The sequence below is a fragment of the Aeromonas allosaccharophila genome, assembly GCF_000819685.1.
Taxonomy (GTDB): domain Bacteria; phylum Pseudomonadota; class Gammaproteobacteria; order Enterobacterales; family Aeromonadaceae; genus Aeromonas; species Aeromonas allosaccharophila.
This window is the reverse complement of the sequence record NZ_CDBR01000091.1, coordinates 1-56614: the sequence shown is the minus strand read 5'-3', so window position 1 is coordinate 56614 and position 56614 is coordinate 1. Positions and strand designations below refer to the sequence as shown.

The window sequence follows — 56614 nt, the reverse complement described above, 5'->3', positions numbered from 1 at the left end:
AGCAAGACCGTGATTTCCCACGGTATGAGGCTCTCATTCCACGCCCGTTATCGCGTAAGATAGCGCCATCATATTTGCCCAAGCGGAATCCATCATGTTGAAACAACTGTTGTTACTCCCCCTCGCCCTGCTGCTGGGGGCCTGCTCCCTGACCCAGTACAACGTCAGCGAGGCCGAAATCAACCAGTACCTCAAAGATCAGGTCTATTTTGAAAAACAGCTGGGGATCCCCGGTATCATGTCGAGCAAGATCCGTCTGGATGAGATGCAGAGCCGTATCGGCCGCAAACAAGCTGATCGCATCGAGCTGGACGCCGCTGGCGACCTGCAGGTGAGCAGCCCCCTTGGCAGCCAGCAGATGAAGATCCGCTTTGCCCTGAGCGCCCGTCCGGACTATGTGGCCGATCAGGGCGCCATCTATCTGCGCGATCTTGAGCTGGTCTCGGTCAAGACCGAGCCGGCCGATATCGGGGCCGCCCTCACCCCGCTGCTGCCCACCTTCAATCAGTCACTCTCTCTGTTCCTGTCGCAGACCCCGGTCTACCGCCTCGACAGCAGCCGCAAGAACGAAGCCAGGATCAAGGACAAGGTCGAAGCCCTCAAGGTAGAGCCGGGCCGTCTGGTCATCCCGTTCAAGGTGCTCTGATCACCGCCGCACTGGCACTTTCATCGCAATAAACAGATAACCGTCCTCTTCGACAGCGCACATCCGGTTCAACGTGCAGCCGATCGGGGCGGTTTTTTACTTCTCAAGTCCCCTGCAACACAGCATAATGCAGACCATTCTCATTTAGATTCGTCATGAGAAGCGTCAATAATAAAACCAACCAATGGTGAGAAGGGACATGAGAAAAACCGTACTGGTTCAGGCAATCGCCTGCGCACTGATCAGCGGCGCCGCACACGCTGCCGTCAAGGTCGAAGACAAGACATTCAATACCGCCGCCAACATGCTGGCCTATACCGAATTCGAGCTCTCTGGCGAGCCGCTGGCCGAAGCGCTGGGGCTGGATCTGGATGTGCTGGATGCCAACCGTGCCGATGAACCAACTCCGTTCGACTTCGCTGCCGGCATCGAATCCTACGAGTACTCCGAAGAGGCGATGTACGCCCTCAACTACCAATCCGGCATGGGCCCACATCTGGTGAACGGGCCGCAAAACCTGGCCCGTGGTGGCACCATGGCCTCTCTGGGGCAACGGGTGCTGGCCATGGCCGATGCCGTTGGCTTCCCGGCCGATGAAGTGCCGCAGGGCATGTATCCCCTCTCCCTGCCCTACGCCTCCGCCAATCCGGAGTTTGCCCAGGCCGTCAACGCCACTCCGGTCAATGGCGACCAGATCACCATCAAGACCGCCAAAGGTACCGAGAAAACCGTCAAGACCCAGGTACCCGCCTACTTCCGTGACTACAGCACCCTGCGCTGGAGCGGCAGTGACAACCTGCTGGTGCCCGCAGCCGTGGGCGGCATCCTGCTCAAAGAGGTGATGTGGTCGCAAGACTTCCTCGGCGGCATGCACGTGGCCGAGAGCGACGAAGAGGTAGAAGCCGCCTCCGCCACCATGGATCAGGATGGCAAGCACAAGCTGGGCGTCTCTGCCGCTGACGGCTTCAACGGCATGATGCTGACCGAGCAATCCATCGACAAGCTGGCCATCATGCAGAACCAGCTCGGCTTCGATGGCAAGCAACTGGGCGCCAAGATCACCCCGCAGTACGATCCGGCCAAAGGCGTCATCTACTTCCCCCATCAGGTGAAAGTGACCGAAACCAGCAACAACGATGCCGGTGCCATCGGCAAGCTGGAGGTGGTGGATGGCTCCGCCCAGCTGCGCGATGCCTGGATGATGCTGTGGCCGCTCTCCGAGTTCTATGCCTTCAGCGATCAGCGCAGCGCCAACACCAACCAGAACCCGGCCTTCCACGCCGTGTTTGACGGTGCACCGTTTGCCGCCGCACCGGCTGCCAACCAGGCCAATGACCTGGGCAAAGCTGTTGCGGGCAGCGATGCCTTCTCGCTGGCGATCAATCTCTCCAACCTCACCTTCAAGAACCTGGCGGCCCTGCACTTTGATGGCAAGGCCGGCACCCTGGTCGACAGCTGGCAGGCAGGCAAACAGGGCAAGCACGTCACCACCTTTGACGCCGCTTACGCACTGGTCGCCCTGCAGATCTTCCAGCATGCTCAGGATGCGCTGCCGGTCGGTTATGCCGCCGGTGACAATGGCGAGCTGAACCTCAAGACCAAGCAGGGTCAGCAGGCGCTCGACGTGATCCGCAAACAGGCCGATTTCATCCTTGCCAACCTCAAGGGCAAGAATGGTCTGGTGCATGACGGCATCACCCTGAGTGGCAAGCTCGATGCCGGTCAGTCTGTCGATGCGCAGTTCGCCGCTATCCGTGGTCTGACTGCTGCGTTCCTCGCCACCTCCGATGCCAAGTACCGCACTGCTGCCCGCGAGCTGTTCATCGCCGCCGACAAGGCCTACTTCAATGCCAAAGCAGGCACCTGGCTGGCGGGTAAACAGGGTGAATACACCCCCTGGACCCAGGCTGCCATCTCCGGCGCCCTGCGCTCAGCCATGCTGAACCTGCGCAACGAAGGGGCCGAGAAGGCGCCCGAGCTTGAGCTGGCCAAGCTGACCGGTCAGTACGTCAGCTGGTTCCGTGGCACCGTCAACGGTGGCATGCAGATGGCCGAGTGGATCGGTGACTCCGGCGAGAACATCATCGAAGGTGCGGGCAGCGACACCGACGAAGATGGCGTACCTCAAGTGACCGCCGCCGGTGGCAAGCACGGCACCGCCATGGTGATGGCCGCCAAAGCGGTGATTAGCGAGTAATCTTCGCCATTCACCCGAATGAAAAAGGGAGCCAACTTGGCTCCCTTTGCATTACAGCGTCTGACACAGTTTCAAGGACCTTCCTCAAACCAGCTTGTCCAGCATCTCCTTGGTCACCAGCACGATCCCCTGCTCGGAGCGGTAGAAGCGGCGGCTATCCTCGTCGGCATTCTCGCCCACCACCAGCCCATCGGGCAGCACACACCCTTTATCCACCACTACCCGGCGCAGACGGCAACCGGCGCCGATCTCGACCCCTGGGAAGATGATGGCCTGATCCAGGGTGCAGAAAGAGTGCACCCGCACATTGGTAAAGAGCACCGAGTTGAGCACGAACGATCCGCTGACGATGGAGCCGCCCGAGAACATGGAGTTGATGGTCATGCCGTGCTGACCATTGCGGTCCTGCACAAACTTGGCCGGTGGCGTCAGGGTCTGGCTGGTCCAGATGGGCCAGTTCTGATCGTAGATATCGAGCTCGGGCAGCACGGAGGCGAGATCCATGTTCGCTTCCCAGAAAGAATCCAGGGTGCCCACGTCACGCCAGTAGGGTTTTTGACCTTCTCGGGCGCCGACACAGGACATGCTGAAGGGGTGCGCAAACGCCAGCCCCTCCTCCACGATGCGGGGGATCAGATCCATCCCGAAGTCGTGTTTGGAGTCCTGATTGAGAATATCCTCCTCCAGCAGTTGATAGAGGTACTCCGCCTCGAAGATGTAGATCCCCATGGAAGCCAGCGAGCGATCCTCGCAACCCGGCATGGCGGGCGGATTGGCCGGTTTCTCCACGAAGGCGCGGATCTTGCGCTGCTCGTCGATGTCCATCACCCCGAAGGCGGATGCCTCGGCTCTTGGCACCTCGATACAGGCCACTGTCACCTTGGCGCCGAGGCGCACATGGTCGAGCAGCATGGCGGCGTAGTCCATCTTGTAGATGTGATCCCCCGCCAGCACCACTATGTATTTGGGGCCGTAGTCACGGATGATATCGACGTTCTGATAGATGGCATCGGCGGTGCCACGATACCAGTGCACCTCGTCCACCCGTTGCTGGGCCGGGAGCAGATCGATGAATTCGTTCATCTGGTAACGCAGGAAGGACCAGCCCGATTGCAGGTGACGCAGCAGGCTGTGAGATTTGTATTGAGTGACTACACCAACGCGGCGGATCCCCGAGTTGATACAGTTGGAGAGCACAAAATCAATGATCCGGAATTTGCCACCGAAATGGACGGCAGGCTTGGCACGGTTGTCGGTCAACTGTTTCAGGCGACTGCCACGCCCTCCCGCCAGCACCAGTGCCATACTCTGGTTCAGTAATTGTCGTGCTTTGGCACTATTTTCGGGCTCTAACAACATGATTTACCTCTGCCTTGTTTGATCTATTTTCAACTCATCTTCGCCTGATTCGGTAGCTGTGAAAGTGGTTTCACTCACATTTAACCGATCCCAATTGACCCTTTTAACCAAGTTGCGAGGAATAGCATGCTTTGCTCCGCCAGCTTGGTTAAAATTCCCCCATAAAGCAGCCACTTCAAGGATGACAAGATGGTTCACAAGCTCGGACGTTCCCTGTTTCTCATCGCCACCATAGTGACCATACCCCTGCTGCTACTGCAAGCAGTTTGGTTGGCCCTTCAGAGCACACCGCTCACCCTGGCCATTATTGTGGCCACCACACTGCTTGGCATGATCCTGCTGCTGATGCTGGCCATTCGTACCCTGGATGGCCTGCTCCAGCATCAGGAGCTCACCTGGGTCAAGGCGCTCAGAAGCCGGGATCCCTCCCAGCTCGATGAGCCCGCCTCCCGCGAGGTGCTGCAACAGCTGCTGGAGCAGTTCGAAAGCGCCGAGCAGAGCGCCCATCGCCAGCTGACCGAGCTCAGCAATCTGGCCACCACCGACGAGCTGACTCAACTGCTCAACCGCCACGCGTTTCGCCGTGACATGACCGAGTTGCTGCAGCGGGATCAGGACACCCAGACCGCCACCCTGGTGCTGATCCGCGCCACCGAGCTTGGCAAGATCAACGCCCAGCGCGGCTTCCAGTCTGGTGATGCCTATATCAAGGACATGGGCGCACTCATCAAGCGGGTGGTGAGCCGCTTCCCGGGTAATCAGGTCTATCGCATCTCGGGTGCCGATTTCGCCGTGCTGGTGCAGCCGGTGGCCAATATCCCTCCCCATCTGCTGGGGCAGGATTTGAAAGCGGCCTTCGATCACTATCAGGATCAGCACGAGCTGGAGAGCACCGCTTACTCCGGCCTCACCAAGCTCAGCAGCGGTCAGCAAATCGAAGCGGTACTGGCCAGAGCGGATCTGGCGCTGGCCCGCGCCCAAACCGAAACCATCAACGGCTGGGCTATCCAGCAGGATGACAACGTCTCCGATCTGCAGGGGCAACACCACTGGCGCGAGGTGCTGACCGAAGTGCTGGCGCAGGAGCGGCTCAGCTTTACCTACCAGCCGATCCAGCCGCTGCACCGCAGCATGCTGGCCTACAACGAGATCTACACCCGCTTCAGCGGCAACGACGGCACCGCCCTGCCCACCGATACCCTGTTTGCCATGGCCCAGCGGCTGGATATGGTGATGCGGCTGGAGCAGCTGGTCATTACCCACATCATGCGCCAGTACCGGGCCTTTGGTGCCAACCAGAGTCGCTGGGGGATCAACCTCTCCCCCAACCTGCTGCAAAACAGCACCTTCCTGATCTGGCTTGACCGCCAGCTGCTTAAAGACCCCAATACCAGCGCCAATCTGGTGTTCGAACTGGATGAAGAGCATCTGGAGCGCAACCTGACCGGCGCCAAGCGGGTGTTTGAACTGCTGCGCCGCAACGGCAGCCGCTCGGCCATCGCCAACTTCGGCAAGGGGATCGGCTCTTTTACCCTGTTTCGCGAGCTCAAGCCCGACTACATCAAGCTGGATCCCGCCCTTATTACCGGGCTGGAGCAGGATCAGACCAACCAGCAATTCGTGCGGATGATCGTCGATGTATCACATCGGATGGGGTGTCAGGTGATTGCAGAGGGGGTGGAACAGCTTGGCCAGAAACAGCTGCTGCAGGGGATGTACGTGGATGGCTTGCAGGGCTATCTGATCGCCCGGCCGCAACCGCTGCGACCGGATATCAGCCAGCTGGGGCTCTTTACTGAGGATGCTTCAGCTTCAACAGGGTCAGAATGATGTCATTGAGCTGGCGATAGCGCTCCAGCTCTTTCTGATCGTAACGGGTCGCCAGCGTGGTGGGGTTGTGGCGATTCTTGAGGTAACGGTTGATTTGCAGGCGATTGAACCCCGCCACCTGATAGACCTGGCCAAGCAGGGTATTGAGCTCATCGTGCTCCAGACCGGCTCTGGCCAGATACTCCCCATCGGCGGGACTCTCGGTCTGATGGCTCCATTTGCCAATGCGGCCGCTCTCTTGCAGATAGCTGAGCCACTGCTCGATATAGAGCGGTTTGCAACCCGCCAGCAGATTGAAAAAGCCCACCGCATCGCAACGACAACCGCTCAGGAGCACGACCGCCAGCTGATCGTCATCGCACTGGAAGGTCACTGGCCCGGCTTGCGCCCAGTCCAGTGCCTGCACCCGAATGCTGGCCTTCTCACCCGCAGCTCCCGTTACGTCGAATACAAACATGGCGCTCCTCCCTTGGCAAAAGGTTGATGATGGACCATCCCCCTGACAGGTGCAAAGGCAAATCGGCTTTTAACTCATCAATCTGGATATTCGACCATAAAAAAGACCGGTATCCTGAACGAATACCGGTCTTTATCTTGATGGCCTGTACGCTCAGGCCATCAATGGAGGCGCTTTCAGGCGTCCAGTTCAACCAGTGCCTTGGCCAGCTCGATGGGCTCGAGCTCCTGACCTTCCAAGTCGGCGTTCCAGTTCGGGCCGACCAGCACATCATCTTCATCCAGATCGTTGATCCAGATATCGAGAAACTCTTCCAGATCGATCACTTCCGGCTCGTAATCGGCCCACTCGTCGACGCAGTGCAGACGGGCGTCTTCTTCAGCAGACCAGAGCGGCATCACGTCGGCGTCTTCAAATTCGGCGGAGCGGCAGACGACCCAGTCTTCCCCATAGCGCAGACCCCACACCTGACCCGACTCGCGGACTTGTTCGATAAACAGTTGGAAATTGGCGTCAAGGTTGTCGTTAAGCATGCTCATGGGATTCTCTCTTTCTTTCGGGTGCTGCGGCATTGTCGGGCGACAATACGATGGCCAAATGGTGTCGCAAAAGCGACATGGACTCAAGCATATTGGGGTTATTACTGGAAAAAAGCCGGGATAACCCCCATTAGCCTGCAAAAACGCCTCCCAGTGGAGGCGCCTTGCAGATTCAGGAGATCAACGCTCCCAGTAAACCTCTTCCAGGCTGTCCTCTTTCTCCGGCAAACCGCGGGAGAGACGGGGGCTGCTCTGGGCCAGCACCTCGTAGCTGACACGGTTGGCATATTTGCACACCTGGGCCAGTGAGGAGTAGGTTAGGAACTCGGAGGTGTGCTTGGCGGAGTTGGGCACATTCATCCGGTGATAGGAGTTGGCGACCATGTCGTGCAGCACGGCAGAGAGCGCGCCATCCCCTGCCCCGTTGGTGTTCTTGATCTTCTCCGGGCCACCCATGTACGGGGAGATGTGGGAGTAGATGCGGGCTGGTTTGCGGCACTTGGCGCGGGCCATCGGGCGGCTGAACTCATACATGTTGAACTCGGGGATCACGCCAGGCAGCAAGGTGTGAGTGGTTTCGCGCTTGTAATCCTCGTCGGTGTAGCTCGCCATGTAGAGACCGATGGGGCCTGCGGTACAGAGCACCATATCGGCCCAGTCGAGCGCCTTGTCGGCCGCACCGAGCGGATCAGCGATGCCGGTCAGGGCTTCACCCTCGTCTTCATTCATCGCCAGCACGGTCACGTTCTCGGCAATGAAGTCGCGCCACCACTGGGGATTTTCATCGATGACAAAACGGGTGCCCAGGGTCAGCACCACGGGAATACCGGCCTCACGGGCATAACGGACGGCGGCCATGGCAGCCTCTTTCATCGGATCACCATCGTCACCACGCACCAGATAGGCGGTGATCACCAGTGCAGAGGCCCCCTTGATCACATCCTCCGGAATGTGCTGCACATCCAGCTGGTTCATCTTGCCGGCGTTGATGCCGAAGCTGCGCTCGCCACACTCGGTGATGAAGGTGAAGCAACGACCGATGGGGCCATCCACCGGCTGCAGATAGTCCAGATTGACGCGCGAAGAGGTGTTGCACAGATAGCGGTAGGCGTAGCAGCCGATGCGAATGTCCTGGCTCATTACACCCAGCAGGATGGAGTGGGAATCGGCCAGCACCGAGTAGTTGTGTACCGTGTTGCCGATGGTGCCACCGGCAAACTCGCTCACTACCATGTTGTTGGCCTTGAGCTCGTCATAGATGCGTTCGGCCACGTCGTCGTTGATGACGACGGAGTGCCCCTTGCTCAGACCATAACGGGTCAGAAACGCTTCATCCACATGGGCTTCGATATCAACCAGGGTCTGATCAATCCCGACCACGTAGGCTTTGCCCAGCTCGGTTAACAGGGGATTTTGCGGCACCAGGGGATCGCGTCTGTCGACAGGGAAGTAGTGTTTGGACTTGCGCTGACCGGGAAATTTCATGGCAATGTTCTGTGCTCTGGGGGAAAGAGGGGCGGGATTTTAACACAATCCGCCGCCCCGAAAAGTCGCCCTGTTTAAATAATGGAGTCAGTATAGACAAGGGCCGCAAGGAAAAACGTTTGCCTTTTCACCATAAAAAAACCACCCGCCAAGGGTGGTTCTGAAATACAAAAATGCGGCCAGCTTTCAGAGTGTCGCCACGCCCTGCAACAGGGCCAGCCCCGAGAAGAGTCCGAGGGCGAGCCAGAACAGCAAGGTACCCAGAAAACGGGACACATTGGGGGCTTTGGGGATCTGGATGCCGATAGCATGAAGGATGCGACCAGCCAGCAGCATGGCGCCACCGACATGCAGCCAGAGCGCACCGGCACCGGAAAGCTCGCACAGCGCCATCAGCAGCATGGTCAGCGGCACATACTCGGCAAAATTGCCGTGAGCCCGGATCGCCGCCAGCAGCTCGGGGGCTTCCCCCTGCCCTATCATCACCCCGAACTGGGCGCGGCGTCTGACCACCCAGAAGGAGAGCCCCAGAAACAGCAGCCCCAGCAGGCCTGCGTAAATCAGTGTGATATGTACCATGACTCGACTCCTTGTTTGACTGACTGTCGATCACTCATGCCAGTTCGCGGCAGATGAGCGAGACCATCATCCGGATATGGGCCTGATCGCTGTTGAGGGCCGCAATATATTCAAACCGCTCGCCACCGGCCTCCATGAAGATCTCCCGGTTCTGTACCTGAATTTCCTCGAGGGTTTCGAGGCAATCGGCGGCAAAGGCAGGACAAATCACATCGAGCCGCTTGATGCCCACTGCCGGCATACCGGCGATGGTCACGTCGGTGTAGGGCTTGAGCCACTCCTCCTTGCCAAAGCGGGACTGGAAGCTGGCCGTCCACTGCCCGGCTGCCAGCCCGAGTGCTTCGGCCAGCAGGGTGGCAGTGTGACGACACTGGTGACCATAGGGGTCCCCTTCGTTCTCATAGCGCTCGGGAATACCGTGGAATGACATCAGCAGGTGATCACCCTGGCCGTGCTGCTCCCAGTGACGGCGCACGCTCATGGCCAGCGCCTGAATGTATTCGGGATGGGCGTGATAATCACGAATGAGCCGCACCACCGGCAGATTGCGCTCCTTCTTCATCGCCTTGCCCCAGGCATCGAAGACCGAGGCGGTGGTACTGACCGAATATTGCGGATAGAGCGGCAACAGGATCACCCGGTTGACCCCTTTGGCCTTGAGCGCCTGCCAGCCATCATTCACTGACGGAGAACCATAGGTCATCGCCAGCTCCACCGGCACCTCGACCCCCTCCCGCTTGAGCTCCTGCTCCAGCGCGGCGCGCTGCTGTTTGCTGATCACCATCAGCGGCGAGCCCTGCTCGGTCCACACCTGCTGATAGAGCTTGGCCACTTTGGGCGAGCGTGTCGGCAAGATAATGAAGTGGAGCAGCGGGCACCAGAGGTAACGGGGCAGGTCCACCACACGGGGATCGTGCAGGAACTGGCTGAGGAACGCTTTGACGGCAGCGGTGGTCGGTGCGGCTGGGGTACCCAGATTGACCAGCAATATTCCGGTTTTCGTGGTCACGTTGGCTTCCTGTCTATCTGTCATTATGCAAAAAGGGCCCCGCAGGGCCCTTCTCTTTATTTATCTGATGGCACGGGAAACTGTGCCGGCAGCAAAGATCAGCCCAGAATGGTGGCAAGCTGCTTGCTGACCTGATCAACCGGCTGGGTGCCGTCGATCTTGACGTAACGGGTGTGGCCCGCTTCCGCCTCTTTGCCGTAGAAACCGATCAGCGGCGCGGTCTGCTGATGATATACATCCAGACGCTTGCGCACTGTGGTCTCTTCGTCGTCGGCGCGGATCACCAGATCTTCACCGGTCACGTCATCCTTGCCTTCCACTTTCGGCGGGTTGAACACCACGTGGTAGGTACGGCCGGAGCCGGAGTGAACGCGACGACCGCTCATGCGCTTGACGATCTCTTCGTCCGGCACTGCAAACTCCAGCACGAAATCAACCACAACACCGGCGTCCTTCATGGCTTGCGCCTGGGGAATGGTGCGCGGGAAACCGTCCAACAGGAAGCCTTTGGCGCAATCCGGCTGAGCGATGCGCTCTTTGACCAGACCGATGATGATGTCGTCAGAGACCAGCTGACCTGCGTCCATCACAGCTTTGGCTTTCAGACCGAGCTCGGTGCCCGCTTTGATCGCTGCACGCAGCATGTCGCCGGTGGAGATCTGGGGAATACCGTGTTTTTCCATGATGAACTGAGCCTGAGTACCTTTGCCGGCGCCCGGAGCCCCCAACAGAACAATGCGCATACACGCTCCTATTGATTGGTTATTCAAATCTTGCGAAGGCAAAAAAGTACACGGTTTCGCCCGTTTCTACAAGGGTGAGCCACCTGAATGAGCACTTTATCGCCACAATAACCGGCTGATCGAACAGGATTTCATCGCAAGGGACAGACGCAAAAATAGCCAGGGATTCAGCATAGAGCGCCACATGCAGGAAGGAGGTACGGCAGAAAAAAAGATCCCGGCTCGGGGCCGGGAATTGCGCTCAAAAGTAACTACTTGTCGCTCGTAGTAGGAACAGGGCAATAGTAGTTTGCCCCCTGTGCGTCAACAACTGTCAGATGTGACAGGCAGGCCGCTATGGAACCTGAATTGCGGATCCGGCGAACAGATAAGCTCGGCTTCCAGCTTGCCAAAGAAGGCCACCCGCTCGCTGATATCCTCCCCTGCGTACTGTTCGGCCAGCGTGAGGTAATCCTGATAGTGGCGCGCTTCGGAGCGCAGTAAAGAGACGTAGAAGCGACTCAGCTCTTCATCCAGATGGGGCGCCAGCTTGGCAAATCGCTCGCAGGAGCGGGCCTCGATATAGGCACCGATGATCATCTTGTCGACGATGGTGGCCGGTTCATGGGTGCGCACATGCTGCATCAATTGGCGGGCATAGCGGGAGGCCGTCACCGGTCCGTACTCGATGCCACGGGCCTGCATGATCTCCAGCACCTGCTCGAAGTGATGCAGCTCCTCCTGAATGAGCCGCACCATGGGAAACAGCAGCGGGTTGCGTTCCAGCTCGGCAAAGACGGTGCGATCAGACTCCCCCATGCTGCGTTTGCCCAGGATCTCGGCCTTCTCCGGAATGGCATCCAGCTCGCGATAAAACTCCAGCTTGGGCAGCAGATGGCGCTTGCCCTTGGGCAGGCAGTAGCGGCGCACCAGACTGTGGGCGGTGAGTGCGGCCTTGGTCTCGCAGTTAGCGTGATCGATGAGCAGGGTCGGTAAACGGGCCGGATCCCGCGCCATCTCTACCCACTCCTCCGGGGTCTCGCACTGCAAAAACTGGCGCACTGGGGCTAGCAGATCATCCATCTGAACTCTCGTTTGTTAAACACGCCGGTTAAAAGCGTATCGGTCATATATGTTGCCGCCTATGCTAGCGGATCCCGCTGGCCATGCCCATATCCGGCAAGATAAGCGGATGTTTTTCAAACAGATATCCCCTCCCCCTTCTGCCCGTGCGCGGCAGAAACGACAATGGGGGCCACTGGCCCCCATCTCGCTATCCCATCCGGCAAAACCGCAAACGTTTAACTGCCTTCGTTAAAAATTTCCAGATTGCTGGTGCCTTCCTGCCATTCACGCACCGCTTTGGTGTCATCGTTGCGCAGGGCGTTGAGGTGATCCAGATAGGACTGGTCCACATCGGAGGTGACGTAGTGGCCATTGAACACCGAGGTCTCGAAATGACGCAGATCCGGGTTGATCTCCCGCACTGCTTCTTTCAGATCTTCCAGATCCTGGAAAATCAGGCCATCAGCACCAATCAGCTTGCACACCTCTTCCACTTCACGGCCGTGGGCAATCAGCTCGTTGGCGGTGGGCATGTCGATACCGTAGACATTGGGGAAGCGGATTTCCGGCGCTGCCGAGGCGAAGTAGACCTTGGCTGCCCCTGCTTCACGGGCCATCTGGATGATCTGCTCGGATGTGGTACCGCGCACTATGCTGTCATCCACCAGCAACACCTTCTTGCCCTTGAACTCGGAGCCGATGGCGTTGAGCTTGCGGCGCACCGACTTCTTGCGCTGGGTCTGGCCCGGCATGATGAAGGTACGACCGATGTAGCGGTTCTTCACGAAGCCCTGACGGTATGGCAGGTCGAGGGTGTGAGCGATCTCCAGCGCCACGTCACAGGAGGTCTCGGGGATGGGGATAACCACATCGACGTCGAGATCTTCCCATTCGCGGGCAATCTTCTGACCCAGCTTGCGACCCATGTTGAGGCGGGCAGCGTAGACCGAGACCTTGTCGATGCACGAATCGGGACGGGCAAAGTAGACATATTCGAAGATGCAGGAGCTCATCTGCGGGTTCTCCGCACACTGCTCGGAGAAGAGCTGGCCCTGCTCGGTGATGTAGATGGCTTCACCCGGCGCAATATCCCGCACCGTCTCGAAACCGATGGCGTCGAGCGCCACGCTCTCGGAGGCGAGCATGTACTCCACCTGACCCTGCTCGTCCTGACGACGACCGAGGATCAGCGGGCGAATGCCGTTGGGATCACGAAAGCCGATGAGGCCATGGCCAATCACCAGCGAGACCACCGCATAAGCGCCGCGGATCTGCTGATGGGTTCTGCGCACCGCCGCGAAGATATCTTCGGGGCGCAGCGCCATCTTGTCGCAGCGATCCAGCTCGTGGGCCAGCACGTTCAGCAGCACTTCCGAATCGGAGGTGGTGTTGATGTGGCGGCGGGCGACCTTGAACTGCTGCTCCTTGAGCTCCTTGGCGTTGGTGAGGTTGCCGTTATGGGCCAGCACCATGCCGTAGGGCGAGTTCACATAAAAAGGTTGGGCTTCAGCGGCACTTGAGCTGCCTGCGGTGGGATATCTGACATGACCTATGCCGATGTTCCCTTGCAGACGCTGCATGTGGCGCACTTCAAACACGTCCTTCACCAGGCCATTGGCCTTGCGTTGCCGGAAGTTTCCACTCTCAATGGTCACGATCCCGGCGGCATCCTGTCCCCTGTGCTGCAACACCGTCAAGGCGTCGTAGAGGGCCTGATTGACGGGGGTGGTGCCAACTATACCGACAATACCACACATGTCTTTGCTACCTCGAAGTCACTATACCTGTTTAAGAAAACTGGATGAGTTCAACATGAACCCGAAAAACCACTGGATCACCGGCTTGAACTCCGGCACCAGCTTGGACGCCACCCACCAGTCGCTCTGGGAGAGGCTGGTGAAGGTATCCATGAAAAAAAGCAGGGCACTGACGATCAGCACCCCGCGAATTGCGCCGAAGCAGACCCCCAGCACCCGATCGGTACCGGAGAGACCCGTCTTGTCCACCAACAGGCCCACCACATAGTTGACCACGCTGCCGAGGATCAGGGTCGCTACAAACAGCGCGGCGATGGCCAGACCGTTGCGCACCAGCGCGTCGGAGAACGAGGTGAAATAGACGGCGAGATCGGGATAGAAATGGCTGGCAATAAAGAAGGCGATAAACCAGGTGACAAGAGACATGGCCTCCTTGACGAAGCCGCGCACCAGGCTGATGAGAGCAGAAAAACCGACGATGCCGATGATGGCGTAATCAATCCAGACCATAGAAAAAGATGTCCTGCGAAATTGCGGCGCAGTCTAACAAAAACGATTGCGCATTGCTTGATAAAAATGTGTTAACTGTTCAAAGCGGCGCCGAAAAGCCGCATTTTTTCAGCACTAAAACGGTTGACCGGCGCCAGAATGCACAACGCCATGGCAATGCCATGGCGTTGTGGTCAGCGGCGTGAGCTTAGCCTATGTGGGTCAGGCCACCCATGTAGGATTGCAGCGCAGCCGGGATGGCGATACGGCCATCTTCTTGCTGGTAGTTCTCCATCACCGCGACCAGAGTACGACCCACCGCCAGACCGGAGCCGTTCAGGGTGTGCAGCAGCTGCGGCTTGCCGTCGATGCGCACACGAGCCTGCATGCGGCGCGCCTGGAAGTCGGTGCAGTTGGAGACAGAGGAGATCTCGCGGTAAGTGTTCTGGGCTGGCAGCCACACTTCCAGATCGTAGGTCTTGGCGGCGCAGAAGCCCATGTCACCAGTAGAGAGTGCCATCACGCGATACGGCAGTTCCAGCAGTTGCAGCACCTTCTCGGCGTGACCCACCATCTCTTCCAGCGCTTCCCAGGATTGCTCCGGGTGAACCAGCTGAACCATCTCGACCTTGTCGAACTGGTGCATACGGATGAGACCACGGGTATCACGACCGTAGGAGCCCGCTTCGGAGCGGAAGCAGGGGCTGTGGGCGGTCATCTTGATCGGCAGTTCCTGCTCGTCGAAGATCTCGTCGCGAGCCATGTTGGTGAGCGGCACTTCGGAGGTCGGGATCAGCGAGAACTTGCGCATCTTGCCTTCATCTTCCCCTTCGCCCTCAATCCCGGTATTGAACAGGTCCTGGGAGAACTTGGGCAACTGGCCGGTGCCATAGAGGCTATCCGGGTTAACCAGATAAGGGACGTAGCATTCGGTGTAACCGTGCTGCAGGGTGTGCAGATCCAGCATGAACTGGGCCAGCGCGCGGTGCAGACGGGCAATCTGCCCCTTCATCACCACGAAACGGGCACCGGAGAGCTTGACGCCATTCTTGAAGTCAACGCCCTTGGCCGCTTCACCGAGATCGATGTGATCACGCACCGGGAAGCTGAACTGACGCGGGGTACCCCAGCGACGCACTTCCACGTTGTCGTTCTCGTCACGCCCCACCGGAGTAGTCTCGCTCGGCAGGTTGGGGATGGCGTCGGCGATGGCTTTCAGCTGGGCCAGCAGGGCATCCAGCTCGACCTTGCTGGTTTCCAGCTCGTCGTTGATCTTGGTCACTTCGGCCTTGAGCGGGGCAACATCTTCACCACGACGGGCAGCTTCACCGATGGATTTGGAGCGGGCGTTGCGCTCGGCCTGCAGCTCCTGGGTACGGGACTGCAGATCCTTGCGTTTCTCTTCCAGAGCGTTGACAGCCGCTACGTCCAGAACGTAACCGCGTGTCGCCAGACGAGCGGCAGCCTCTTCGATATCGCTGCGCAGATATTTGGGATCCAGCATGGTTTACCTACTTTTTTAAAATGGGATCTGGGCCTGAGTCATCATGACGGGCTGGGAAACAGATCCGGAAGTTAACATCGGTTGGCGCACCCCAATCGTGTTCAGAATCGGGCCTTCGAAATCAAGAAGATGGTATCAGGCCGAAACCAACGGGGTCAGACGGGCAGTGTAGCAGACCGCCCCCCCGCCCGAACAGGGACTATTTGGGTCGTTTTTGCCGACTTGTGGGGTCAGACACCCCAATTTTCCGGTGTCTGACCACTTTTCATCCAGCAGGAGAAAACACGCGACTATCGACCCCGTTTTTGCGTGCTCTGCCGGTCCAGTTCGTGGAGATAGTCGAGCTTCTGGCCGATCTGCTTTTCCAGACCGCGATCGGTCGGCTGGTAGTACTGCTTGCCAGCCAGTTCGGGGGGGAAATACTCCTCGCCCGCGGCATAGGCGCCCGGCTCGTCATGGGCGTAACGGTACTCGGCGCCATAGCCCAGATCGCTCATCAGCTTGGTCGGGGCATTGCGCAGGTGTACCGGCACCTCGAAGTCAGGCAGGTTTTTGGCATCATGGAGCGCCGCCTTCCAGGCGGTATAGACCGCATTGCTTTTCGGGGCGCAGGCGAGATAGACGATCGCCTGGGCGATGGCCCGCTCCCCTTCCGCCGGACCGATCCGATGGAAGCAATCCCAGGCCGACAGGGCGACCTGCATGGCACGGGGATCGGCATTGCCCACATCTTCCGAGGCAATCGCCAGCAAGCGACGGGCGATATAGAGGGGATCGCAACCGGCGCTCACCATGCGGGCATACCAGTAGAGCGCCGCATCCGGCGCCGAACCGCGAATGGATTTGTGCACCGCCGAGATGAGGTCGTAGAAGTGATCCCCCCCCTTGTCGAAGCGGGCCACATGCTCCCCCACAACGGCGGCGAGCAGGGAGCTGTCGATCACCCGCGCCCCTGCGCTATCGGTTTCGGCCATGTCGGCCAACAGTTCCAGATAGTTGAGGGATTTTCGTCCGTCCCCATCCACCGCCTTGGCCAGCGCCTCTTTGACGCCGGGGGCGAAGGTGAGTGCCGGATCATTGAGACCACGAGGATCGCTCATCGCCTGATCGATCATGGCCAGGATGTCGCTCTCCTCCAGTCGTTTGAGCAGATAGACCCGAGCCCGGGAGAGCAGTGCGTTGTTGAGTTCGAACGAGGGGTTTTCAGTGGTGGCACCGATAAAGGTAATGGTGCCATCTTCGATGTGAGGCAGGAACACATCCTGCTGGCTCTTGTTGAAGCGGTGCACTTCATCCACGAACAGGATGGTACGCACCCCGCGCCAACTGTTCTCCTTCGCCTTGTCGATGGCGGCGCGGATCTCCTTGATGCCGGAAGTGACCGCAGAGAGTCGCTCCACTTCCGCCTGGCAGTAGTGAGCCATCAGCTCCGCCAGCGTGGTCTTGCCGGTACCGGGCGGTCCCCACAGGATCATCGAGTGGCAGTGCCCCGCCAGAATGGCTTTGCGCAGGGGCTTGTCAGCCCCCAGGATATGTTGCTGACCGATATACTGGTCGAGGTTTTGCGGCCGCATCCGGGCCGCCAGCGGACGAAAGTCCGATGAGAAATCCAGCGACAAGTTGCTCATCTGTATTGACCGTTCAGTATCACGGATACCGCCATGGAAAAACGGCCCGACGAGAAATCCAACAAGAGGTTGCTCATCGGTATTGACCACCCAGCGTCACGCCACCCGCCTTTGACTGGCGCAGTGACGAGCAATCCAACGACCGCGGACTCATCAGCGCTGGTCGTCCAGCTCGACCCCCTGCGGGATCTTGAAAACAAATTCGTTGCCCTTGAGCACCGGCTTGCGGTTGAAGCTGCTCAGGGTGAATTCGCTCCACTGCCCTTGCGCCTCTTTCACATCGAAACGGCTGATGTTGTTGGCCCGATCGAAGGTGACGCGGAAGGAGGCGATCAGCTCATCCTTGTTGCGGCTGGTGACGGTATAGACATCCCCCTGCTGGGTCACGTCATAGTTCTTCCAGAACTTGTCGTCATTGCCGGCGATCAGAATAAAGGGGGTGTTGAGCACCGCATCTTTCAGCTTGAGGGCGGTGACCTGCTCGACGAAGGGATCATAGACCCAGACATCCTGACCATCGGCCACGATCAGGCTCTCGTCCGGCGAGGTAGTGTGCCAGTTGAAACGGTTCGGGCGCTGCACCAGCAGATCGCCGCTGGCCTTTTGCAACTCCTTGCCCTTGCTGTCATAGACGGTCTGGGCAAACTTGGCGGAGAAGAGGCTGACACCCGCCAGCTTCTGTTTGAGATCGCTGGCCGCATCGGCCCACACCTGACTGCTGGCCATCAGCAGCACGGTACCCATCAACAGTTGTTTTTTCATCACGCTCTTCATAAAGACGCTCTCGATAAAAGGCCACGCCCGCGGAGGGCATGGCCAGGGATAGTATGAAACGGTGAGGCTTAGTCCCGCACCGGCGGCGGTGCCAGCACGTCGCGCTGACCATTGCCACCCGGTGAGCTGACGATGCCCTGATTCTCCATCTGCTCGATGAGACGGGCTGCCCGGTTGTAACCAATCTTGAACTTGCGCTGGACGCTGGAGGTAGAACCACGGCGGGATTCCACCACAAAGGCGACCGCTTCGTCGAACAGGGGGTCGAGCTCTTCATCGCCACCACCGCCATATTCGCCGCTGCCACCTTCGCCACCCGACTCACCGGAGAGGATCTCCTCGATGTAGTTCGGCTCGCCACGCAGTTTCCAGTCCGCCACCACCTTGTGCACTTCGTGGTCATCGACGAACGCACCGTGTACCCGGGTCGGGTTGGAGGTACCGGACGGCATGTAGAGCATGTCGCCCATGCCGAGCAGCGATTCGGCCCCGCCCTGATCGATGATGGTGCGCGAGTCGATCTTGCTCGACACCTGGAACGAAATACGGGTCGGGATGTTGGCCTTGATAAGGCCGGTAATCACATCCACCGACGGACGCTGGGTCGCCAGAATGAGGTGAATACCGGCCGCCCGCGCCTTCTGGGCGATACGGGCAATCAGCTCTTCCACCTTCTTGCCGACGATCATCATCATGTCGGCAAATTCGTCCACCACCACCACGATGTGGGGCAGTTTTTCCAGCTCCGGCGGCATCTGATCCATGGAGTCACCCGGACGCCACAGCGGGTCGAGCAGCGGCTCGCCCGCCTCGATAGCAGCCAGCACCTTGTCGTTGTAGCCCTTGAGGTTACGCACGCCAACTGCCGACATCAGTTTGTAACGGCGCTCCATCTCGCCCACGCACCAGCGCAGAGCGTTGGCGGCGTCCTTCATATCGGTCACCACCTCGGTCAGCAGGTGCGGGATCCCTTCGTAGACCGAGAGTTCCAGCATCTTGGGGTCGATCATGATGAAGCGCAGGTCATCGGGGGATGACTTGTAGAGCATGGAGATGATCATGGTGTTCACCCCCACCGACTTACCGGAACCGGTGGTACCGGCCACCAGCAAGTGCGGCATCTTGGCCAGGTTCACCACCACCGGCTCCCCTGCGATGTCCTGACCCAGGCCCATGGTGAGCGGGTTGCGGCTATCGCGGAAGGCATCGCAGTCGAGGGTCTCGCGCAGGTAGACGGTCTGGCGCACCCGGTTGGGCAGCTCAATCCCGACGAAGGTCTTGCCCGGGATAACCTCAACCACCCGCACGCTGCTGGCCGAGAGGGAACGGGCCAGATCGCGCGACAGGTTGGTGATCTTGCTCGCCTTCATACCCGGCGCCAGATCCAGCTCGAAACGGGTAATGACCGGGCCCGGATAGACACCGACCACCTTGGCCTGCACGTTGTAGTCGGCCAGCTTGGCTTCCACCAGACGGCCCATGCGATCCAGCTCATCCTTGCTCATCATCTGGGTCTTGGCAGGCGGTCTGTCCAGCAGCTCGATGCTTGGCAACGGGGGCATCGTTGATTGCGGACGACGCTTGGGCCTGCTCGGTGCGACGGCAACCGGCGCGGCGACCTCGTCGTCCCCTTCGGCCCACGGCAGATCCAGATCGTCTTCATCATCGTCATCGGCCACAGCCAGTACCGGCTGACGACGACCATTGGCAGCCGCCACCGCACGTTTGGGCTTGGCAGCCGGAGCCGGCTCGTCATCTTCATCATCAAACTGCGGGTCGAACTCGAAGGTATCGTCGTCGAGTTCCGGCAGCCACTCTTCGGCGGCGGCCTTCTGATCCTTGGCCTTGGGCCTGCGAGTCCAGCTGGTGTGCGGCTCATCTTCCTCGTCATCAAACGCGATGGCCCCGACCCCGCCTTCCAGCAAGGGGTCCGGCCCCTCGTTGCGGGGTTGACGCCAGCCACCGGTCAGCCAGCGGCCGAGGGTGGTCGGGAAGTGGTAAACGGCGCTGACCGAACCGGTACAGGCCGCGCCGATCTGCTCGACGATAGTGAGCCATGACCAGCCGGTAAACAGGGTGATGCCGGTTGCCACAAAGCAGAGCAGCATCAGGTTGGCCCCGACGCCACCAAACAGCGGCACCACCGCGGAGGCGATCACATCCCCCACCAGACCACCGGCGGAGAAGTTCTGCATATCGTTGAAGTTCATGCTGGCAATGGCCGACATGCCGAGCACGGTCAGGATAAAGCCGATGATCCGCACCCCCAGGGTGAGGTAATCCACATCGAGCAGTCGGCTCGGCCGCCAGAACAGACTCCAGCCCAGCAGTACCACCAGCGGCGGCACCAGATAGGAGAAGGCCCCAAAGGTAAACATGGTGATGTCGGCGAGCCAGGCACCGGCACTACCGGCGAGGTTCTTCACCTCCCCTTGCCAGGAGGTCTGGGACCAGCCGGGATCAGCGGGATGATAGGACAACAGGGCAAGCAGAAGATAAGCAGCCATCAGGGTGATGGCGATCAAGACGGCTTCGAAGATCCGTTGTGTACCTGATAAAGGAGTAAACAGCTTTTTATCGGCCAAACTCCGGCTCCTTTCTGAAAACATGTAATGCAGGAAATAAGGGGGCCTAGTATCCCCGAAAAGCCCACCGATTGTCAGCCAGAGCCTGATGGGACGGGACCATATTTGCAATTATCTTTACAAGAAGAAACGAGCGGACCGGCCGCTCGTTTCTGACTGTCATGGTGTCTCATATGGAAAAGAAACCACGGCATAACCTGCTTTATCGGGTGCTGATCACCAGACGACTGCTCTGCTTGACCTCTTCCATCACCACGTAGGTGCGGGTGTCGTTGACACCGGGCAGACGCAGCAGGGTTTCCCCCAACAGACGGCGGTAAGCCGACATGTCGCTGACTCGGGTCTTGAGCAGGTAGTCGAAGTCACCGGAAACCAGATGACACTCCTGGATCTCTTCGAGTACCTGAACAGCCTTATTGAACTGTTCAAATACATCAGGCGCCCCGCGATTGAGGGTTATCTCTACAAACACCAGCAGAGATGCGTCCAGATAATGAGGGTTCAGAATAGCGGCATATCCTTCGATATAACCTTGTCGCTCGAGGCGACGAACCCGTTCCAGACACGGTGTAGGACTCAGGCCAACTCGTTTGGACAACTCAACATTCGAAATCCTGCCATCCTTTTGCAGTTCATTGAGAATGTTGCGGTCAATCCTGTCCAAATCCTTTAGCCGACTCTTAGCTTCCATCATTTTATTCCATCCTTTGGCTATTTTTTGGTAAGAATCACCAGTCATTTTATAATTATGGTCACAAATCCTGTCAATACCTGAATATACTAGGCGCAAATGTTGGTTAACATTTTGGCAACATGAAACACCAATCTATAGACGAGGGATAGCATGATTATCGGTGTACCTAAAGAGATAAAAAACCATGAATACCGCGTAGGCATGGTTCCGGCCAGTGTACGTGAACTGACAGCACGAAACCATACTGTTTTCGTCCAAAGCGGTGCCGGAAACGGCATTGGCTTTAGCGATGCAGATTATATCGCTGTTGGCGCCGAAATTTTGGCCTCTGCAGCAGAGGTTTTCGCCAAAGCCGAGATGATCGTCAAGGTCAAGGAACCTCAGCCTGTCGAATGTGCCATGCTGCGTCCGGGTCAAACCCTGTTCACCTATCTGCATCTGGCGCCAGACTTGGCCCAGACCGAAGCCCTGCTGCAAAGCGGCGCCATCTGCATCGCCTATGAAACCGTCACCGACGGCCGTGGGGGCCTGCCCCTGCTGGCCCCCATGTCGGAAGTGGCCGGACGCATGTCTATTCAGGCGGGTGCCCAGGCGCTGGAAAAATCGCGCGGTGGTAGCGGGGTGCTGCTCGGCGGCGTACCCGGTGTCGAACCGGCCAAGGTGGTGATCATCGGCGGCGGCGTGGTCGGCTCCAATGCAGCCCGCATGGCCATTGGCCTGCGCGCGGATGTGACCATCCTCGACAACAACGTCGATACCCTGCGCCGTCTCGATAACGAGTTCCAGGGCGCCGCCAAGGTGGTCTACTCCAACAGCGAGACCCTGGAGCGCCATCTGCTGGCTGCCGATCTGGTCATCGGCGGCGTGCTGGTGCCGGGTGCCACTGCGCCAAAACTTGTCAGCCGTGACCACATTGCGCGCATGAAGCCGGGTTCTGCCATCGTCGATGTGGCGATCGATCAGGGCGGCTGTGTGGAAACCTCCCACGCCACCACCCATGAAGATCCGACGTTTATCGTCGATGAGGTGGTGCACTACTGTGTCGCCAACATGCCGGGGGCGGTAGCCCGCACCTCGACCGTGGCGCTCAACAATGCCACCCTCCCCTTTATCATCAAACTGGCACAACAAGGCTACCGTGACGCCCTGTTGTCAGACGTACACTTGCGTCATGGACTCAACGTGATGAATGGCAAGCTGACTTGCAAGGAGGTAGCCGTGGCTCATGGCCTTGCCCATACGGATGCCCTGACCCTGCTGAACTGATCTGCGCTGGCCTGCGCCAGTCAACGATGAGTGAAAATCCGCCCGCGATGGGCGGTTTTTTTATCCCTTTATTTTGCGCTGTCACCCCTTGCGCACACGATTAGTGCAATCGACTCACCAGCCTTTGACCCCGGATCACGAATTACCTACAATCGCGCAAACTCATCACATCCCGGAAATTACATCATGAGCCAAGTCACTCACAGCAAATTGCTGATCTTAGGGTCAGGCCCGGCCGGTTACACCGCGGCCGTCTACGCCGCCCGCGCCAACCTCAATCCCCTGCTCATCACCGGCATGCAACAAGGGGGTCAGCTGACCACCACCACCGAAGTGGAGAACTGGCCAGGTGATCCGGAAGGTTTGACCGGCCCGGCGCTGATGGAGCGTATGAAAGCCCATGCAGAGAAGTTCGACACCCGTATCCTGTTTGATCACATCAACAGTGTCGAACTGACCCAGCGCCCATTCCGCCTCAAAGGGGACAACGGCGAATACACCTGCGATGCCCTGATCATCGCGACCGGCGCCTCCGCCAAGTATCTGGGCCTGCCCTCCGAAGAGGCCTTCAAAGGCCGCGGTGTCTCCGCCTGTGCGACCTGTGACGGTTTCTTCTACCGCAATCAGGAAGTGGCGGTGATCGGCGGCGGCAATACCGCCGTGGAAGAAGCGCTTTATCTGGCCAACATCGCCAAGAAGGTGCACCTGATCCACCGCCGCGACGAGTTCCGGGCCGAGAAGATCCTGATCAAGCGTCTGCACGACAAGGTCGCGAGCGGCAACATCGTGTTGCACACCCACCAGACTCTGGACGAAGTGCTGGGTGATCAGATGGGCGTTACCGGTGTGTGCCTGCGCAACACTCAGGACAACAGCACCAGCGAGCTGCCGCTGATGGGCGTCTTCATCGCCATCGGCCACCAGCCCAATACCCAGATCTTCGATGGCCAGCTGGAGATGCAAAACGGCTATCTGAAAGTACGTGGCGGGCTGGACGGTTTTGCCACCCAGACCAGCATTGAAGGGGTGTTTGCCGCCGGTGACGTGGCCGACCACAACTACCGTCAGGCCATCACCTCGGCCGGTACCGGCTGCATGGCAGCCCTCGATGCCGAGCGTTATCTCGACGCACAATAAACGCGCGCAAGATGTGATATAAGGCATACCAGTCGGTATGCCTTTTTTCATTCAAGGAGTCTAATGAAACAGAAGATATTGATTGTCGAAGATAGCCTGACCATTCGCCGTATGCTGACTCAGGCCATTGCCCAGCAGACTGGCCTCGAGATTGACGCCTTCGATACCCTCGAAGGTACCCGTCACTGCCGGGGCGAGGAGTATGTGGTCGCACTGGTGGATCTGACCTTGCCGGATGCTCCCCGTGGCGAGGCGGTGAACGAGCTGCTGGAGCGGGGTTTGCCGGTGGTGATCCTCACTGCCGACATCAGCGAGGATAAACGTGCCGCCTGGCTGGAAACCGGCGTGCTGGACTATGTGATGAAGGATTCGCGCCACTCGCTGCAATACGCCGTCAGTCTGGTGCACCGCCTCTATCTCAACCAGTCCATCGAAGTGCTGGTGGTCGATGACTCACGCACCTCCCGCCACCGCACCATGGCCCAGTTGCGCAAACAGCTGTTGCAGGTGCATGAGGCGAGCCACGCCCGTGAAGCGATGGCAATGCTGGAGCAGCACCCGGCCATTCGACTGGCACTGGTCGACTACTACATGCCGGATATCGATGGTATCAGTCTGGTGAGGATGCTGAGAGAGCGTTACAGCAAGCAGCAGCTCGCGATTATCGGGATCTCGGTCTCGGACAAGCGCGGTCTCTCTGCTCGCTACCTCAAGCAGGGCGCCAACGACTTTCTCAACCAGCCGTTCGAACCGGAAGAGCTGCAGTGTCGGGTCAGCCACAATCTGGAAGCGCTCGAGCAGTTCAACAGCATTCAGGAGTCAGCCAATCGTGACTACCTGACCGGTCTCTACAACCGGCGTTACTGGTTCAACGAAGGGCAAAAGTGGTTTGAAGAGCATCAACGCCAGCAGACACAACTCGCGCTCTGTGTGCTCGATGTGGATCACTTCAAGCAGGTCAACGATCACTGGGGCCATGCCATCGGCGATCAACTGCTCTGCCACCTGACCCGGCTACTGACCCAGTTCTTCCCCGATGCCATGATCGCCCGGTTTGGCGGAGAGGAATTTGCCATGATGGTGCCTCACTGCACCGTCCCCGTGTTGATCAAGCGTCTTGAAGGGCTGCGTCAGCAGCTGCGCCAGCAACCTCTGTCACCGGAGACCCCGCTCTTTGTGCGCGCCAGTTACGGCGTGATCAGCGTCGGGCGGGTATCCATGGACGAGGCGCTGAGCGAAGCGGATCGGCTGCTTTATCAGGCAAAGAACACCGGTCGCGACAAGATAGTCTCTTAAGAGACGGCTATCTGAATCCTCAGGGCATCAGTCCCGTGTATTACCGCCCGACAGACTTTCCAGCAGGAGAGTCTGCGGGTTCCTTTCCTGCCACAGTCTCCCCATCACCATGACTATCGACAGTCAGTAAGTCTTGTCGACCCGCACCCCATCATCGAAATAGAGAATACGCACCTTGTCTCCATTGGCAAAGACCATGGCGGGATCATAATCCTGGATCACGTTGATAAGGGCATTTTGCTCGTTGCGGATCAGCAGCTCCACCAGCTTGTTTTCCACCACGGTTCCCCCGGACTGGTATTGCTGCGCAGCCGCAGCACCCACCAGCGCCCCGACGGCGGTGGCGATTTCACGGCCATGACCGCCGCCAAACTGGTTGCCAAGCAGGCCACCCAGCACGGCACCGCCCAGCGTCTTCCAGCCAGAGTGCTCGGACTCCAGGATCTGGCGCTGATTAATATTGCGCACCGTTTCGACCTGGCCAAACACCACCTGATTGACCGGCCGCGCGGTATTGCGCTGGTAGACTTCCGCCCCGGCGGGCGCCGTGACAAAGCAGAGCAAGCTGGATACTATCAGGATAATGGCCTTCATCTATGAACCTCGTTGCCTTATGTCTCGCTATCTTACCCAACTGGATGATGAGCTTTGCTGGTTTCCCGACCCCAGCCATGCGCTGGAAGAGCCCAACGGCTTGCTGGCGATCGGCGGAGATCTCTCCCCTGCCAGATTGCTGGCAGCTTACCACAAGGGGATCTTCCCGTGGAATGAACCCCACCAGCCGACCCTGTGGTGGTCACCGGATCCCCGCGGAGTGATCCGCCCCGACCAACTCCATGTGGGGCGGACACTCCAGAAGATTATCCGCCGTACCCCATTCGATATTTCCGTCAATCGCGCCTTTAATGAAGTCATCACCACCTGCGCCGCCCCTCGTCGCACCGCTGATGGCACCTGGATCAGCCAACCCATGATCGAGGCCTACCAGCAGTTGCACCGGCTGGGTCATGCTCATTCAGTCGAGATCTGGCAGGAGGGAAAGCTGCAAGCGGGACTGTATGGTCTCTCTATCGGCCGACTGTTTTGCGGTGAATCCATGTTCAGCCGCATCGATAACGGCGCCAAGCTGGCCATGGTGGCACTCTGTCGCCACTTTGCTCGCCATCGCGGCGCCCTCATCGATTGCCAGATGCAGAACCCGTTTCTGGCGACCCTGGGTATCGAGGAGTGGCCAAGGGCCCGTTTTCTGGCCGAGCTGGCGCGCCTTGGCCATCAACCACTGTTGGCTTCCTGCTGGCAAGAGGGAGAGATCTGCTTATGACTGAAGAAGTGATCCTCAAGGTTGGGCTGACCCCCAAGCATCCTTGCAGCTATCTGGCTCATGAGCAGGAACAGTTGCTGGTGCTGATGGATCACAATCTGCTCAATGCCAACGGCTACGAACGATTGTTGACTGCCGGTTTTCGCCGCAGTGGCAACGACATCTATCGTCCCCACTGCCCGGCGTGCCATGCCTGCCAGTCCCTTCGTATTCACAGCGAGCACTTTCGCCCCAGCCGTGGCCAGAAGCGGATCCGCCAGCTTAACAAAGATATCGAGATTGTCCTGAGCTACGATGACAAGCCCGAGTATTACCTGCTCTACGAACGCTATATCCGCGAACGCCATCACGATGGCAGCATGTATCCCCCCAACCGCAGCCAGTATCGCGGGTTTCTCCATTGTGACTGGATGCCACCACTCTATCTGGAGATGCGCAAGGAGGGCCATCTTATCGGCGTGGCCACCACAGACCTGCTACCCCACTCCTTGAGCGCCATGTACACCTTCTTCGATCCGGATTATGCCGATCGCTCCCTGGGCACCTTTGCGATCCTCTGCCAGCTCGATCTGGCCAGGCGAACCGGGCGAAGCTGGCTCTATCTTGGCTATCTGGTGGAGGAGTGCCGCAAGATGAATTACAAGCGCAATTACCTCCCCCATGAGCTGTTAATTCAGGGGGAATGGAAAAATATCGACACCAAGCCCGAGTAAACTTTACACATAGCCTTAAATCCGGCATGATCCAGCGGTTTTTTGTTGTGGCTTATCAAGAGGATTCAATGGCTAAAGAAGACAGTATTGAGATGCAGGGCACTATTCTCGAAACCCTGCCCAATACCATGTTCCGTGTGGAACTGGAGAATGGTCACGTGGTTATCGCTCATATTTCAGGCAAGATGCGCAAAAACTACATTCGTATCCTGACTGGAGACAAAGTAACGGTAGCACTGACTCCCTACGATCTCTCCAAGGGACGTATTGTTTTCCGCTCTCGCTAAGCCAGGAATTCAGCAAAAAACCCCAACCTGTCGGTTGGGGTTTTTTGTCGTTTTCTGATCACTGACGCTTAGTGGGAAACAGCTTCAACATTGACCTGAAAATCAAAGCTGAGGCTGTCATTTACCAACTCAACCTTCACTATCCCCCCGTCAACCAGTGAACCGAACAGGATCTCGTTGGCCAGGGGTTTCTTGAGGTGCTCCTGGATCACCCGACCCATCGGTCTGGCACCCATGGCTCTGTCATATCCCTTCTCTGCCAACCAGTGGCGGGCACGCTCGGACACCTCTAGAGAGACTCCCTTCGCATCCAGTTGAACCTGCAACTCGACAATGAACTTGTCGACCACCTGATGGATCACTGTCATATCGAGATGGTTGAACCAGATGGTGTGATCAAGCCGGTTACGAAACTCCGGACTGAAGGTCTTGTTGATCACCGCCATGGCATCGTGGCTCAAATCCTGTTGCTGGAAGCCAATCGACTTGCGCTGGGTCTCCTGCACACCGGCGTTGGTGGTCATGACCAGGATCACATTACGGAAATCCGCCTTGCGCCCGTTGTTATCGGTCAGGGTACCGTTGTCCATCACCTGCAACAGCAGGTTGAACACATCCGGGTGAGCCTTCTCAATCTCGTCGAGCAACACTACCGAGTGGGGATGCTTGATCACCGCATCGGTCAGCAAACCACCCTGTTCAAAACCGACATAGCCGGGAGGCGCACCAATCAGGCGAGATACGGTATGGCGTTCCATGTACTCGGACATATCAAAGCGCAGCATCTCGACACCCAATGCTTTACCCAACTGCTGGGTCACCTCTGTTTTACCGACACCGGTAGGACCGGCAAACAGGAAGCAACCAACCGGGCGACGCTCGTTGCCAAGTCCTGAGCGTGACAGGCGGATGGCATCAGCCAGCACCTCAATGGCCTTGTCCTGACCAAAGACCACCATCTTGAGATTGCGCTCCAGGTGCTTCAGCACCTCTTTATCAGAAGAGGAGACTGATTTCTCCGGAATGCGGGCAATCTTGGCAACGATGGACTCAATCTCCTGCACATTGATCACTTTCTTGCGCTTGCTCGCTGGCAATAACCGTTGACCGGCACCGGCCTCATCGATCACGTCGATCGCCTTGTCGGGCAAGTGACGATCATTGATGTACTTGGCAGAAAGCTCGGCAGCCGCCCGGATCGCCTTGGCGGTGTAGCGCACGCCGTGGTGAGCCTCGTAGCGGCTCTTGAGCCCCATTAGAATACGCGTGGTGTCATCGATAGTCGGCTCGACGATATCGATCTTCTGGAAGCGACGCGCCAGCGCACGGTCTTTCTCGAAGATCTGGGCGTACTCCTGATAGGTGGTGGATCCCACACAGCGGAGCAAACCATTGGAGAGCAACGGCTTGATCAGGTTGGCCGCATCCAGCTGACCACCGGATGCCGCACCGGCACCGATGATGGTATGGATCTCGTCGATAAAGAGGATGGCCCCTTCCTGACGCTCAATCTGCTTGAGCAGTACCTTGAGGCGCTTCTCGAAATCACCACGGTATTTGGTGCCCGCCAGCAGAGAACCCATATCCAGCGAATAGATGGTGCTGCCCGCAATCACCTCGGGCACATCCCCCTTGACGATGCGATAGGCCAGCCCTTCGGCAATGGCGGTTTTGCCCACGCCTGCTTCACCCACCAGCAGCGGGTTGTTCTTGCGACGGCGGCAGAGCACCTGAATGGTACGGTTGAGCTCCTGATCACGGCCAATCAGTGGATCGATGCGCCCTTCCAGCACCAGCTGGTTCAGGTTGGTGGCAAAGCTCTCGATCTGGGCGGCCGAGACATCATCATCAGACTCGGGATTGTTATTGCTGCCGAGATCCGGCTTGTTATCCTTGCGCACCCCGTGGGAGAGGAAATTGACGACATCGAGACGGCTGATCTCGGCTTTTTTCAGGAAATAGGCAGCTTGTGACTCCTGCTCACTGAAAATAGCAACCAGCACGTTGGCGCCGCTGACTTCGGTATTGCCGGAGGATTGCACATGGAAGACGGCACGCTGCAACACGCGCTGGAAGCCCAGTGTCGGCTGGGTTTCACGATCTTCATCATCGCGCGGAATGAGCGGGGTAGTTTGGGTGATAAATGCGCGGATCTCCTTGCGCATCTGTTCGACATCGGCACCACAGGAGCTCAGCGCCTCATGGGCTGAACTGTTATCCAGAAGGGCTAACAACAGGTGCTCGACAGTCATGAATTCGTGGCGCTCGTCACGGGCCAGTTTGAACGCCTCGTTCAGCGTCTTTTCTAGATCTTTATTCAACATAGGCACCTCCCCTAGTACAGCTACAATGTGGTGTCACACTCGCCATCAAGTCATCAGATTCAAGCCTTTTCCATAGTACAGAGCAGTGGATGTTCATTGTTACGTGCATAGGTGTTGACCTGGACAACCTTGGTTTCGGCGATCTCTGCAGTAAACATGCCGCAGACACCCTTACCACTATAATGCACACTCAGCATGACCTGAGTCGCCTTGTCCAAATCCATACCAAAGAACTTTTGCAGCACCTCCACCACAAACTCCATCGGCGTATAGTCATCGTTGTTCAACACAACCTTATACATGGGTGGCGGCTGCAGCTTTGTTTTCTCTGCTTCTGCAATCTCTTCATTAGCAAAGAGTTCTTTCTGCTTGCTCATAATCGCGCTTTGGTACCTCTAGATTACTACCGTCTAACACAAGGTTGTCAATAGACTTGTTAACCAGATCACATCAGCTGTTAACAACTTCTTGACTCGCTCAAAAGTTGGACTAGATTGGTTACTTGCTAATCTGTGCCCGTCTGCTACGGGCTTATGTCCCTAGTTATAAAGGGCTGGCGCAGGTTACTCAACGACTTCTGGGTAATCAATAAAAGGATGTAGAAGTATGGCAACCGGCACAGTTAAGTGGTTTAACAACGCAAAAGGATTTGGGTTTATCTGTCCGGAAGGGGGCGGTGAGGATATCTTCGCTCACTACTCCACGATTCAAATGGAGGGCTACAAGACCCTGAAAGCGGGTCAGGCCGTCAATTTTGAACTGCAACAGGGGCCGAAAGGAAATCACGCTTCTGTGATTGTGCCAAACGAAGCACAAAATATGTAAATAACACCCGTTGGATAAATAAAAAACCGGTTCCTCTTTGAGCAACCGGTTTTTTATTGTCAGATTTCTGGCGCGTCCTGCCTCCTCACGGGATCACAGGTTATCACCAGCGATGATCAGTCGTGATATTCACTGCAGGCGATCAGGGTATTTTCCATCAGGCTGGCTACCGTCATCGGGCCCACGCCACCGGGTACCGGGGTAATGAAGGAGGCATGGCTGCGCGCCGTCTCAAACTCCACATCCCCGACCAGTGAGCCATCAGCCAGGCGGTTGATACCCACATCGATCACCAGCGCGCCCGGTTTGATCCACTCGCCCGGAATGAAGTTTGGCTTGCCGACCGCAACAACCAGCAGATCGGCACGGCGTACCTGATCTTCCAGATCCCGGGTAAAACGGTGACAAGTCGTGGTCGTGCAGCCCGCCAGCAACAATTCGAGGGTCATGGGACGCCCCACTATATTGGAGGCCCCCACCACGACCGCATGCAAACCATGCGTCTTCACGCCGGTGGTCTCGATCAGCGTCATGATCCCTTTCGGGGTGCAGGGGCGCAGCGCCGGAATACGTTGGGCCAGACGGCCTACGTTATAGGGGTGGAAACCATCCACATCCTTGTCAGGCTGGATCCGCTCCAGCACCTGAGTGGTATCGAAGTGATCCGGCAACGGCAACTGAACCAGAATGCCATCTACGTGGCTATCTTGATTCAGCTGGTCGATCAGCGCCAGCAGCTCTTCCTGACTGGCGGTTGCACTCAGGTCGTAGGAGCGGGAGAGAAAACCCACCTCCTCACACGCCCGGCGTTTGCTGCCGACATAGACCTGAGAGGCGGGATCCGCCCCCACCAAAATGACTGCCAGCCCTGGAGCCCGTTTCCCTGCCGCCAACCGCTGTTGGACTTGCGCCGCGACCTGGCTGCGAATCGTTTGCGCAACCTGTTTTCCATCTATGATTTTGGCAGACATCGTTCTCCACTCACCATGTGTTCAACTGCCGCGCATTGTCGCATTTTTTTAGCCGGGGTGTTAGCGGCAGACGCACGCCAGACCTGTAGCGGGCAATAAGTAGGCACTTGAATTTACTAGGGGAAAAATACGTTGACGCTGGCCCGTTCGCTTGGCTATGATGCCCGCCCGTTGCCCAGTACGACGCTTGTCGCTATGCTGGTCAGGGATTTTCGGTGATTAGCGCAGTCCGGTAGCGCATCTGGTTTGGGACCAGAGGGTCAAAGGTTCGAATCCTTTATCACCGACCATGTTCATCGACTTGTCGTCAAGACGCGTTGATACCGAGCGCCCTTAGCTCAGTCGGATAGAGCAACGGCCTTCTAAGCCGTGGGTCGCAGGTTCGAATCCTGCAGGGCGCGCCATTGATTCTCCCCTTCCTTTTGGATTGGCGAGCGTTGATGAAGATTTCAGTGGTGGCTGTAGCTCAGTTGGTAGAGTCCCGGATTGTGATTCCGGTTGTCGTGGGTTCGAGCCCCATCAGCCACCCCATTATTCTGTCGATAATTGCCGCAAGGTGATGTCAATCGACTTGGTGCAGTGACCTTCTGGTCTGCACCACAAAAAAACCGGCCTTGGCCGGTTTTTTTGTTTTTGCGCACGTTTGCGCACAACAGCGCCTTGCCTTATCTACAAGGTCATTCTCCTGATCGATAAACGCGGCTCCGCCCATTTGTCACGATGTGCTCCTCCCCATCGATGACACAGCCACACTCCCCCGCACACCAGCCTGCCCGGTTCTTTTTCTGTATTTCCCAAGCGCCATTGATATGCTGATCGCTCTTCTTCTCTCCTGCTTCCCGTTGGAGTTTTTCTATGCAACGCATTCTTTTTGTCGAAGATGATCCCGAGATTGGCCAGCTCATCAGCAGTTGGCTCGGTCGCCACGATATGGAGGTGATCCTCGAGCCCCGAGGGGACATGGCGCTGGCCCGGGTAGAGGCCGAACAGCCCGATCTGGTGCTACTCGATATCATGTTGCCGGGGCAAGATGGCATGTCCCTCTGTCGGGATCTGCGCCCGCGCTTCGACGGCCCCATCGTGATGCTCACCTCGCTGGACAGCGACATGAACCAGATCCTGAGTCTGGAGCTGGGCGCCAACGACTACATCCTCAAAACGACGCCGCCGCCGGTGCTGCTGGCCCGGTTGCGGGTGCAGTTTCGCCAGCACCAGCAAGCATCAACCCAACCCGTCGCCACCAGCAGCGTTCTCCAACAGCTGCAATTTGGTCGGCTGCGGGTAGATGGCCCGGGACGAGATGTGCGGCTCGATGGCGAGAGCATTGCCCTCTCGATCGCCGACTTTGATCTGCTGTGGGAGCTCGCCTGCCACGCGGGCCAAATCTTAAGTCGGGAAGCCCTGTTTCGCAGCCTGCGCGGCCGGGAGTATGACGGTCAGGATCGCAGCATGGATGTGGCCATCTCCCGCCTGCGCCGAAAACTGGGTGATAACCCTGACAACCCGACCCGGATCAAGACGGTGCGCCAGAAAGGCTACCTGTTCGTCCCCCACGCCTGGGAATAACCCTCTTTCGGGAGCACCGCCATGCGCCGCCTCTTTATCCAGTTCTATCTGTTGCTGATCGGCTGCTTCACCCTCGCCATCCTGCTGGTTGGTGTGGTCTATCAGGTGACCGCCGAACGGGCGGGCGATCGCTATCTCGAACGCATGATGCAAGGCTCCCTTGGCCTGTTGACCGGCGAGCTGGCAAGAACCCCGCCCGAGCGCTGGTCCGATCGACTGGCCGAGCAGAGCAGTCAGTTTACCCTCCCCCTCAAGATCGGCGAGCTGGCGCACCAGCCCCTGGCCAGCGAGGATCAGGCCTTTCTGGCCGCCGGCAACATTGTCATCGTCGAGGAGGATGACACCTTCCTGCAGCGCATTCCCGATACCAACCGGGTACTGATTGTCGGCCCCGTCCCCTACCTCTCCTACTTGCACGAGCTGCACTGGGTCGATGTGGGACTGCTGCTGGTGATCGGCCTCTCCCTCGGCCTGCCCATCCTGCTGTGGCTACGCCCCCACTGGCGCGGCTTGCAACAGCTGGAGCAGACAGCACGTCGCGTAGGCGATGGGGAGCTCTCCTGCCGCACCAATCTGCCACCGGGCAGCAGTCTGGCCCGGGTGGGACGCACCTTCGATCAAATGGCGACCCAATTGCAGGCCATGATTGCCAGCCGCAAGCAACTGACCGATGCCATCGCACACGAGTTGCGCACCCCGCTGGTCCGGTTGCGCTATCGGCTTGCCATGCTCGATCCTGCCCCTGCCGAGCAGGAGCAGCAGGCGCTGGAGCGAGATCTGGGAGCGCTGGACGCACTGATCGAAGAGATGCTCACCTACGCCAAGCTGGATAGACCCGAACTGCCGTTGCAACAGGACGAGCTTGAGCTCAGTCACTGGGCACAAGCGCATCTTGGCGACTGGCAGGCGCTGGCACCCGAGAAGAGGCTCCCCCTCGATCTGCCGCCACACCACATGCCTTGGTGCGGCGATCAGCGTCTGCTGACGCGCGCAGTGGAGAACCTGATCGGCAATGCCCTGCGCTACGCCGAGAGCGAGGTCACCCTCTCCATCTCGCGGCTACAGGAGAACTATTTGCTGGAAGTGAGCGACGATGGGCCGGGGATCGATCCGGCGCTGGCGCCCCAGATCTTCGAGCCGTTCGTACGCCTTGATCAGAGCCGGGATCGTCGCACCGGCGGCACCGGGCTGGGACTGGCCATCGTGCGCAGCATTGCCCGTCATCACGGGGGCGATGTGGCGTTGCTGGCCAGTGACCACGGCGCCCGCTTCTGCCTCACCCTGCCTGTACATTTGGATACAAACCGTCACCAACCGCTCACTGAAGTGCCGCTGCAACCGCCATAGGATGACTGTCATGGAGAACGCTCCATAACATCAACCCGAATAAGGAAATTGAACATGAAAAAGATCATTCCCTTGACCCTGGCAGCCGTCTTCGCCCTCACCTCCGGTTTCACCATGGCGGCCACCCCGACCAAGACAGCTACACCGCAAGCGACCCAGACCAAGGTGGTGAAAAAACACCATAAAACCACCCACGCCAAGAGCCCAGCCGTCAAAGTCGCGCCGAAAACCAAGTGATCCACTCGGTCACTTGATAGCACCAAGGGAGGCTGACGCCTCCCTTTCCATATCTTCCCGAAATTTTCCTGACGGGCTCCTCACCCGTTTACACCGGATCCACGACCAGGCCCCCCTTTGCGGGAAACGGTCAATGACCACAGGAACATGGCATGTGGCGTCATCTGCTTAAATGGCTCGGCCCCTTGTGCAGCTTGCTGCTGCTCGGCACCGCACTGACCGTGCTGTATCACCTGACCCAAGCATGGCACTGGCACGATATTCGTGTGGCCATCTGGTCCCAACCCCTGCCGCGACTAGCGAGCGCCCTGTTGCTGACCCTGCTCAGTTATGGTTGTCTCTGCAGCTATGACATGCTGGCGCTCCATGCGCTGGGCAAGCGCCTTCCCTGGCAACAGATCAGCATCACCTCCTTTATCGCCTACACCTTCTCCAACACCCTGGGATTTGCCCTGCTGACCGGCACCTCGGTACGCTATCGCCTCTACTCCGCACTGGGGCTCACCACCGGAGAAGTGGCCCGCGTGGTGCTGTTCTGCTCCATCACCTTCTTCCTCGGCCTGCTGGCGTGGGGAGGTGGCGCCCTACTGACCTGCGATGTATCACAGTTGCTGCCTGACTGGCCGCAATGGGCAGATATTCTGCTCAGGCTGGCGGGCGTCATGGCTCTGCTGTTGGTGGCCTGCTACCTCTGCTGGCCCAAACACCGTCTCTCCTGGCGGAAACACACCCTGACACTGCCGGGCTTTCGGATACGTCTGTTGCAACTGCTGGTCGCGCTGGCCGACTGGATGGCCGCCGTCGCAGTGTTGTTTGTGCTGCTGCCTGCAGATAGCGTCCCCTACCCCGTGCTGCTCAGTGCCTTCGTGCTGGCTAGCTTCCTCGGGGTGCTGGCCCACGTGCCGGGCGGGATCGGGGTGTTCGAAGCGAGCATGAGTCTGCTGCTGGCCCACTACCTGCCGGCCGACAAGCTGCTCGCCTCGCTGCTGCTCTATCGCTGCATCTACTACCTGCTTCCCTTTCTCTGTGCCCTGCTGCTCTTTGCGAGTCAGGAGATGCTGCAACAAAAGGCGCGCTGGCAGCGGCTACAGGGGCTGATGAGCGCAGTGCGCGAATTTCTGCCCGCCCTTATCAGCATGGGCACCTTCGCCGCCGGCAGCCTGCTGCTCTGCTCGGGGATGATCCCGACCATGCGCAGCCGCATCGAAGTGTGGCTGCAAGTGCTGCCGCTCCATCTGCTGGAGCTCTCCCATGTGCTCGGCAGCGTGAGCGGTATCCTCCTGATCCTGCTGGCGCGCAGCCTCTACCGCCGTCACGACGCCGCGTTTCGCATCACCCAGCTACTGCTGGCACTGGGGATCGCCTTCTCCCTGCTCAAGGGGGGAGACTGGGAGTCAGCCCTGCTGCTCGGCAGCTTCCTGCTCATCATGACCCCCTGCCGATCCCTCTTCTATCGCAAGGGGTCGCTGCTCTATCCCCAGTACACCCCGGGCTGGCTCATCTCGGTCGGCGCCGTGCTGCTGGGAGCGCTGTGGCTGCTGCTCTTCTCCTACCGTCAGGTGGAGTATGACCACGCCCTCTGGTTCCACTTCTCGCCCCATGGCGGGGCTGCCCGCGGCCTGCGCGCCATGGGGAGTGTGGTGGCCGTGCTGGCCGTGGCCGGGGTAGCCCAGTTGCTTGCGCCGCTGCGCATGGTCGGTGAAAAGCCGGACAAGGAGACGCTGGCGCGCGCCCACGAGCTGGTGGTGCGTGAAGGGGGGATCCACGGCTATCTGGCCCAGTTGCAGGACAAGTCCCTGTTGTTCCACCCCGCCGGTGACGCCTTCCTGATGTATGGCATCGAGGGCAACAGCTGGATTGTGATGGGGGATCCCGTCGGTCGTCCCGAGCAGATCGAAGAGCTGCTCTGGCAATTTCGCGAGCGATGCGATGAGCACGATGCCAATCCGGTCTTTTATCAGGTCTCGGCCCGCTATCTGCCGCTCTATCTGGAGCTGGGACTGATCCCCTTCAAGCTCGGTGAAGAGGCGATGGTCGATCTGGCTACCTTCGATCTGGCGGGCAGCCGGCTGCGCAACCTGCGCCAGAGCCACGCCAAGGGCAAACGGGAAGGATTGACCTTCGAGGTGGTCGAGGCAAGTGCCGTGGCCCCCCTGCTGCACAGATTGCAGACCGTCTCCGATAGCTGGCTGCAGAGCAAGATGGGCAAGGAGAAGGGCTTCTCGGTCGGCCGCTTCGAGCCTGACTACCTGACCTTAAGCCCGGCTGCGCTGGTGTGGCACGAGGGGCAGATTGTCGGCTTTGCCAACCTCTGGGTGAGCGACAACAAGGAGATGCTCTCCATCGATCTGATGCGCTACAGCCTGGATACCGGCACCGCCCCCATCATGGATTTTCTCTTTGTCGAACTGTTGCTGTGGGGCAAGACGCTGGGGTACGCCAGCTTCAATCTGGGGATGGCCCCCATGTCCGGCTTCAACGATCATCCGCTCAACAGCTACTGGGCCCGCCTTGGCAATACCCTGTTTGTGCGTGGCAGCCGTTTTTACAACTTCCAGGGACTCAGACGCTACAAGGAGAAATTTTCGCCCCGCTGGGAACCCCGCTACCTGCTCTGCAGCAGCAAGCTGGTACTGCCCAGAACCCTGACTCACCTGATCACCCTGATTAGCCGCGGCCCGCTGGGGCTCATCAAGAAATAGGAGCATGGCCAATGAGAGCCTTGATATTGCTGTTACTCAGTCTCGTACTGCCCGTTTCATCTTTTGCGGCGCACGCCGCCCCGGTCAAGGATGACCTGAGCCTGATTGAGCTGCCCGTCAAGCAGCCATCCAACGCCCCCATGGTGATCTTTCTCAGCGGCGATGGTGGCTGGGCAGCCCTCGACAAGGGGTTGAGCGACCAGTTTCAGCTGCACGGCATGCCGGTCGTGGGCTGGAGCTCCCTCACCTACTACTGGAAGAAGAAAACCCCGGAGCAGGTGACCGCCGACCTGGAGCGGATCCTCGATGATTATCAGGCCCACTGGCAGCGCCCCCGCTGGCTGCTGGTCGGCTTCTCGTTTGGTGCCGAGATTGTCCCCTTCGTCATCAACCGATTGCCGGAGCACTATCGTCAGGGACTGGTCGGGGCTGTGATGCTCTCCCCCTCTACCAGCTCGGATTTCGAGATCCACGTCAGCGACATGCTGACTCACAAAGCCCGCAGCTACCCGACCGAAGCGCAGGTGAAGACCATCCGCGATCTACCAATGCTCTGCCTGCAAGGAGCCGATGACGATGACGGCGACCGCCTCTGCCCCCGCCTCAACCAACCCAACGTCACCAGCATCACCCTGCCGGGAGGACACCATTTTGACGATAACTACCCCCAGCTCTATCAGGCCATCACCAAGCATCTGAACCTGCCCCCGGATCAACTGACTGTGGAGCATTAACCGGTATCACCACGGAATGCCTTTTAAGTACCGAGCAGGGCAAATCAGCGAGCAATGAAAAGGGCCTCTCTTGCGAGAGGCCCTTTTACTGAATTCGACCGAAAGTTTGACAGGAACAAGCTTGGGTACGGCGTCAAGCTCAGTGCGGCTTTTCACTACGATTGCCCAAGCGGCTGAGCCAGATGCGCTATCAAGAATGAAGATTTACAGTCCTATACCAGCAACCACGTTGGGGTTGCGCTAGAAAGCAAAAAGCCCTGATGTTTCCATCAGGGCTTTGCAATTTGGCGGTGAGGGAGGGATTCGAACCCTCGATACGTTGCCGTATACACACTTTCCAGGCGTGCTCCTTCAGCCACTCGGACACCTCACCAAATTTTGGTCTGTGGTTTAACGTGTTCAGCCAACACGTTGTTCGCTGCGCTGTTGCGCTGGAACGGGGCGTAATTTAGGGGAAAGCCCCGCCCGCGTCAACGGCTTTTTTCACCTGGTGAATCATTCGAACACTTAATGCACAGATTCCGGAGCAACCTGGATTTCCGCCAGGTTGAGGAAGCCGGAACGTTCACATTCGGCAACCAGTTCGTGGGTGGCGGCGATGGTGCTTTGCACGAACAGCAGGAACTGCTCGACGCTGAGTCCGGCCTTGGTAAAGACGGTGTGGCCGACAACCAGCCGCGGCAGGTTGTCATCGATGATATCGAGGAACACCTTGAGGGAGGGGTACTGCATATTGAGTCGGCCCAGTTCGGCGACCAGCGGCAGCATTGCGGAGGGGCGCACTTCCAGCTCGGAGGAGAACAGCAGGCCTTCCTCTTCCACGAAGATCTGGCTCTCCTGAATACCATCGACCGACTGCAAAGAGACAATGTGGATACCGTGACACTGGTCGCAGACATAGTGCTCGATACGAGCCTGTTGCAACCAACGCATTATCATTTCGGAGCTGGGGATATTCATCATTTCCACGACAAGATTGAGATCAAGGGGCGCAGTCTAAACCAATTTGCTAGCAACAAAAAGCACGCCAACCCGATAACCCTGCGGCTCGCTTCTTTTTGGCAAGCGCTATGCATATACTCAGCCAAATCCACGACGACGCTTGCCCCACAGGGGGCCCCATGACCATCCAAGAAAAGTATCGCCTCCATCTGAAATCCCTCTCGGATGAGCTGCTCACCCTGCAAAAACCCATCCGTATTCTGGATGCCATCAAGTGGCCACGCCATCTGCAAGAGCGCTTTCTGGCAAGCGGTGGCAGAGAGCTGCCCGCTATCGACAGGCACTTCTATGATGCCCTCCCCCTCGGCTTCGATCCGCGCAACAAGTATCTGGAGCTCAAGGAGCTGCGAGACAGGATCCGCAGAAAGCTGGGGCCGCAGGACGATCTTGGCCGGATCCTGCAAGAGACGGTCGATCAGTACATGGTGGTGATCGAGATGCTGCGCCAGCGCGGCCAACCCGATTTCCAGCGTTACAGCCAGCTGCTTTATGGCTCTGCCAGCGATCACCTGCGCGGGGATCGCAAGACCCTCAAGGAGCTGGGCGCCCGCCTGTGTGACATCTTCTCCCTGCCCGGTGCGCGCCATCTGGTGCGCCCCTACCCCAAGGAGTTCGAAGGAGAAGCGGCAGTCGCCAAACTGCAGGGCAAGCTGTCGAGCTACTTCAGTGACGGCACGGTGCAAGTGAAGCTGAGCGATGGCATCGTCTCCGACGCCGCGGCCGGTGGTGACTACATCAAGCTCAACTCCCACGCCCGTTTCTCCGAGCTGGACTTGCAGGTGCTGGAGGTACACGAGGGGTGGGTGCATGTCGGCACCACCCTCAACGGTCGCCAGCAGCCCTATGCCACCTGGCTGAGCGCCGGTTCACCGCGGATCACGGCGTGCCAGGAAGGGCTGGCAGTATTGATTGAGACGCTCACCTTCAGCTCCTTTCCGGATCGGGCCAAGCGCATCTCCGATCGGGTGATGGCCATCGACATGGCCGAGCGGGGCGCCGATTTTATCGAGGTGTTTCAGCACTTCGTGCAGCAGGGCACCAGCGAGCACGACGCCTACAAGATCACCCAGCGGGTCTTTCGTGGCGGTATGGTGGGCGGCGGCGCCTGCTTTACCAAGGATCTCTCCTACGTGCGTGGCTATGTGGAGACGGTCAACTTTATCCGCAGTGCCGTGCTGGAAGGGGTGCCCGAGATCCTGCCGATGCTGTTTGTCGGCAAGGTGACGCTGGATGATATTCCGGTGCTCTATCAGCACTATCTGGAGGGGCTGATTGCTGCTCCTCGCTACCTGCCGCCGATGTTTCGCGATCTCACCGGCCTCTATGTCTGGTTCGGTTTTGCCTCCGGCATGTCGCTGGTGGATATCGGTCGGGTACAGCATCATTTTCGCCAGCTGTTTCAACGCCTGCCGGTGGCCGACCCCATCATTGCGCCGGTGGATATCGAGATCGACTGAACCGCAGAGAAGCAAGCTGGGGAAACAAGCAGGAAAAGAAAAAGGGCGCCAGATTGGCGCCCTTCTCGACTATTCAAATATCGCAGCCGGATTACTTGTAGGCGCGACCTTCCAGATAGTGCTTGCGGCACAGTGACACATAGCGATCGTTACCGCCGATCTCCACCTGTTCGCCATCGCGCATCACCTGGCCCGCTTCGTTGACCCGGGAGTTCATGTGGGCCTTGTTGCCGCACCAGCAGATGCTCTTCAGCTCTTCAAACTTGTCGGCCAGACAGAGCAGATGGTAGGAGCCCGGGAACAGCTCGCCACGAAAATCGGTCTTGAGGCCATAGGCCATCACCGGAATATCCTGCTCATCAACGATGCGGGCCAGCTGGTAGACCTGCTCACGGGTCAGGAACTGGGCCTCGTCCACGATAAATACATCGATATGTTGCTTCGCATGGCGCGCTTTCACCATCTCAAACAGATCACAGCTGTCGCTGAACACGTCCACCTTCAGTTCAAGGCCAACCCGGGCACTGATCACTCCGACCCCGAAACGGTCATCGATGGCTGGTGTCATCGCCAGAGGATGCATGCCCCGCTCCAGATAGTTGAAGTGCGCCTGAATGAGCTGGGTGGATTTGCCTGAATTCATGGTGGCAAATTTGTAGTGCAGTGAAGCCATGATACTGTTCCGAAACTGAATTTATGGGGCGCATGCTAACCAAAGCCCCTGACAAAACCAAGGGGCCCGCGGGCCCCTTGCTCTATAAATGTTACGCGGTGGCCAGAGCTGGCCGCGCTTTGGCCTTTTTCAGGTGATAGCAGGTAAAGAGCACGAACCAGAGGGCACTGACGCTGAAACCGGCCAGGCTGGAGTGCATCACCCCCATCGCCAGGTAACCGATAGCCGCACCGAAGGCGATGGCCAGTGCATAGGGCAGCTGGGTCATCACGTGATCGATGTGATGGCAGCCGGCGCCGGTGGCAGAGAGGATGCTGGTGCTGGAGATGGGTGAGCTGTGATCCCCGAATACCGAGCCTGCCAGTACGGCGGCCAGCATCGGCAGCATCAGGCTGATATCGCTGGCGGCGGCCATGTCACCGGCCAGCGGCAGCATGATACCGAAGGTGCCCCAGCTGGTGCCGGTGGCAAATGCCATGGCACAGGAGAGGATAAAGACCACGGCGGGCAGCACTTCGATCGGCAGGTTACCGTTAGCCAGCGAAGCCAAGTACTTACCGGTCTCCACATCGCGCACCACGGCACCTATGGTCCAGGCGAACAGCAGGATGTTGATGGCTGGCAGCATGGCCATGACACCTTGCGGCGCGGCCTTGATCCAGTTCTTGGCACCCAGCTTCAAGCGCATCGCCAGACCGATGGAGACCACCAGACTGCACAGGGCACCGTAGACCAGCGAAGAGCCAACGTTGGTGTTTTCGAACGAACCGAGCACGCTGAACGGCAGCCCTTTCTCGCTCAGCACCGCAGCACCGGAATCGATCATGAAATAGATGGTGGCCGCGGTCAGGGTCAGGATCGGCAATACCATGTCGATCATGCCGCCGTTGCTCTCTTCCGGGCTATCCATATCCAGACCAATGGGGCGGCCCTTGGACTCATCCCACAGCTTGCCTTCCAGTGCCCACTCTTCGTGTTGACGCATCGGGCCGATATCGAGCTGACAGGCAATCACCACCAGCACCATGATCAGGGTGAAGACGGCGTAGAGGTTCATCGGGATCATCTCGACAAACGCCGCGATGGGGCTCTGTTCGGTCAGACCGTGGGCCGCCATGATGCCGCCAACCAGGGCGATGATATAGGCGCCCCAGGAGGAGATGGGCATCAGCACGCAGACCGGTGCCGCGGTGGAGTCCAGCAGATAGGCCAGTTTGGCGCGGGAGATCTGGAAGCGGTCGGTGACCGGACGGCAGATGGCCCCCACCGACAGGCTGTGGAAGAAGTCATCGATAAAGAAGGCAAACACCATCATCCCGGTCAGCGCTTTGGCGCCCTTGCGGGTCTTGGCACGACGTTCGGCCCACTCGGCAAAGGCACGGGTCGCCCCGGAGACGCTCATCAGGCTGATGAGGCCGCCCAGCAGCAGCATGAACAGGATCATGTTGACGTTGTCGCGATTGAGCGCGCCATCGACCCAGAAGATCTTGAGCACGGTATTCAACATGTAATGCAGGGAGTCGAGGGGTGAAAACTGATTGAGCAGCAGACTGCCGGTAACGATGCCCACACCAAGGGACAACAGCACGCGGCGGGTCAGGATCGCCAGCGCGACAGCCAACAGAGGGGGAAGTACGGACCAACCGGAGTCGGCGAAATGACTAATGTCCATGATCTCTTTGCACCTAAAGATTACAGGTGGAGATCTACCGAGAGGATCTAAAGAAACAAAACCTATGGGGAGGTCATACTCCTCAGCCCCTTCAGGTAGCGCTCCATAGTGGATGACTATGGCAGTCCTGCACCTATTAGATGCAGAACCAGCAGCCCGGTATGATGGCCTGGCCACTTCGGCGCTGACTCCTTTCCTTGTGCATCACAGGCATCACCCTCCGCACAAATACTCATAGGCAGCGCGCCTCTACTTAAAGGTATTCGCCAAGCATTTTATCGAGATGGCAGCTTATAGCAAGTTTTTTGATTAAATAGTCATGATAAACATATCAACGTCGGAAAATGGTAGTCAAATGATGCAGCAACACCAGCTTTGACGCTATTTTCACCTACTGCGGTTTCATTGGCATCCAATCCCTGTTCCCTATTGCTGGCCATATTAAATATCTGTATTGATGATCGCTACGGATATAATATTTAACCCGGCTTGACTTATTTAAATCGCCAAGCAAGAATCAGCTGGAACATAATATTTTTCTCTGACTCGACGTGGTAACTCCTATGAATGAATTTTTAAAGGTACTGCTTAATATCCGCAGTCTGCGTGCGACCTGCCGCGAACTTTCTCTGGAACAACTGGAAGAGGCACTGGAAAAACTCTCTGCGATCGTTGCTGAACGTCAGCAGGATGAAGCTGCCGAGCGTCAGGCCCGTGAAGAGCATCTGCGTAAAATCAACGAATATAGCGAAATGCTGAAAGCAGCCGGTATTGACCCGGCAGAATTGGTAAGCGCTGTCGCGACCAACCCCGGCAAATCAGAAAAAGCCAAACGCGCGCCACGTCCGGCCAAATATCGCTATCAGGATAATGGCGTAGAGAAAACCTGGACCGGCCAGGGCCGTATGCCTTCGGCCATTGCCAGCGCTGTGGCAGCAGGTAAATCACTGGAAGATTTTGCTATCTGACAGCGCTTGCGTTGCGAATAAAAAACCTCGCCAAGGCGAGGTTTTTTATTGCCGCTTAAACGTGAAATATCAGATAGCCGATTGCGGGCGATCTGCAGCCTTTACCCATAACACTTCACGCACCCCTGCCACGCAGATGAGGTAGCGGGCAACGGTAAAGAACCAGTCACTCATCCGGTTCAGATAGGGCAGAGCCTCGGGATTGACCTGCTCTTCCCGGCTCAATGTCAGCAGCAAGCGCTCGCAATGACGCACCAGAGTTCGCACCACATGTGCTTGCGCCGCTGCACGGGAACCACCGGGCAATATAAATTGGCGCAGCGGTGGCAATGGCTCGCTATAACGATCTATCTGTTGTTCAAGGCGAGTGGTCCAGGTGGCATTAACCTGCCAAATCAATTCATTCTGGGCGTCGCTGGAGAATGCCAACTCGCCCCCCAGATCAAACAACTCCTGTTGCAACAGCTGTAAATCAGCCAATAAGCCGACCTCTTGCGACGGCACATCACAAATCAGCAAGCCAATATGGGAGTTGAGCTCATCGATATAACCGTAGGTCTCGACCCGCAAATGATCCTTGGGCAACTGGATACCATCGGCCAGCCGGGTCATACCCTTGTCGCCCTGCCTCGTATATATTCTCATACCGACATCCTGTTAATAATGGGAATAATCATGGACTCGAGTCCATTGAGTTTTATCTCATAAGCCAGCGCCAGCGTCTGGCCCAATTTACCCGCCGGAAAACCGCTGCGCGCCATCCACACCAGATAGGGCTCGGGAATATCGATGATACGCCGCCCCTGATATTTACCGTAAGGCATCTTGTTAGTCAGCGTCAGCAGCACCTGTTCGTCGGAGAGCCAATCCATATTAATCGATATCCAGATATTTATGAGTCTGGATTGAGAGTCGCCAGTTACGCGCGATACAGGTATCCATCGCCAATTGGGTGGCCCGTGGCTTCTGGCTAATCGGCTGCAAGGCAATGACCACATCCGGGCGCAGGGCCGCGGTCGCGAGCAGCGCATCCAGCTCTTCGATATGGTGTTCTGTTGCCACCGGATGCTTTATCTCGTTGGCCCGCTCCAGCGCTGAGACCAGCACAGGCAGCCCCCCTTTCATGCCAATCTTGGGGGAGACGGTCACCCAGGTCTGCTCATGGGTCTTGATCTCGCTGGTACCACTGGTTTCAATCTGCACCTGATAACCCGCCGCCAGCAGGGCTGACGAGAGTTCGTGCAGATCGTAGAGGCAGGGCTCGCCACCGGTGATCACCACATGGCGCGCCTGATAACCCAGCTCGCTAAAGCTCTTGATGATCTGCGCGGTGCTGAGTTGGCTCCAGCAATCGGATTCGTTGGAGCGATCCAGCACCGCCTCTTTACCCACTTCACGAGCCGGATCAACAACCCAGGTATGACGGGTATCGCACCAGGGGCAGCCCACCGGGCAACCCTGCAGGCGAACAAAGATGGCGGGCAGGCCGGTAAAGATGCCCTCCCCCTGGATGGTCTGGAAAATCTCGTTAATTGGGTAGTGCATCTCGATCACGGCTTGTTGCAAAAGTCGCGGATTATACCCCAAGCCACGGCAAGACGCAGGCTCACTCTGCGCTTTTCTCGCCCAGCCCGGTTTTATCATACAGCCTGGCCATGATGCCCGCCTTGTCGGCCAGATAGTTGTTCAGGCCGCGACTGCGCAGCTCGCAAGCCGGACACGTGCCGCAACCGTCACCGGCAATGCCGTTATAACAGGTCAGGGTCTGCTGACGCACCGTGTCGAGGTGACCATAGTGATCCGCCAGTGCCCAGGTCTCGGCCTTGTCGAGCCACATCAAGGGCGTGTCAAAACGAATGCCGCGACCCAGCCCGAGCGACACCGCCTGATTGAGGGCCTTGACGAACTCGTCACGGCAATCGGGATAGCCGGAAAAATCGGTCTCGCACACACCGGTGATCACCGCTTCGGCGCCTACCTGATAGGCATAGATGGAGGCCAGCGTCAGGAACAGGATATTGCGGCCCGGCACGAAGGTGTTGGGCAGGCCATTATCCTGCAACTCGCAGCTGACCGGGATGTCGTCACGGGTCAGGGCAGAGACCGCCAACTCATTGAGCAGCGTCACATCCATCACCTTGTGGGCGGCAATCCCCAGTGCACTGCCCAGACGGCGCGCGGTGTCGATCTCTTCCCGATGGCGCTGGCCATAGTCGAAGGTGATGGCGTGTACTTCATCATACTGAGCCAATGCCTGCACCAGACAAGTAGTGCTGTCCTGACCGCCGCTGAAAACCACGACTGCTTTTTTCATCTTGATAACTCCTTGAATTGTCACGCGCGGCGGCCTTCGGCAAAGTCCTGCCACTGGGTATTCAGCCGGTTAAACAGGGTCAGCAAGGGCGCATAACGCTCCGGCCTCCCCTCCCACCGGGACAAGAGGTGATAGCCCGCCTCTATGGTAGAGAGGGCATCGGGAAAGGGTTTCTTGCGAATGGCATATTGACCGGCAATGGCACCAATGCCGATGCGGGGCAAGCGGGCCAGTGCCGGGTTGCTCTGCAACATGCGATAGGCTTTGCGCCAGGTGCCGTCGAGCAAGATAAAGGCGATGGGCACCGCATCAGAGGGCTCACTCGTCCGCTGTTGGCGAAGATCGGTCAGCGAAATGGCATCCTCATCCGGCCAGAGTAGATAGCAGCGACGGGAAGGATCGGCGAGCAGCCCGCTCAGCCACTCATCGCGGGAAAAGTCCTCCCCCACATGGATCTCGCACTGTTGCAAAGAGGCTGCCAGCAGCGCCGCGGTGCCCTTGGGATGTGCCACCTCGTTGGGGTGCTGCAAGATGTAGAGGGGCGTGTGATTGTCAACCTGCACAATATAATCGCACAGGCAGGCTTTGAGGGCTCGGGTGCAACGTGTACAGTATCGACTGTTCTTGTCGTTGGACTGTTTCATGTTGTCAGACAAATCTGGATTGCTCTGGGTTATCACGCTCTCTCTCACCAGCTTGCTACTCTTCTTTACCGTTCCCAACCTTCAGCTCTCCTTCGATCGGCCCTTGATCGCAGGTGGCGAAGGGTGGCGGATCATAACAGGCAATCTGGCCCATACCAATCTGTGGCACCTGCTGCTCAATCTGAGCGGCCTCGCTATCCTCTATAGCTTGTTTCGCGACTATCTGGGTCAGGCCCGTCTGCCGCTGCTGATGTTGCTGCTCTGGCTGGCAGTGGGCTTGGGGATCTGGTGGTGGTGCCCGCAGACCCAGTGGTACATGGGGCTATCCGGCTCGCTGCATGGCCTGTTTGTCTGGGGGGCAATGCAGGATATCCGCCACGGACGCCGCACATCGGGCTGGCTACTGCTGGCAGGGATGGGGCTCAAACTGGTAATGGACTTCTACAACGCAGGAGAGAGCCCGATCTCCACCCTGATCAATGCCAGGGTACACATCGGCTCTCACCTTATCGGGGCCGGTGCAGGCCTGTTGCTCGGCCTGCACCGTGTATCACTGAGTGAGTCTGTTACGCACCAGCCAGCTCGGCATTGATACTGGCCAGCATGGCGGCCGGATCGGCAGCCTGGGTAATGGGGCGACCGATAACCAGATAATCGGAACCCGCCTCGACCGCCGCTTTGGGGGTCATCACCCGGCGCTGATCGCCCACCGCTGAACCGGTCGGGCGAATGCCCGGGGTCACCAGCTTGAAATCGGCGCCCAGCAAGGCTTTCAGCTCATGGGCCTCGTTGGCAGAGCAGACCACCCCATCCAGACCGGATGTCTTGGTCAAAGTAGCCAGCCGGATCACCTGCTCGGCCGGGCTCACATCCAGACCAAGGGGGATCATGTCGGACTGCTCCATGCTGGTCAGCACGGTGACCCCAATCAGCAGCGGCGCCTTGTCGCCATAAGGCAGTAGCGCCTCTTTGGCGGCACGCATCATCCGCTCACCACCACTGGCATGCACGTTGACCATCCAGACACCGAGCTCGGCACTGGCTGCCACGGCCTTGGCAACGGTATTGGGAATATCGTGAAACTTCAGATCCAGAAAGACATCGAATCCCTTGGCCACCAGCTGGCGTACAAACTGCGGGCCAAACAGGGTAAACATCTCCTTGCCTACCTTGAGACGGCACTGGGCCGGAGAGATACGTTCAATGAACGCTAAGGCATCTGCCTCGTGCTGATAATCCAGCGCTACCAGTACTTTGGGATCTTGCATCTCACATCCTATTGCTTGTTATTCACCGTCCAGACCACGGATCGGCTTGATGGAACCCCACTGGCGACAAGACGGGCACTGCCAGAACAGCGAGTGAGTGGCAAAGCCGCACTGCCGACACTTGTGGGTTGACTTGATTTTGATCTGCTCGCCGACCAGCTGTTGCAGCAGTTCGAGGCTCTCCTTGGCAGGTCCCTCCTCCGCACCGGCCAGCTGAAAACCCACCAGCTGGTAAAAACCTTTCATCGACGGGTGACGACGCAGTTGACGCAGCACCAGTGAACGGGCCTGGCTCAGGCCATCACGCTCTTCAACCAGCTTGGCAAGGGCAAGGGTCACGCTGACACCGGCGTGATCTTCCACCGCCTTTTCAAGCAGCGGGATTAACGCAGGCGTGCGGCCCAACTGCTGATAGCACTCGAGCAATTTGGGCATAGCCTCGGACGCAAAGTCGATATCCTGCTCGAACACCCGCAGCAACTCCTTGCTGGCCTGCTCATACTCCCCCTCTGCCATGGCGAGCTCAGCAAGACGCAAACTGGCCCGGGCACATGCCGGATTGATGGTGAGCGCCCGTTTGAGCTTGGCCAGCCCCTCCCCTTTATTGCCCTCGCGCAGCGCAATCTCGGCTTGTTCGCAATAGAAATGGGAAATGGGGTCGGCCAGCTTCTTGCCCTGATATTTTTGCAGACGAACCGCCACATCGATGGCCTTGTCCCAATCCCGCAGCTGCTGATGGATGATCAACAGCTGTGCCAGCGCCGTCTCTTCATAATCGCTGTCGTCACACAGCTCATTCCAGAGCGCTTCAGCACGGTCTAGCAGACCGGCAGCCAGAAAATCGCGAGCCAGCTCCTGCAAGGCCAGCTGGCGCTGCTCCCGGGTCAATTGACGGGTCACCAGATTCTGGTGGATCTTGATGGCACGATCGACCTCCCCGCGCTGGCGAAACAGGTTGCCGAGGGAGAGGTGTGTTTCGATGGTTTCACTGTCCACCTCAAGCAGCTGGATAAAGAGATCCACCGCCTTGTCGGATTCATCGGACAGCAAATAGTTGAGGCCCGCCACATACTGGCGGGAAAACTGGTTACTCTGTTTCTGGGTGTCCTGGCGAACACTCCTGCGACCCATGTACCAGCCATAACCGGCGGCGATGGGCAACAGCAGGAAAAGCAGTTCAAGCATTGAGGAACATTATTCCTTACCCGGTGACCGGGCCAGCTCCAACTCGCGGGATTGACGACGCATGGTGCGGTTGAGGGTGCGGTTTTGCATTTTCAGGCGCAGGAACAGCAGGCCGAATACCAGCCAGCCCAGCAAAAAACCACCAGCGAAGAAGAAGCCCAACAACATGGCAAGCGAGAACTCGCCCTGAGCAATCAGGTAATTGAACTGAACCAGCTGGCCGTTTTGTGAGCCCAGCGCCAAGGTCAGAACAAACACCAGCACCAGCGGAATGAGGGCCAAAATACGCTTCATAAGAGCTCCCTGTCAGTATCATCTAATGAGAGGCTGATTATCCTTAAAATCGCAGGCAGACTCTAGAGTGAATGGGAAAAGAGTTTAAGAAACAAGACGATTGGCACAGGAATCGGCGCCAAAAACAAAAAAGGCATACCCGAGGTATGCCCATTTCTGCATTATTCAATGATGTTGACGCGCTCGCGCAACTCTTTGCCAGGTTTGAAGTGCGGGACATATTTCCCGGTCAGTTCAACCTTGTCCCCAGTCTTGGGGTTGCGTCCCACACGGGGCGCACGATAGTGCAGTGAAAAACTGCCAAATCCGCGGATTTCAATCCGGTCGCCGTTTTGCAAGGTCGACGCCATCTGTTCAAGGATCTCCTTGATGGCGGCTTCGACATCCTTGGCCGGCATATGCATGCGGCTGGATGCCAGTTGTTCGATGAGATCTGATTTGGTCATAACGTTAAATCTCCTTCCCCGATCACATGCAATATTCATTTTGCCAGGATAAAAAAGGGCGGCGCAATGCCGCCCTTTTCTTGCATCAAGGATTACTCACCCTTGGCGGCTTTGAACGCTTCCATCATAGCATTGCTGAACACAACTTCTTCTTGTTGGTTCAGGCTATCGATAGCAACACGCTCATCAGCCTCGTCCTTAGCACGGACAGACAGGCTTACGGTGCGGTTCTTACGATCAACGCCCATGAATTTAGCTTCTACTTCGTCACCAACAGACAGCACCAGAGTGGCGTCTTCTACACGGTCACGAGCAGCGTCGGAGGCACGCAGGTAGCCTTCTACGCCGTCAGCCAGTTCGATAACGGCACCTTTGGCATCAACCTCGGTAACCTTACCCTTCACGATAGCACCTTTCTTGTTGTCAGCCAGGTACTTGTTGAACGGGTCTTCTTCGATCTGCTTGACACCCAGGGAGATGCGCTCACGCTCCGGATCCACTTGCAGAACAACGGCCTCGATCTCGTCGCCTTTCTTGAATTCACGCACGGCTTCTTCGCCCTGGTTGTTCCAGGAGATGTCAGACAGGTGAACCAGACCGTCGATGCCGCCATCCAGACCGATGAAGATACCGAAGTCAGTGATGGACTTGATCTTGCCGGAAACACGGTCGCCTTTGGCGTGAGTTTCGGCAAACAGCTGCCACGGGTTGGATTTGCACTGCTTCAGACCCAGGGAGATACGACGACGCTCTTCGTCGATGTCCAGAACCATCACGTCAACCACGTCGCCAACGTTAACAACTTTGGACGGGTGGATGTTCTTGTTGGTCCAATCCATCTCGGATACGTGTACCAGGCCTTCAACGCCTTCTTCGATTTCAACGAAGCAGCCGTAGTCGGTCAGGTTGGTCACGCGGCCAGACAGACGGGTGGTCTCCGGGTAACGCTTGGCGATAGCAACCCAGGGATCTTCGCCCAGCTGCTTCAGACCCAGGGATACACGGGTACGCTCGCGGTCGAACTTCAGAACCTTGACAGCGATCTCGTCGCCAACGTTGACGATTTCGGAAGGATGCTTAACGCGCTTCCACGCCATGTCGGTGATGTGCAGCAGGCCGTCAACACCGCCCAGATCTACGAATGCACCGTAGTCGGTCAGGTTCTTGACGATACCCTTAACTTCTTGACCTTCTTGCAGGTTAGCCAGCAGGCTTTCACGCTCGGAGGTGTTCTCGGTCTCGATCACGGCACGACGGGAAACAACAACGTTGTTGCGCTTCTGGTCCAGCTTGATGACTTTGAACTCGAGTTCTTTGTTTTCCAGGTGAGCGGTGTCACGGATCGGACGCACGTCAACCAGAGAACCCGGCAGGAAGGCACGGATGCCGTTCAGTTCAACGGTGAAACCACCCTTGACCTTGCCGTTGATGATACCGATAACGGTAGCTTGCTCTTCGTATGCCTTCTCAAGCTGCAGCCAGGCTTCGTGGCGCTTGGCTTTTTCGCGGGACAGCTTGGTTTCGCCGAAACCATCTTCGATAGAGTCCAGAGCCACATCAACGGTATCGCCGACGTTGATTTCCAGCTCGCCCATGGCGTTCTTGAATTCTTCAGCCGGAATAGCGGACTCGGATTTCAGACCGGCGTCAACCAGTACGAAACCGTTCTCGATAGCAACGACAGTACCCTTGACGATGGAACCTTGACGGGTTTCAACGGCGTTCAGGGACTCTTCAAAGAGTTGAGCAAAAGATTCGATCATTGTTTATGTCACAAATGAAACATCCACTTGCAATCCGGCGCAAGCGGGGCTGTTTTAAATAATCTGCGCCATCCTTGGTGCAGACGACCGGGTGTCAGCTTGCGCTGGCATCACCAAGTTGTTGCTCTGCATAGGCGAGCACTGTTGCCAGCACGTCATCTATGGTCATGGCGGTAGAGTCTACCACCAGAGCATCTTCTGCCGGTTTCAGGGGCGCAGTAGCGCGATTTCTGTCGCGATCGTCACGTTCCCGGATCTCGGTTAAAAGACGCTCAAAGTTAACATCAAAGCCCTTATCTTGCAACTGCTTATAGCGGCGCTGAGCCCGTTCTTCGGCGCTGGCGTCGAGGAAAATTTTCACCTCGGCCTCGGGGAAAACCACTGTGCCCATGTCGCGGCCATCGGCGATCAGACCCGGAGCCTGACGAAATGCCCGTTGACGGCGCAGCAAGGCTTCACGCACCCGGGGGAAGGCGGCGATTTTACTGGCGGCATTGCCCACCTCTTCGGTGCGGATGGTTCGTGAGACATCTTCCCCTTCCAGGATCACCTTGACCAGATCCCCTTCAACCTGAAATTGCACATCCAGATTGGCGGCCAGCGGTACTAATGAGGCTTCACTGTCCAGCGCTACATCGTGATGCAGAGCGGCCAGGGACAACACCCGATAGATGGCGCCCGAGTCCAGCAAGTGCCAACCCAGCTTCTCGGCGAGCAGCTGGCACAAGGTGCCTTTTCCTGCGCCACTGGGGCCATCAATTGTCATCACGGGGGCCATCTGAGGCATAACTTCTCTCCTGCACTGTGTTGCTCCCATCCCGAGGGGGTGGGTTAATGGGCGCCGATTATACCCGAATGTGGTGAGCCTGGCAGTCATCAATCCGCACAAAGGACCAAAACCCCGGCGGGCAGCGGTGCTTGTCTCTTACCTGGACATTTCATTAAGCAATGCAGGGACTTGTTCTTATGGTCGTTGCCGACAAGGCGCGCTAAACTGGCCCCCTTTTTTGAGCCGTTAGCAGTAAGGAGCAACCTATGAGCAGCGTTACCCTCGTGGCCAAATCAAAATTGCCAACCCCCTGGGGCACCTTCACGCTGGTAGGTTTTCAGGAAACCGGCACAGGCAAGGATCACGCAGCACTGGTGATGGGCGACATTACCGGTGAAGAGCCTGTACTGGGCCGGATCCACTCAGAGTGCCTGACCGGAGACGCCCTGTTCAGCCTGCGTTGTGACTGCGGTTTCCAGTTGCAGGCCGCCATGGAAAATATCGCCAAGGCGGGTCGTGGCGTGTTGTTGTATGTGCGTCAAGAGGGCCGTGGCATCGGTTTGCTCAACAAGATCCGTGCCTATCACCTGCAGGATCAGGGTGCCGATACCGTTGAGGCCAACGTGGCCCTGGGCTTCGCCGCCGATATGCGCGATTACACCATCTGCGCCGACATGCTCAAGCAGCTTGAGGTCAAGTCCCTCAAACTGATGACCAACAACCCGCGCAAGATGAAAGCCATGGAATCCTTCGGCATTCCGGTGGCCGAACGGGTGCCGTTGCAGGAAGGGCGCAATCCCCACAACGAGTTCTATCTGTCAACCAAGGCCAACAAGCTGGATCACATGCTGAAGAAGTGAGCCTGCATTGACAGATGCCAGATAGTCAAACGCCTCCAATTCGGAGGCGTTTTTCTTGAGACAGTCACACACCGACCCAGGCTATCGCACTGGCACGGTCAGATTGACCAGCAGTGCATCAAGCTCTTCGCCAGTGCGGGCAGCGCAGCATTGATCGACCCGCTCGCGAGTCAATTGCGGCGCGAGACGGCCAATCAGGTCATACAGATAGCCGCACAAAAACGCCCCTCTGCGCAGACCGATTGCGGCCACACCACCAGGTAGCCAGGGCACCACCTTGAGCAGCAGATCGCCATCGCGCTGGGGCTCCCAGGCAAAGGTGGCCATCACCCCGATGCCCATCCCTTGTCTGACATAGGTCTTGAGCACATCGCTGTCGCTCGCACAACAGGCGATCCGGCTCTCGGCATGAGCGCAATCGGTGCCATGAGTGGCTGAGAGCGGCCTTCCGTCGGTCACCAGCGCAAACTCGACCAGTTCGGCCGGGGCCAGCGATGTCGCTTTGGCCAACGGATGATCCTTTAGCAGCACCAAGCCCCGTTGCCACTGAAATGAGGGGAGCATCAGCAGATCGCTCCCCTCCTCCGGTTCATCGGCAAGCAGCAGATCGGCAGCGCCATCATGCACGGCTGCGCGGCACTGCGCCGCACTCCCCTGCATCAGCGTTACGGCGACTTTGGGAAAGCGGGCTATGAAGCCCTTGAGGATGGCGGGCAGAATATAGCGAGCCTGCAGATGAGTGGCCACAATGGTGAGGGTTCCCTGCTCCGGATGCACATGCTGCCTGGCCATCACCTTGATGGTAGCGACCTTGTCCAGCACCTCGGCGGCTACCTTGATCACATCCCGACCGATGGGGGTGATCTGGGTCAGGTGTTTGCCACTGCGCTCGAAGATCTGGATCCCCAGTTCATCCTCCAGCATCCGCACCTGTTTGCTGATCCCGGGCTGGGAGGTGAAGAGGCTCTCGGCGGTGGCCGACAGATTCAGCCTGTGGTTCGCCACCTCGACGATATAGCGCAATTGCTGCAGTTTCATGGTGTAGCCCTCAAGCGAACCCACCATTAATAGTAACAAATTTTCAGCAAGGGCCCGCCACCATCAGGCCGGGCGATCCTTGAGCAGGAAATCGCGCAAGGCTCGATTGGCCATGGAGAGCGGATCGCCACGCCGCCACGCCACGCAGAGATCGAGATAGATGGGCGGGTCGAAAGGCACACCGCTCAGATCCAGCTCCTCTTCCAGCACCATTCGCAAGAAGGTGGTCACCGCAAAGCCTTGCCGCACCACTGCCTTTAGCAGAGGGATCAGATTGCTCTCGAAGGCAATATCGGGTTCTACGCCAAGGCTCTGGGCCTGCGCCTCCATATGCTCGCGGTGATAGAAACCGCGGCGAAACAGCGCCAACTCCTGAGCAAAAAACTGCGAGAGGGTCACGGCCGGTTCGCCGCGCAGGGGGTGATCGTCCCCCACCACCATCAACATCTCTTCGCTTAGCAGATGTGCCCCCTCGATGGCGGGCGGCAGATCACTGGTGATGAGGATGGCCAGATCGAGGGAGCCATCCACCATCCGGCTGAGCAACTCGCGGGTACCTGCCTCTTCGACCCGGATCTTGAGCCCGGGATAGCGATGCTTGAAGGCCATCAGACGAGGGGGAAAATAGTAGGAGCCCATCATATAGGGGATCCCGATCCGCACCTCCCCCCGCTCCAACCCCTTCAGTTCGGCCATCTCGGCCTCGGCCTGATGCATTTGCAACAGCAGGCGCTCGGCATGGCGACAGAGCACCTCCCCCTCCGGGGTGAGCCGTACCGTCCGGTCCTGCCGATCAAACAGCCGCAACTCGAGCTGCTGCTCCAGTTTGGCGATGGCCATGCTGATGGCAGGTTGTGCCACATGCAGGCTGTTGGCAGCCTTGGTAAACGAACCGGCATCCCTGACCGCCAGCAGATAGGTGAGCTGTTTCAGATCCATGTATCAATTCGTCTTATGAGATAGATAACTTAAATATATTATATTTATAACCGCAAGGACTCTACCCTGACCAAAAGCTGTCAGGACAATACGCAATGATTGAAGTCGGAAGTCGCGAGTGGATACGTGCAACCCTGGCCCTCAGCCTGGGCTCTTTTCTGGTGTTTCTGAACCTCTACCAGACCCATCCCCTGTTACCCCTGATTGCCGAGGTCTTCTCGGTCAACTCCCTCTCGGCCAGCTGGACCCTGGCAGGCTGTACCGCAGGCCTCGCCGCCTCCCTGCTGATCTGCGCCAGACTGGCGGATCGCCATGGCCGTCGGCAGGTCATGCTGGGTACCCTCACCCTGGCGATCCTGCTCTCGTTGTTGATCCCGCTGGTTGAACAGTTCAGCTCCCTGCTATTGCTGCGCATCCTGCAGGGGGCGCTGCTGGCCGGGTTACCAGCTACTGCGATTGCCTATATGGGGGAAGAGTTCAGCAAACGGGCGCTGCTCTCGGCGGTTGGGGTCTATATTGCCGCCAACTCCCTCGGAGGCATTGCCGGTCGGGTGGTCGGTGGCCTGTTGGCGGGCTGGTTTGGCGACTGGCAGCACACCTTTCTGGGGATTGGTGTTATCAGCCTGTCGCTGCTGCCGCTGGTCTTCTGGCTGCTGCCCCATCAGACCCGCTTTGTGGCGAGCGCCCCCGTTCACAGTCAATTTGCCCGCGCCTTGCAGCAACACCTGACCAATCCCTTGCTGGTAGGGGCTTACCTTATCGGGGGGCTCAACTTCATGGTGTTTCTGAACCAGTTCAGCTATCTCACCTTCCTGCTGGCCAAGCCACCCTTCTCCCTGCCCACCCAGTGGCTTGGCATGCTGTTTCTCACCTATCTTTCGGGGACGGTCGCCTCCTCCCTGAGCGGCCGTTTCGCCAACCGCTGGGGGGCACAACGCATGCTGCTGGTCGGGATCGCGCTGATGGCCATCGGCAGTCTGTGGCTGCTGCAGGGCAGTCTGCTCGGGATCCTGAGCGGCTTGCTGGTCTCCAGCTTCGGCTTTTTCCTGGCACACGCCTGCGCCAGTGCCTGGGTCGGTCATCATGTCGAACACAACCGCGCCCTCGCCTCCTCCCTCTATCTGGTGGCCTACTATCTGGGAGCCAGTCTAGGGGGGCTTTACCTGCACCCCTTCTGGGAGCAAGGCGAGCTTGGCGGTCTAGTCATGGGAATTGAACTGGTCCTCATCCTGACGGCGGGCTTGAGCCTCTGGCTCGGCCGTCTCAAACAGCGAAGC

At 58.1% G+C, this 56614-nt stretch carries 56 protein-coding genes, 4 tRNA genes and 1 riboswitch; of the genes, 24 read left to right on the top strand and 36 right to left on the bottom strand.

Annotation, left to right across the window (positions count from 1 at the left end; genetic code table 11):
• The first annotated feature begins 94 nt into the window (after positions 1-94).
• Together BN1115_RS15760 and BN1115_RS15755 are read left to right on the top strand one after the other, a co-directional pair.
• Positions 95-646, top strand: a complete 552-nt coding sequence (locus BN1115_RS15760) for a lipoprotein (RefSeq protein WP_042657895.1) — start codon at positions 95-97, stop codon at positions 644-646.
• Positions 647-845: 199 nt separating this feature from the next.
• Positions 846-2843: a hypothetical protein gene (locus tag BN1115_RS15755; protein ID WP_042657894.1), complete on the top strand. Its 1998-nt coding sequence runs from the start codon at positions 846-848 to the stop codon at positions 2841-2843.
• 84 nt (positions 2844-2927) lie between these two features.
• On the opposite strand, the gene glgC is transcribed toward BN1115_RS15755, so the two are convergent.
• Positions 2928-4202 carry a glucose-1-phosphate adenylyltransferase gene (glgC, locus tag BN1115_RS15750; RefSeq protein WP_042657893.1) on the bottom strand — a complete coding sequence of 425 codons (1275 nt, stop codon included), beginning with the start codon at positions 4200-4202 and terminating at the stop codon, positions 2928-2930.
• A gap of 189 nt (positions 4203-4391) precedes the next feature.
• Between glgC and BN1115_RS15745 the strand changes: the two genes are divergently transcribed.
• Positions 4392-6032: an EAL domain-containing protein gene (locus BN1115_RS15745; protein ID WP_042657892.1), complete on the top strand. Its 1641-nt coding sequence runs from the start codon at positions 4392-4394 to the stop codon at positions 6030-6032.
• Here the strand turns inward: BN1115_RS15745 and BN1115_RS15740 are convergent.
• The 9 genes from BN1115_RS15740 to BN1115_RS15700 form a co-directional block, all read right to left on the bottom strand.
• On the bottom strand, positions 5995-6489 hold the full coding sequence (locus tag BN1115_RS15740) for a hypothetical protein (RefSeq protein WP_042063839.1): 495 nt from the start codon (positions 6487-6489) through the stop codon (positions 5995-5997). The two genes, BN1115_RS15745 and BN1115_RS15740, sit on opposite strands and share 38 nt — an antisense overlap.
• 176 nt (positions 6490-6665) lie before the next feature.
• Positions 6666-7028, bottom strand: a complete 363-nt coding sequence (locus BN1115_RS15735) for a DUF2750 domain-containing protein (protein ID WP_005337077.1) — start codon at positions 7026-7028, stop codon at positions 6666-6668.
• 180 nt (positions 7029-7208) lie between these two features.
• Positions 7209-8513: an inosine/guanosine kinase gene (locus BN1115_RS15730; protein WP_042063841.1), complete on the bottom strand. Its 1305-nt coding sequence runs from the start codon at positions 8511-8513 to the stop codon at positions 7209-7211.
• Between the two features lie 186 nt (positions 8514-8699).
• On the bottom strand, positions 8700-9092 hold the full coding sequence (locus BN1115_RS15725; protein ID WP_042657891.1) for an MAPEG family protein: 393 nt from the start codon (positions 9090-9092) through the stop codon (positions 8700-8702).
• Positions 9093-9126: 34 nt separating this feature from the next.
• Positions 9127-10101 (bottom strand): ferrochelatase, encoded by a 975-nt coding sequence (gene hemH / locus BN1115_RS15720; protein ID WP_042657890.1) that lies wholly within the window; start codon positions 10099-10101, stop codon positions 9127-9129.
• A 98-nt stretch (positions 10102-10199) separates the two neighbouring features.
• A complete protein-coding gene (gene adk, locus BN1115_RS15715; RefSeq protein ID WP_042657889.1) occupies positions 10200-10844 on the bottom strand; it encodes an adenylate kinase in 645 nt (214 codons plus the stop codon).
• A 303-nt stretch (positions 10845-11147) separates the two neighbouring features.
• The gene (gene miaE / locus BN1115_RS15710; RefSeq protein WP_042657888.1) at positions 11148-11906 is read right to left on the bottom strand and encodes a tRNA isopentenyl-2-thiomethyl-A-37 hydroxylase MiaE; all 759 of its coding nucleotides are present in this window, start codon (positions 11904-11906) and stop codon (positions 11148-11150) included.
• Between the two features lie 218 nt (positions 11907-12124).
• Positions 12125-13645: an amidophosphoribosyltransferase gene (gene purF, locus BN1115_RS15705; protein ID WP_042657887.1), complete on the bottom strand. Its 1521-nt coding sequence runs from the start codon at positions 13643-13645 to the stop codon at positions 12125-12127.
• A gap of 21 nt (positions 13646-13666) precedes the next feature.
• On the bottom strand, positions 13667-14155 hold the full coding sequence (locus BN1115_RS15700) for a CvpA family protein (protein WP_042657886.1): 489 nt from the start codon (positions 14153-14155) through the stop codon (positions 13667-13669).
• Between the two features lie 8 nt (positions 14156-14163).
• Between BN1115_RS15700 and BN1115_RS22385 the strand changes: the two genes are divergently transcribed.
• The gene (locus BN1115_RS22385; protein WP_156135281.1) at positions 14164-14340 is read left to right on the top strand and encodes a hypothetical protein; all 177 of its coding nucleotides are present in this window, start codon (positions 14164-14166) and stop codon (positions 14338-14340) included.
• 2 nt (positions 14341-14342) lie between these two features.
• On the opposite strand, the gene serS is transcribed toward BN1115_RS22385, so the two are convergent.
• The 5 genes from serS to lrp all read right to left on the bottom strand — a co-directional run bounded on the left by serS (position 14343) and on the right by lrp (position 21319).
• Positions 14343-15638 (bottom strand): serine--tRNA ligase, encoded by a 1296-nt coding sequence (gene serS, locus BN1115_RS15695; RefSeq protein ID WP_042657885.1) that lies wholly within the window; start codon positions 15636-15638, stop codon positions 14343-14345.
• Positions 15639-15928: 290 nt separating this feature from the next.
• Positions 15929-17266, bottom strand: coding sequence for a replication-associated recombination protein A (locus tag BN1115_RS15690; RefSeq protein WP_156135280.1), 1338 nt, complete (start codon positions 17264-17266; stop codon positions 15929-15931).
• A gap of 153 nt (positions 17267-17419) precedes the next feature.
• Positions 17420-18028: an outer membrane lipoprotein periplasmic chaperone LolA gene (gene lolA, locus BN1115_RS15685; protein WP_042657942.1), complete on the bottom strand. Its 609-nt coding sequence runs from the start codon at positions 18026-18028 to the stop codon at positions 17420-17422.
• An 80-nt stretch (positions 18029-18108) separates the two neighbouring features.
• Positions 18109-20625: a DNA translocase FtsK gene (locus BN1115_RS15680; RefSeq protein WP_042657884.1), complete on the bottom strand. Its 2517-nt coding sequence runs from the start codon at positions 20623-20625 to the stop codon at positions 18109-18111.
• A gap of 202 nt (positions 20626-20827) precedes the next feature.
• Entirely contained in the window at positions 20828-21319 is a 492-nt protein-coding gene (gene lrp, locus BN1115_RS15675; RefSeq protein WP_005300047.1) for a leucine-responsive transcriptional regulator Lrp, read from the bottom strand.
• Between the two features lie 150 nt (positions 21320-21469).
• On the opposite strand from lrp, the gene ald reads away from it, so the two are divergent.
• The 3 genes from ald to BN1115_RS15660 all read left to right on the top strand — a co-directional run bounded on the left by ald (position 21470) and on the right by BN1115_RS15660 (position 25018).
• Complete coding sequence (gene ald / locus BN1115_RS15670; RefSeq protein ID WP_042657883.1) at positions 21470-22585, top strand: alanine dehydrogenase; 1116 nt, start codon at positions 21470-21472, stop codon at positions 22583-22585.
• A 186-nt stretch (positions 22586-22771) separates the two neighbouring features.
• Positions 22772-23722 (top strand): thioredoxin-disulfide reductase, encoded by a 951-nt coding sequence (trxB, locus tag BN1115_RS15665; RefSeq protein ID WP_042657882.1) that lies wholly within the window; start codon positions 22772-22774, stop codon positions 23720-23722.
• Positions 23723-23785: 63 nt separating this feature from the next.
• Positions 23786-25018: a diguanylate cyclase gene (locus BN1115_RS15660; RefSeq protein ID WP_042657881.1), complete on the top strand. Its 1233-nt coding sequence runs from the start codon at positions 23786-23788 to the stop codon at positions 25016-25018.
• 123 nt (positions 25019-25141) lie between these two features.
• Here BN1115_RS15660 and BN1115_RS15655 read toward each other — a convergent pair whose 3' ends face one another.
• Positions 25142-25612: an outer membrane lipoprotein gene (locus BN1115_RS15655; RefSeq protein WP_042657880.1), complete on the bottom strand. Its 471-nt coding sequence runs from the start codon at positions 25610-25612 to the stop codon at positions 25142-25144.
• A gap of 19 nt (positions 25613-25631) precedes the next feature.
• Here BN1115_RS15655 and aat point away from each other — a divergent pair, with 19 nt between their 5' ends.
• The 3 genes from aat to infA all read left to right on the top strand — a co-directional run bounded on the left by aat (position 25632) and on the right by infA (position 27339).
• A complete protein-coding gene (gene aat, locus BN1115_RS15650; protein ID WP_042657879.1) occupies positions 25632-26339 on the top strand; it encodes a leucyl/phenylalanyl-tRNA--protein transferase in 708 nt (235 codons plus the stop codon).
• The gene (locus BN1115_RS15645; RefSeq protein WP_042657878.1) at positions 26336-27052 is read left to right on the top strand and encodes an arginyltransferase; all 717 of its coding nucleotides are present in this window, start codon (positions 26336-26338) and stop codon (positions 27050-27052) included. The genes aat and BN1115_RS15645 overlap by 4 nt, the downstream gene beginning before the upstream one ends.
• Before the next feature lie 68 nt (positions 27053-27120).
• Positions 27121-27339 (top strand): translation initiation factor IF-1, encoded by a 219-nt coding sequence (gene infA, locus BN1115_RS15640; RefSeq protein ID WP_005300033.1) that lies wholly within the window; start codon positions 27121-27123, stop codon positions 27337-27339.
• A gap of 68 nt (positions 27340-27407) precedes the next feature.
• Here infA and clpA read toward each other — a convergent pair whose 3' ends face one another.
• Both clpA and clpS read right to left on the bottom strand, forming a co-directional pair.
• A complete protein-coding gene (gene clpA, locus BN1115_RS15635) occupies positions 27408-29663 on the bottom strand; it encodes an ATP-dependent Clp protease ATP-binding subunit ClpA (protein ID WP_042657877.1) in 2256 nt (751 codons plus the stop codon).
• Positions 29664-29722: 59 nt separating this feature from the next.
• The gene (gene clpS / locus BN1115_RS15630) at positions 29723-30040 is read right to left on the bottom strand and encodes an ATP-dependent Clp protease adapter ClpS (protein ID WP_005337111.1); all 318 of its coding nucleotides are present in this window, start codon (positions 30038-30040) and stop codon (positions 29723-29725) included.
• A gap of 229 nt (positions 30041-30269) precedes the next feature.
• On the opposite strand from clpS, the gene cspD reads away from it, so the two are divergent.
• Positions 30270-30488 carry a cold shock-like protein CspD gene (gene cspD / locus BN1115_RS15625; protein ID WP_005300025.1) on the top strand — a complete coding sequence of 73 codons (219 nt, stop codon included), beginning with the start codon at positions 30270-30272 and terminating at the stop codon, positions 30486-30488.
• Between the two features lie 116 nt (positions 30489-30604).
• On the opposite strand, the gene folD is transcribed toward cspD, so the two are convergent.
• Complete coding sequence (gene folD / locus BN1115_RS15620; protein ID WP_042657876.1) at positions 30605-31459, bottom strand: bifunctional methylenetetrahydrofolate dehydrogenase/methenyltetrahydrofolate cyclohydrolase FolD; 855 nt, start codon at positions 31457-31459, stop codon at positions 30605-30607.
• 213 nt (positions 31460-31672) lie between these two features.
• Here folD and BN1115_RS15615 point away from each other — a divergent pair.
• The 8 genes from BN1115_RS15615 to BN1115_RS15580 all read left to right on the top strand — a co-directional run bounded on the left by BN1115_RS15615 (position 31673) and on the right by BN1115_RS15580 (position 38045).
• Positions 31673-31749: transfer RNA gene (locus tag BN1115_RS15615), tRNA-Pro, on the top strand.
• Positions 31750-31786: 37 nt separating this feature from the next.
• A tRNA-Arg gene (locus tag BN1115_RS15610) sits at positions 31787-31863 on the top strand.
• A 51-nt stretch (positions 31864-31914) separates the two neighbouring features.
• Positions 31915-31990: transfer RNA gene (locus BN1115_RS15605), tRNA-His, on the top strand.
• 324 nt (positions 31991-32314) lie between these two features.
• Positions 32315-33025, top strand: a complete 711-nt coding sequence (gene rstA, locus BN1115_RS15600) for a two-component system response regulator RstA (RefSeq protein ID WP_042657875.1) — start codon at positions 32315-32317, stop codon at positions 33023-33025.
• A gap of 21 nt (positions 33026-33046) precedes the next feature.
• The gene (gene rstB, locus BN1115_RS15595) at positions 33047-34372 is read left to right on the top strand and encodes a two-component system sensor histidine kinase RstB (protein ID WP_042657874.1); all 1326 of its coding nucleotides are present in this window, start codon (positions 33047-33049) and stop codon (positions 34370-34372) included.
• A gap of 54 nt (positions 34373-34426) precedes the next feature.
• Positions 34427-34609: a hypothetical protein gene (locus BN1115_RS15590; protein ID WP_042657873.1), complete on the top strand. Its 183-nt coding sequence runs from the start codon at positions 34427-34429 to the stop codon at positions 34607-34609.
• A gap of 152 nt (positions 34610-34761) precedes the next feature.
• Positions 34762-37311 carry a bifunctional lysylphosphatidylglycerol flippase/synthetase MprF gene (gene mprF, locus BN1115_RS15585; protein ID WP_042657872.1) on the top strand — a complete coding sequence of 850 codons (2550 nt, stop codon included), beginning with the start codon at positions 34762-34764 and terminating at the stop codon, positions 37309-37311.
• 11 nt (positions 37312-37322) lie between these two features.
• Positions 37323-38045 (top strand): AcvB/VirJ family lysyl-phosphatidylglycerol hydrolase, encoded by a 723-nt coding sequence (locus BN1115_RS15580; RefSeq protein ID WP_042657871.1) that lies wholly within the window; start codon positions 37323-37325, stop codon positions 38043-38045.
• Between the two features lie 285 nt (positions 38046-38330).
• On the opposite strand, the gene BN1115_RS15575 is transcribed toward BN1115_RS15580, so the two are convergent.
• Together BN1115_RS15575 and BN1115_RS15570 are read right to left on the bottom strand one after the other, a co-directional pair.
• A tRNA-Ser gene (locus tag BN1115_RS15575) sits at positions 38331-38418 on the bottom strand.
• A 134-nt stretch (positions 38419-38552) separates the two neighbouring features.
• Complete coding sequence (locus BN1115_RS15570) at positions 38553-39008, bottom strand: type III secretion system chaperone family protein (protein WP_082034878.1); 456 nt, start codon at positions 39006-39008, stop codon at positions 38553-38555.
• 158 nt (positions 39009-39166) lie between these two features.
• Between BN1115_RS15570 and BN1115_RS15565 the strand changes: the two genes are divergently transcribed.
• The gene (locus BN1115_RS15565; protein ID WP_042657869.1) at positions 39167-40504 is read left to right on the top strand and encodes a flavohemoglobin expression-modulating QEGLA motif protein; all 1338 of its coding nucleotides are present in this window, start codon (positions 39167-39169) and stop codon (positions 40502-40504) included.
• A 91-nt stretch (positions 40505-40595) separates the two neighbouring features.
• Here BN1115_RS15565 and BN1115_RS15560 read toward each other — a convergent pair whose 3' ends face one another.
• The gene (locus tag BN1115_RS15560; protein ID WP_042657868.1) at positions 40596-41177 is read right to left on the bottom strand and encodes a thymidine kinase; all 582 of its coding nucleotides are present in this window, start codon (positions 41175-41177) and stop codon (positions 40596-40598) included.
• 91 nt (positions 41178-41268) lie between these two features.
• Positions 41269-42849, bottom strand: coding sequence for a Na+/H+ antiporter NhaC family protein (locus BN1115_RS15555; protein WP_042657867.1), 1581 nt, complete (start codon positions 42847-42849; stop codon positions 41269-41271).
• A gap of 88 nt (positions 42850-42937) precedes the next feature.
• A riboswitch (Lysine riboswitch) is annotated at positions 42938-43109 on the bottom strand.
• A 303-nt stretch (positions 43110-43412) separates the two neighbouring features.
• Between BN1115_RS15555 and BN1115_RS15550 the strand changes: the two genes are divergently transcribed.
• Entirely contained in the window at positions 43413-43817 is a 405-nt protein-coding gene (locus tag BN1115_RS15550; RefSeq protein ID WP_005337123.1) for an H-NS family histone-like protein, read from the top strand.
• A gap of 69 nt (positions 43818-43886) precedes the next feature.
• Here the strand turns inward: BN1115_RS15550 and BN1115_RS15545 are convergent, their stop codons facing one another.
• The 5 genes from BN1115_RS15545 to BN1115_RS15525 all read right to left on the bottom strand — a co-directional run bounded on the left by BN1115_RS15545 (position 43887) and on the right by BN1115_RS15525 (position 46775).
• Positions 43887-44462, bottom strand: coding sequence for a cob(I)yrinic acid a,c-diamide adenosyltransferase (locus tag BN1115_RS15545; RefSeq protein WP_042657866.1), 576 nt, complete (start codon positions 44460-44462; stop codon positions 43887-43889).
• Positions 44459-44689, bottom strand: a complete 231-nt coding sequence (locus tag BN1115_RS15540) for a DUF3820 family protein (RefSeq protein ID WP_005337126.1) — start codon at positions 44687-44689, stop codon at positions 44459-44461. Before BN1115_RS15540 ends, BN1115_RS15545 begins: the two co-directional genes overlap by 4 nt.
• 1 nt (position 44690) lies before the next feature.
• Positions 44691-45362, bottom strand: a complete 672-nt coding sequence (queE, locus tag BN1115_RS15535) for a 7-carboxy-7-deazaguanine synthase QueE (RefSeq protein WP_042657865.1) — start codon at positions 45360-45362, stop codon at positions 44691-44693.
• A 61-nt stretch (positions 45363-45423) separates the two neighbouring features.
• Complete coding sequence (gene queC, locus BN1115_RS15530; protein WP_042657864.1) at positions 45424-46131, bottom strand: 7-cyano-7-deazaguanine synthase QueC; 708 nt, start codon at positions 46129-46131, stop codon at positions 45424-45426.
• Positions 46132-46151: 20 nt separating this feature from the next.
• Positions 46152-46775 carry a tRNA-uridine aminocarboxypropyltransferase gene (locus tag BN1115_RS15525; protein WP_042657863.1) on the bottom strand — a complete coding sequence of 208 codons (624 nt, stop codon included), beginning with the start codon at positions 46773-46775 and terminating at the stop codon, positions 46152-46154.
• Between BN1115_RS15525 and rrtA the strand changes: the two genes are divergently transcribed.
• Positions 46774-47367 carry a rhombosortase gene (gene rrtA / locus BN1115_RS15520; protein WP_167335563.1) on the top strand — a complete coding sequence of 198 codons (594 nt, stop codon included), beginning with the start codon at positions 46774-46776 and terminating at the stop codon, positions 47365-47367. The two genes, BN1115_RS15525 and rrtA, sit on opposite strands and share 2 nt — an antisense overlap.
• On the opposite strand, the gene pyrF is transcribed toward rrtA, so the two are convergent.
• From pyrF to cmk, 6 genes are all read right to left on the bottom strand, one after another.
• Positions 47342-48043, bottom strand: a complete 702-nt coding sequence (gene pyrF, locus BN1115_RS15515; RefSeq protein ID WP_042657862.1) for an orotidine-5'-phosphate decarboxylase — start codon at positions 48041-48043, stop codon at positions 47342-47344. The genes rrtA and pyrF overlap by 26 nt on opposite strands.
• An 18-nt stretch (positions 48044-48061) precedes the next feature.
• Entirely contained in the window at positions 48062-49228 is a 1167-nt protein-coding gene (gene lapB / locus BN1115_RS15510) for a lipopolysaccharide assembly protein LapB (protein WP_042657861.1), read from the bottom strand.
• Between the two features lie 9 nt (positions 49229-49237).
• Positions 49238-49522 carry a LapA family protein gene (locus tag BN1115_RS15505; protein WP_005337143.1) on the bottom strand — a complete coding sequence of 95 codons (285 nt, stop codon included), beginning with the start codon at positions 49520-49522 and terminating at the stop codon, positions 49238-49240.
• A 161-nt stretch (positions 49523-49683) separates the two neighbouring features.
• On the bottom strand, positions 49684-49968 hold the full coding sequence (ihfB, locus tag BN1115_RS15500) for an integration host factor subunit beta (protein ID WP_033136607.1): 285 nt from the start codon (positions 49966-49968) through the stop codon (positions 49684-49686).
• Between the two features lie 92 nt (positions 49969-50060).
• Complete coding sequence (rpsA, locus tag BN1115_RS15495) at positions 50061-51731, bottom strand: 30S ribosomal protein S1 (RefSeq protein WP_042013223.1); 1671 nt, start codon at positions 51729-51731, stop codon at positions 50061-50063.
• A 94-nt stretch (positions 51732-51825) separates the two neighbouring features.
• The gene (gene cmk / locus BN1115_RS15490) at positions 51826-52518 is read right to left on the bottom strand and encodes a (d)CMP kinase (protein ID WP_042057282.1); all 693 of its coding nucleotides are present in this window, start codon (positions 52516-52518) and stop codon (positions 51826-51828) included.
• 248 nt (positions 52519-52766) lie between these two features.
• Between cmk and ribA the strand changes: the two genes are divergently transcribed.
• The gene (ribA, locus tag BN1115_RS15485) at positions 52767-53360 is read left to right on the top strand and encodes a GTP cyclohydrolase II (RefSeq protein ID WP_005337152.1); all 594 of its coding nucleotides are present in this window, start codon (positions 52767-52769) and stop codon (positions 53358-53360) included.
• Positions 53361-53441: 81 nt separating this feature from the next.
• Here ribA and BN1115_RS15480 read toward each other — a convergent pair whose 3' ends face one another.
• Both BN1115_RS15480 and BN1115_RS15475 read right to left on the bottom strand, forming a co-directional pair.
• Complete coding sequence (locus BN1115_RS15480) at positions 53442-54398, bottom strand: LysR substrate-binding domain-containing protein (protein ID WP_042657940.1); 957 nt, start codon at positions 54396-54398, stop codon at positions 53442-53444.
• A gap of 63 nt (positions 54399-54461) precedes the next feature.
• Positions 54462-55337, bottom strand: coding sequence for a LysR family transcriptional regulator (locus BN1115_RS15475; RefSeq protein ID WP_042657860.1), 876 nt, complete (start codon positions 55335-55337; stop codon positions 54462-54464).
• Positions 55338-55432: 95 nt separating this feature from the next.
• Between BN1115_RS15475 and BN1115_RS15470 the strand changes: the two genes are divergently transcribed.
• The coding region (locus BN1115_RS15470; RefSeq protein WP_042657859.1) for an MFS transporter at positions 55433-56614 on the top strand (1182 nt) is incomplete at its 3' end.

Coding starts and splice junctions, on each gene's coding strand:
- BN1115_RS15570 (WP_082034878.1), bottom strand. CDS start 39,008: ATGATGAATATCCCCAGCTCCGAAATGATAATGCGTTGGTTGCAACAG.
- rpsA (WP_042013223.1), bottom strand. CDS start 51,731: ATGATCGAATCTTTTGCTCAACTCTTTGAAGAGTCCCTGAACGCCGTT.
- mprF (WP_042657872.1), top strand. CDS start 34,762: ATGTGGCGTCATCTGCTTAAATGGCTCGGCCCCTTGTGCAGCTTGCTG.
- ald (WP_042657883.1), top strand. CDS start 21,470: ATGATTATCGGTGTACCTAAAGAGATAAAAAACCATGAATACCGCGTA.
- lrp (WP_005300047.1), bottom strand. CDS start 21,319: ATGATGGAAGCTAAGAGTCGGCTAAAGGATTTGGACAGGATTGACCGC.
- trxB (WP_042657882.1), top strand. CDS start 22,772: ATGAGCCAAGTCACTCACAGCAAATTGCTGATCTTAGGGTCAGGCCCG.
- BN1115_RS15755 (WP_042657894.1), top strand. CDS start 846: ATGAGAAAAACCGTACTGGTTCAGGCAATCGCCTGCGCACTGATCAGC.
- ribA (WP_005337152.1), top strand. CDS start 52,767: ATGAGCAGCGTTACCCTCGTGGCCAAATCAAAATTGCCAACCCCCTGG.
- BN1115_RS15550 (WP_005337123.1), top strand. CDS start 43,413: ATGAATGAATTTTTAAAGGTACTGCTTAATATCCGCAGTCTGCGTGCG.
- infA (WP_005300033.1), top strand. CDS start 27,121: ATGGCTAAAGAAGACAGTATTGAGATGCAGGGCACTATTCTCGAAACC.
- BN1115_RS15645 (WP_042657878.1), top strand. CDS start 26,336: ATGACTGAAGAAGTGATCCTCAAGGTTGGGCTGACCCCCAAGCATCCT.
- folD (WP_042657876.1), bottom strand. CDS start 31,459: ATGTCTGCCAAAATCATAGATGGAAAACAGGTTGCGCAAACGATTCGC.
- cspD (WP_005300025.1), top strand. CDS start 30,270: ATGGCAACCGGCACAGTTAAGTGGTTTAACAACGCAAAAGGATTTGGG.
- BN1115_RS15565 (WP_042657869.1), top strand. CDS start 39,167: ATGACCATCCAAGAAAAGTATCGCCTCCATCTGAAATCCCTCTCGGAT.
- BN1115_RS15690 (WP_156135280.1), bottom strand. CDS start 17,266: ATGAGCAACTTGTCGCTGGATTTCTCATCGGACTTTCGTCCGCTGGCG.
- BN1115_RS15730 (WP_042063841.1), bottom strand. CDS start 8,513: ATGAAATTTCCCGGTCAGCGCAAGTCCAAACACTACTTCCCTGTCGAC.
- rstB (WP_042657874.1), top strand. CDS start 33,047: ATGCGCCGCCTCTTTATCCAGTTCTATCTGTTGCTGATCGGCTGCTTC.
- glgC (WP_042657893.1), bottom strand. CDS start 4,202: ATGTTGTTAGAGCCCGAAAATAGTGCCAAAGCACGACAATTACTGAAC.
- clpA (WP_042657877.1), bottom strand. CDS start 29,663: ATGTTGAATAAAGATCTAGAAAAGACGCTGAACGAGGCGTTCAAACTG.
- BN1115_RS15700 (WP_042657886.1), bottom strand. CDS start 14,155: ATGGTCTGGATTGATTACGCCATCATCGGCATCGTCGGTTTTTCTGCT.
- BN1115_RS15590 (WP_042657873.1), top strand. CDS start 34,427: ATGAAAAAGATCATTCCCTTGACCCTGGCAGCCGTCTTCGCCCTCACC.
- aat (WP_042657879.1), top strand. CDS start 25,632: ATGTCTCGCTATCTTACCCAACTGGATGATGAGCTTTGCTGGTTTCCC.
- queC (WP_042657864.1), bottom strand. CDS start 46,131: ATGAAAAAAGCAGTCGTGGTTTTCAGCGGCGGTCAGGACAGCACTACT.
- BN1115_RS15760 (WP_042657895.1), top strand. CDS start 95: ATGTTGAAACAACTGTTGTTACTCCCCCTCGCCCTGCTGCTGGGGGCC.
- clpS (WP_005337111.1), bottom strand. CDS start 30,040: ATGAGCAAGCAGAAAGAACTCTTTGCTAATGAAGAGATTGCAGAAGCA.
- BN1115_RS15555 (WP_042657867.1), bottom strand. CDS start 42,849: ATGGACATTAGTCATTTCGCCGACTCCGGTTGGTCCGTACTTCCCCCT.
- serS (WP_042657885.1), bottom strand. CDS start 15,638: ATGCTGGATCCCAAATATCTGCGCAGCGATATCGAAGAGGCTGCCGCT.
- rstA (WP_042657875.1), top strand. CDS start 32,315: ATGCAACGCATTCTTTTTGTCGAAGATGATCCCGAGATTGGCCAGCTC.
- pyrF (WP_042657862.1), bottom strand. CDS start 48,043: ATGCAAGATCCCAAAGTACTGGTAGCGCTGGATTATCAGCACGAGGCA.
- BN1115_RS15580 (WP_042657871.1), top strand. CDS start 37,323: ATGAGAGCCTTGATATTGCTGTTACTCAGTCTCGTACTGCCCGTTTCA.
- BN1115_RS15525 (WP_042657863.1), bottom strand. CDS start 46,775: ATGAAACAGTCCAACGACAAGAACAGTCGATACTGTACACGTTGCACC.
- BN1115_RS15655 (WP_042657880.1), bottom strand. CDS start 25,612: ATGAAGGCCATTATCCTGATAGTATCCAGCTTGCTCTGCTTTGTCACG.
- BN1115_RS15560 (WP_042657868.1), bottom strand. CDS start 41,177: ATGGCTTCACTGCACTACAAATTTGCCACCATGAATTCAGGCAAATCC.
- BN1115_RS15480 (WP_042657940.1), bottom strand. CDS start 54,398: ATGAAACTGCAGCAATTGCGCTATATCGTCGAGGTGGCGAACCACAGG.
- purF (WP_042657887.1), bottom strand. CDS start 13,645: ATGTGTGGTATTGTCGGTATAGTTGGCACCACCCCCGTCAATCAGGCC.
- lolA (WP_042657942.1), bottom strand. CDS start 18,028: ATGAAAAAACAACTGTTGATGGGTACCGTGCTGCTGATGGCCAGCAGT.
- BN1115_RS15725 (WP_042657891.1), bottom strand. CDS start 9,092: ATGGTACATATCACACTGATTTACGCAGGCCTGCTGGGGCTGCTGTTT.
- BN1115_RS15545 (WP_042657866.1), bottom strand. CDS start 44,462: ATGAGAATATATACGAGGCAGGGCGACAAGGGTATGACCCGGCTGGCC.
- ihfB (WP_033136607.1), bottom strand. CDS start 49,968: ATGACCAAATCAGATCTCATCGAACAACTGGCATCCAGCCGCATGCAT.
- BN1115_RS15745 (WP_042657892.1), top strand. CDS start 4,392: ATGGTTCACAAGCTCGGACGTTCCCTGTTTCTCATCGCCACCATAGTG.
- adk (WP_042657889.1), bottom strand. CDS start 10,844: ATGCGCATTGTTCTGTTGGGGGCTCCGGGCGCCGGCAAAGGTACTCAG.
- BN1115_RS15735 (WP_005337077.1), bottom strand. CDS start 7,028: ATGAGCATGCTTAACGACAACCTTGACGCCAATTTCCAACTGTTTATC.
- BN1115_RS15660 (WP_042657881.1), top strand. CDS start 23,786: ATGAAACAGAAGATATTGATTGTCGAAGATAGCCTGACCATTCGCCGT.
- miaE (WP_042657888.1), bottom strand. CDS start 11,906: ATGGATGATCTGCTAGCCCCAGTGCGCCAGTTTTTGCAGTGCGAGACC.
- rrtA (WP_167335563.1), top strand. CDS start 46,774: ATGTTGTCAGACAAATCTGGATTGCTCTGGGTTATCACGCTCTCTCTC.
- BN1115_RS22385 (WP_156135281.1), top strand. CDS start 14,164: ATGTCCTGCGAAATTGCGGCGCAGTCTAACAAAAACGATTGCGCATTG.
- cmk (WP_042057282.1), bottom strand. CDS start 52,518: ATGCCTCAGATGGCCCCCGTGATGACAATTGATGGCCCCAGTGGCGCA.
- BN1115_RS15505 (WP_005337143.1), bottom strand. CDS start 49,522: ATGAAGCGTATTTTGGCCCTCATTCCGCTGGTGCTGGTGTTTGTTCTG.
- BN1115_RS15540 (WP_005337126.1), bottom strand. CDS start 44,689: ATGGATTGGCTCTCCGACGAACAGGTGCTGCTGACGCTGACTAACAAG.
- BN1115_RS15475 (WP_042657860.1), bottom strand. CDS start 55,337: ATGGATCTGAAACAGCTCACCTATCTGCTGGCGGTCAGGGATGCCGGT.
- queE (WP_042657865.1), bottom strand. CDS start 45,362: ATGCACTACCCAATTAACGAGATTTTCCAGACCATCCAGGGGGAGGGC.
- BN1115_RS15740 (WP_042063839.1), bottom strand. CDS start 6,489: ATGTTTGTATTCGACGTAACGGGAGCTGCGGGTGAGAAGGCCAGCATT.
- lapB (WP_042657861.1), bottom strand. CDS start 49,228: ATGCTTGAACTGCTTTTCCTGCTGTTGCCCATCGCCGCCGGTTATGGC.